The sequence below is a fragment of the Peptoniphilus phoceensis genome (assembly GCF_001517665.2).
Lineage (GTDB): Bacteria > Bacillota > Clostridia > Tissierellales > Peptoniphilaceae > Peptoniphilus_A > Peptoniphilus_A timonensis.
Genome location: NZ_LN999807.1, coordinates 23,788 through 81,458, shown reverse-complemented (window position 1 = coordinate 81,458; position 57,671 = coordinate 23,788). Strand labels below are relative to the sequence as shown.

At 32.1% G+C, this 57,671-nt stretch carries 64 protein-coding genes and 4 other annotated features (1 of these 68 running past the window's edge); of the genes, 57 read left to right on the top strand and 7 right to left on the bottom strand.

Translation table 11 applies throughout. From position 1 onward, the window contains the following. From BN3657_RS01350 to BN3657_RS01340, 3 genes are all read left to right on the top strand, one after another. Positions 1-179 carry the 3' end of a beta/alpha barrel domain-containing protein gene (locus BN3657_RS01350; protein ID WP_062551456.1) on the top strand. 544 nt of this gene lie to the left of the window's left edge, so 179 of the gene's 723 nt are visible here — the last part of the coding sequence; its start codon lies beyond the left edge, outside the window; it ends in the stop codon at positions 177-179. A 14-nt stretch (positions 180-193) separates the two neighbouring features. Continuing rightward, the gene (locus tag BN3657_RS01345; protein WP_062551455.1) at positions 194-1,696 is read left to right on the top strand and encodes a Na+/H+ antiporter NhaC family protein; all 1,503 of its coding nucleotides are present in this window, start codon (positions 194-196) and stop codon (positions 1,694-1,696) included. Positions 1,697-1,832: 136 nt separating this feature from the next. Next, complete coding sequence (locus tag BN3657_RS01340) at positions 1,833-2,345, top strand: macro domain-containing protein (RefSeq protein ID WP_062551454.1); 513 nt, start codon at positions 1,833-1,835, stop codon at positions 2,343-2,345. A gap of 93 nt (positions 2,346-2,438) precedes the next feature. Here the strand turns inward: BN3657_RS01340 and BN3657_RS01335 are convergent, their stop codons facing one another. Together BN3657_RS01335 and BN3657_RS01330 are read right to left on the bottom strand one after the other, a co-directional pair. Further along, positions 2,439-2,630 carry a hypothetical protein gene (locus BN3657_RS01335; protein WP_062551453.1) on the bottom strand — a complete coding sequence of 64 codons (192 nt, stop codon included), beginning with the start codon at positions 2,628-2,630 and terminating at the stop codon, positions 2,439-2,441. Between the two features lie 20 nt (positions 2,631-2,650). After that, the gene (locus BN3657_RS01330) at positions 2,651-5,530 is read right to left on the bottom strand and encodes a transglycosylase domain-containing protein (RefSeq protein ID WP_062551452.1); all 2,880 of its coding nucleotides are present in this window, start codon (positions 5,528-5,530) and stop codon (positions 2,651-2,653) included. A gap of 91 nt (positions 5,531-5,621) precedes the next feature. On the opposite strand from BN3657_RS01330, the gene hflX reads away from it, so the two are divergent. The 10 genes from hflX (at position 5,622) to BN3657_RS01280 (ending at position 13,959) form a co-directional block, all read left to right on the top strand. Further along, complete coding sequence (gene hflX, locus BN3657_RS01325) at positions 5,622-6,911, top strand: GTPase HflX (protein WP_062551451.1); 1,290 nt, start codon at positions 5,622-5,624, stop codon at positions 6,909-6,911. Next, on the top strand, positions 6,904-7,536 hold the full coding sequence (locus tag BN3657_RS01320) for a YigZ family protein (protein ID WP_062551450.1): 633 nt from the start codon (positions 6,904-6,906) through the stop codon (positions 7,534-7,536). The genes hflX and BN3657_RS01320 overlap by 8 nt, the downstream gene beginning before the upstream one ends. Positions 7,537-7,544: 8 nt before the next feature. After that, on the top strand, positions 7,545-8,261 hold the full coding sequence (gene nadE / locus BN3657_RS01315) for an NAD(+) synthase (RefSeq protein WP_062551449.1): 717 nt from the start codon (positions 7,545-7,547) through the stop codon (positions 8,259-8,261). Positions 8,262-8,284: 23 nt separating this feature from the next. Next, positions 8,285-8,467 (top strand): hypothetical protein, encoded by a 183-nt coding sequence (locus BN3657_RS01310; RefSeq protein ID WP_062551448.1) that lies wholly within the window; start codon positions 8,285-8,287, stop codon positions 8,465-8,467. Between the two features lie 208 nt (positions 8,468-8,675). Next, positions 8,676-9,002 (top strand): hypothetical protein, encoded by a 327-nt coding sequence (locus BN3657_RS01305; protein WP_062551447.1) that lies wholly within the window; start codon positions 8,676-8,678, stop codon positions 9,000-9,002. Positions 9,003-9,111: 109 nt separating this feature from the next. Further along, on the top strand, positions 9,112-9,549 hold the full coding sequence (locus BN3657_RS01300) for a hypothetical protein (protein ID WP_062551446.1): 438 nt from the start codon (positions 9,112-9,114) through the stop codon (positions 9,547-9,549). Between the two features lie 76 nt (positions 9,550-9,625). Then, positions 9,626-9,855, top strand: a binding site (T-box leader). 50 nt (positions 9,856-9,905) lie between these two features. Beyond that, entirely contained in the window at positions 9,906-10,880 is a 975-nt protein-coding gene (locus tag BN3657_RS01295; RefSeq protein ID WP_062551445.1) for an ABC transporter substrate-binding protein, read from the top strand. 97 nt (positions 10,881-10,977) lie between these two features. Next, positions 10,978-11,210, top strand: a binding site (T-box leader). Between the two features lie 37 nt (positions 11,211-11,247). After that, positions 11,248-12,237, top strand: coding sequence for an ABC transporter substrate-binding protein (locus BN3657_RS01290; protein ID WP_062551444.1), 990 nt, complete (start codon positions 11,248-11,250; stop codon positions 12,235-12,237). Positions 12,238-12,266: 29 nt separating this feature from the next. Beyond that, entirely contained in the window at positions 12,267-13,151 is an 885-nt protein-coding gene (locus BN3657_RS01285; protein ID WP_062551443.1) for an ABC transporter permease, read from the top strand. Continuing rightward, positions 13,138-13,959 carry an ABC transporter ATP-binding protein gene (locus BN3657_RS01280; protein WP_062551442.1) on the top strand — a complete coding sequence of 274 codons (822 nt, stop codon included), beginning with the start codon at positions 13,138-13,140 and terminating at the stop codon, positions 13,957-13,959. Before BN3657_RS01285 ends, BN3657_RS01280 begins: the two co-directional genes overlap by 14 nt. 112 nt (positions 13,960-14,071) lie before the next feature. On the opposite strand, the gene BN3657_RS01275 is transcribed toward BN3657_RS01280, so the two are convergent. The 4 genes from BN3657_RS01275 to BN3657_RS01260 form a co-directional block, all read right to left on the bottom strand. After that, positions 14,072-15,112: a hypothetical protein gene (locus BN3657_RS01275; protein WP_062551441.1), complete on the bottom strand. Its 1,041-nt coding sequence runs from the start codon at positions 15,110-15,112 to the stop codon at positions 14,072-14,074. Further along, a complete protein-coding gene (locus BN3657_RS01270) occupies positions 15,102-15,623 on the bottom strand; it encodes a sigma-70 family RNA polymerase sigma factor (protein WP_062551440.1) in 522 nt (173 codons plus the stop codon). Before BN3657_RS01270 ends, BN3657_RS01275 begins: the two co-directional genes overlap by 11 nt. A gap of 123 nt (positions 15,624-15,746) precedes the next feature. Further along, positions 15,747-16,586, bottom strand: coding sequence for an ABC transporter permease subunit (locus tag BN3657_RS01265; protein WP_062551439.1), 840 nt, complete (start codon positions 16,584-16,586; stop codon positions 15,747-15,749). Beyond that, positions 16,576-17,871, bottom strand: a complete 1,296-nt coding sequence (locus tag BN3657_RS01260; protein ID WP_062551438.1) for an ATP-binding cassette domain-containing protein — start codon at positions 17,869-17,871, stop codon at positions 16,576-16,578. The genes BN3657_RS01265 and BN3657_RS01260 overlap by 11 nt, the downstream gene beginning before the upstream one ends. A gap of 225 nt (positions 17,872-18,096) precedes the next feature. Here BN3657_RS01260 and ychF point away from each other — a divergent pair, with 225 nt between their 5' ends. From ychF to BN3657_RS01105, 31 genes are all read left to right on the top strand, one after another. Next, positions 18,097-19,185, top strand: coding sequence for a redox-regulated ATPase YchF (gene ychF / locus BN3657_RS01255; RefSeq protein WP_062551437.1), 1,089 nt, complete (start codon positions 18,097-18,099; stop codon positions 19,183-19,185). A 28-nt stretch (positions 19,186-19,213) separates the two neighbouring features. Next, on the top strand, positions 19,214-20,041 hold the full coding sequence (locus BN3657_RS01250) for an HAD-IIB family hydrolase (protein WP_062551436.1): 828 nt from the start codon (positions 19,214-19,216) through the stop codon (positions 20,039-20,041). Beyond that, positions 20,042-20,893 carry a ribosome biogenesis GTPase YlqF gene (gene ylqF / locus BN3657_RS01245; protein ID WP_062551435.1) on the top strand — a complete coding sequence of 284 codons (852 nt, stop codon included), beginning with the start codon at positions 20,042-20,044 and terminating at the stop codon, positions 20,891-20,893. Next, on the top strand, positions 20,880-21,497 hold the full coding sequence (locus BN3657_RS01240) for a ribonuclease HII (protein WP_062551434.1): 618 nt from the start codon (positions 20,880-20,882) through the stop codon (positions 21,495-21,497). The genes ylqF and BN3657_RS01240 overlap by 14 nt, the downstream gene beginning before the upstream one ends. Next, a complete protein-coding gene (locus tag BN3657_RS01235) occupies positions 21,491-21,850 on the top strand; it encodes a YraN family protein (protein WP_062551433.1) in 360 nt (119 codons plus the stop codon). Before BN3657_RS01240 ends, BN3657_RS01235 begins: the two co-directional genes overlap by 7 nt. 124 nt (positions 21,851-21,974) lie before the next feature. Further along, on the top strand, positions 21,975-22,721 hold the full coding sequence (gene sufC / locus BN3657_RS01230) for a Fe-S cluster assembly ATPase SufC (RefSeq protein ID WP_019138579.1): 747 nt from the start codon (positions 21,975-21,977) through the stop codon (positions 22,719-22,721). A 36-nt stretch (positions 22,722-22,757) separates the two neighbouring features. Further along, positions 22,758-24,137: a Fe-S cluster assembly protein SufB gene (sufB, locus tag BN3657_RS01225; RefSeq protein ID WP_062551568.1), complete on the top strand. Its 1,380-nt coding sequence runs from the start codon at positions 22,758-22,760 to the stop codon at positions 24,135-24,137. A 7-nt stretch (positions 24,138-24,144) separates the two neighbouring features. Then, the gene (locus BN3657_RS01220; protein WP_062551432.1) at positions 24,145-25,194 is read left to right on the top strand and encodes a SufB/SufD family protein; all 1,050 of its coding nucleotides are present in this window, start codon (positions 24,145-24,147) and stop codon (positions 25,192-25,194) included. A 1-nt stretch (position 25,195) separates the two neighbouring features. After that, positions 25,196-26,437 (top strand): cysteine desulfurase, encoded by a 1,242-nt coding sequence (locus BN3657_RS01215; protein WP_062551431.1) that lies wholly within the window; start codon positions 25,196-25,198, stop codon positions 26,435-26,437. After that, a complete protein-coding gene (gene sufU / locus BN3657_RS01210; RefSeq protein WP_062551430.1) occupies positions 26,427-26,879 on the top strand; it encodes a Fe-S cluster assembly sulfur transfer protein SufU in 453 nt (150 codons plus the stop codon). The genes BN3657_RS01215 and sufU overlap by 11 nt, the downstream gene beginning before the upstream one ends. Positions 26,880-26,893: 14 nt before the next feature. Continuing rightward, positions 26,894-27,289 (top strand): RrF2 family transcriptional regulator, encoded by a 396-nt coding sequence (locus BN3657_RS01205; RefSeq protein ID WP_062551429.1) that lies wholly within the window; start codon positions 26,894-26,896, stop codon positions 27,287-27,289. A gap of 7 nt (positions 27,290-27,296) precedes the next feature. Then, positions 27,297-28,424, top strand: a complete 1,128-nt coding sequence (locus tag BN3657_RS01200) for a cysteine desulfurase family protein (protein WP_187363607.1) — start codon at positions 27,297-27,299, stop codon at positions 28,422-28,424. 4 nt (positions 28,425-28,428) lie between these two features. Then, positions 28,429-29,712 carry an AI-2E family transporter gene (locus BN3657_RS01195; protein WP_062551428.1) on the top strand — a complete coding sequence of 428 codons (1,284 nt, stop codon included), beginning with the start codon at positions 28,429-28,431 and terminating at the stop codon, positions 29,710-29,712. Between the two features lie 77 nt (positions 29,713-29,789). After that, entirely contained in the window at positions 29,790-32,402 is a 2,613-nt protein-coding gene (gene alaS, locus BN3657_RS01190) for an alanine--tRNA ligase (RefSeq protein ID WP_062551427.1), read from the top strand. A 48-nt stretch (positions 32,403-32,450) separates the two neighbouring features. Then, positions 32,451-32,705 (top strand): IreB family regulatory phosphoprotein, encoded by a 255-nt coding sequence (locus BN3657_RS01185; protein WP_019138571.1) that lies wholly within the window; start codon positions 32,451-32,453, stop codon positions 32,703-32,705. Positions 32,706-32,762: 57 nt separating this feature from the next. Continuing rightward, on the top strand, positions 32,763-33,179 hold the full coding sequence (ruvX, locus tag BN3657_RS01180) for a Holliday junction resolvase RuvX (RefSeq protein ID WP_062551426.1): 417 nt from the start codon (positions 32,763-32,765) through the stop codon (positions 33,177-33,179). Between the two features lie 8 nt (positions 33,180-33,187). Further along, entirely contained in the window at positions 33,188-33,427 is a 240-nt protein-coding gene (locus tag BN3657_RS01175) for a DUF1292 domain-containing protein (protein WP_062551425.1), read from the top strand. 9 nt (positions 33,428-33,436) lie between these two features. Further along, on the top strand, positions 33,437-33,895 hold the full coding sequence (locus BN3657_RS01170) for a Fur family transcriptional regulator (protein ID WP_019138568.1): 459 nt from the start codon (positions 33,437-33,439) through the stop codon (positions 33,893-33,895). Then, on the top strand, positions 33,895-35,556 hold the full coding sequence (locus BN3657_RS01165) for a ribonuclease J (RefSeq protein WP_062551424.1): 1,662 nt from the start codon (positions 33,895-33,897) through the stop codon (positions 35,554-35,556). Before BN3657_RS01170 ends, BN3657_RS01165 begins: the two co-directional genes overlap by 1 nt. 42 nt (positions 35,557-35,598) lie before the next feature. Beyond that, complete coding sequence (locus tag BN3657_RS01160) at positions 35,599-36,255, top strand: O-methyltransferase (protein ID WP_062551423.1); 657 nt, start codon at positions 35,599-35,601, stop codon at positions 36,253-36,255. Further along, positions 36,242-37,471, top strand: a complete 1,230-nt coding sequence (locus tag BN3657_RS01155) for a peptidase U32 family protein (protein ID WP_062551422.1) — start codon at positions 36,242-36,244, stop codon at positions 37,469-37,471. The genes BN3657_RS01160 and BN3657_RS01155 overlap by 14 nt, the downstream gene beginning before the upstream one ends. Continuing rightward, the gene (udk, locus tag BN3657_RS01150; RefSeq protein ID WP_019138564.1) at positions 37,461-38,078 is read left to right on the top strand and encodes a uridine kinase; all 618 of its coding nucleotides are present in this window, start codon (positions 37,461-37,463) and stop codon (positions 38,076-38,078) included. Before BN3657_RS01155 ends, udk begins: the two co-directional genes overlap by 11 nt. 126 nt (positions 38,079-38,204) lie before the next feature. Then, positions 38,205-38,792 (top strand): translation initiation factor IF-3, encoded by a 588-nt coding sequence (gene infC / locus BN3657_RS01145; RefSeq protein ID WP_230204167.1) that lies wholly within the window; start codon positions 38,205-38,207, stop codon positions 38,790-38,792. Between the two features lie 11 nt (positions 38,793-38,803). Continuing rightward, positions 38,804-38,995: a 50S ribosomal protein L35 gene (gene rpmI / locus BN3657_RS01140; RefSeq protein WP_019138562.1), complete on the top strand. Its 192-nt coding sequence runs from the start codon at positions 38,804-38,806 to the stop codon at positions 38,993-38,995. A gap of 12 nt (positions 38,996-39,007) precedes the next feature. Then, a complete protein-coding gene (gene rplT, locus BN3657_RS01135; protein ID WP_019138561.1) occupies positions 39,008-39,358 on the top strand; it encodes a 50S ribosomal protein L20 in 351 nt (116 codons plus the stop codon). A 68-nt stretch (positions 39,359-39,426) separates the two neighbouring features. After that, positions 39,427-40,755, top strand: coding sequence for a TrkH family potassium uptake protein (locus BN3657_RS01130; RefSeq protein ID WP_062551421.1), 1,329 nt, complete (start codon positions 39,427-39,429; stop codon positions 40,753-40,755). A 3-nt stretch (positions 40,756-40,758) separates the two neighbouring features. Then, positions 40,759-41,409 (top strand): potassium channel family protein, encoded by a 651-nt coding sequence (locus tag BN3657_RS01125; RefSeq protein ID WP_062551420.1) that lies wholly within the window; start codon positions 40,759-40,761, stop codon positions 41,407-41,409. 374 nt (positions 41,410-41,783) lie between these two features. Continuing rightward, positions 41,784-42,866 carry a DUF3048 domain-containing protein gene (locus BN3657_RS01120; protein ID WP_062551419.1) on the top strand — a complete coding sequence of 361 codons (1,083 nt, stop codon included), beginning with the start codon at positions 41,784-41,786 and terminating at the stop codon, positions 42,864-42,866. 49 nt (positions 42,867-42,915) lie between these two features. Continuing rightward, positions 42,916-43,434, top strand: coding sequence for a DUF4342 domain-containing protein (locus BN3657_RS01115; RefSeq protein ID WP_062551418.1), 519 nt, complete (start codon positions 42,916-42,918; stop codon positions 43,432-43,434). 66 nt (positions 43,435-43,500) lie between these two features. Beyond that, positions 43,501-44,247, top strand: a complete 747-nt coding sequence (locus BN3657_RS01110) for a TrmH family RNA methyltransferase (RefSeq protein ID WP_062551417.1) — start codon at positions 43,501-43,503, stop codon at positions 44,245-44,247. Continuing rightward, positions 44,244-44,930, top strand: coding sequence for a DUF6873 family GME fold protein (locus tag BN3657_RS01105; RefSeq protein ID WP_062551416.1), 687 nt, complete (start codon positions 44,244-44,246; stop codon positions 44,928-44,930). Before BN3657_RS01110 ends, BN3657_RS01105 begins: the two co-directional genes overlap by 4 nt. A 90-nt stretch (positions 44,931-45,020) precedes the next feature. On the opposite strand, the gene BN3657_RS08535 is transcribed toward BN3657_RS01105, so the two are convergent. After that, entirely contained in the window at positions 45,021-45,917 is an 897-nt protein-coding gene (locus BN3657_RS08535; protein WP_187363606.1) for a hypothetical protein, read from the bottom strand. Between the two features lie 165 nt (positions 45,918-46,082). Then, positions 46,083-46,261 (top strand) — a binding site (T-box leader). Between the two features lie 41 nt (positions 46,262-46,302). On the opposite strand from BN3657_RS08535, the gene thrS reads away from it, so the two are divergent. The 13 genes from thrS to BN3657_RS01035 form a co-directional block, all read left to right on the top strand. Continuing rightward, positions 46,303-48,213: a threonine--tRNA ligase gene (thrS, locus tag BN3657_RS01095; RefSeq protein ID WP_062551415.1), complete on the top strand. Its 1,911-nt coding sequence runs from the start codon at positions 46,303-46,305 to the stop codon at positions 48,211-48,213. A 196-nt stretch (positions 48,214-48,409) separates the two neighbouring features. Then, positions 48,410-48,478 (top strand) — a sequence feature (ribosomal protein L21 leader region). Positions 48,479-48,488: 10 nt separating this feature from the next. Then, positions 48,489-48,794 carry a 50S ribosomal protein L21 gene (rplU, locus tag BN3657_RS01090; RefSeq protein WP_019138552.1) on the top strand — a complete coding sequence of 102 codons (306 nt, stop codon included), beginning with the start codon at positions 48,489-48,491 and terminating at the stop codon, positions 48,792-48,794. Further along, on the top strand, positions 48,794-49,132 hold the full coding sequence (locus BN3657_RS01085) for a ribosomal-processing cysteine protease Prp (protein ID WP_062551414.1): 339 nt from the start codon (positions 48,794-48,796) through the stop codon (positions 49,130-49,132). Before rplU ends, BN3657_RS01085 begins: the two co-directional genes overlap by 1 nt. Beyond that, complete coding sequence (gene rpmA / locus BN3657_RS01080) at positions 49,125-49,427, top strand: 50S ribosomal protein L27 (protein ID WP_062551413.1); 303 nt, start codon at positions 49,125-49,127, stop codon at positions 49,425-49,427. The genes BN3657_RS01085 and rpmA overlap by 8 nt, the downstream gene beginning before the upstream one ends. A gap of 156 nt (positions 49,428-49,583) precedes the next feature. Beyond that, a complete protein-coding gene (gene obgE, locus BN3657_RS01075) occupies positions 49,584-50,852 on the top strand; it encodes a GTPase ObgE (RefSeq protein ID WP_062551412.1) in 1,269 nt (422 codons plus the stop codon). A gap of 14 nt (positions 50,853-50,866) precedes the next feature. After that, positions 50,867-51,154: a ribosome assembly RNA-binding protein YhbY gene (gene yhbY, locus BN3657_RS01070; protein ID WP_019138548.1), complete on the top strand. Its 288-nt coding sequence runs from the start codon at positions 50,867-50,869 to the stop codon at positions 51,152-51,154. Continuing rightward, on the top strand, positions 51,154-51,762 hold the full coding sequence (nadD, locus tag BN3657_RS01065; protein WP_062551411.1) for a nicotinate-nucleotide adenylyltransferase: 609 nt from the start codon (positions 51,154-51,156) through the stop codon (positions 51,760-51,762). Before yhbY ends, nadD begins: the two co-directional genes overlap by 1 nt. Next, positions 51,752-52,324 (top strand): bis(5'-nucleosyl)-tetraphosphatase (symmetrical) YqeK, encoded by a 573-nt coding sequence (gene yqeK / locus BN3657_RS01060; protein WP_062551410.1) that lies wholly within the window; start codon positions 51,752-51,754, stop codon positions 52,322-52,324. Before nadD ends, yqeK begins: the two co-directional genes overlap by 11 nt. Then, a complete protein-coding gene (locus BN3657_RS01055) occupies positions 52,321-53,199 on the top strand; it encodes an LCP family protein (RefSeq protein WP_062551409.1) in 879 nt (292 codons plus the stop codon). The genes yqeK and BN3657_RS01055 overlap by 4 nt, the downstream gene beginning before the upstream one ends. A gap of 23 nt (positions 53,200-53,222) precedes the next feature. Continuing rightward, positions 53,223-53,564: a ribosome silencing factor gene (gene rsfS, locus BN3657_RS01050; protein WP_062551408.1), complete on the top strand. Its 342-nt coding sequence runs from the start codon at positions 53,223-53,225 to the stop codon at positions 53,562-53,564. A gap of 2 nt (positions 53,565-53,566) precedes the next feature. Continuing rightward, a complete protein-coding gene (locus BN3657_RS01045; RefSeq protein WP_062551407.1) occupies positions 53,567-53,944 on the top strand; it encodes a RidA family protein in 378 nt (125 codons plus the stop codon). A 58-nt stretch (positions 53,945-54,002) separates the two neighbouring features. Beyond that, positions 54,003-54,293, top strand: coding sequence for a rhodanese-like domain-containing protein (locus tag BN3657_RS01040; RefSeq protein WP_062551406.1), 291 nt, complete (start codon positions 54,003-54,005; stop codon positions 54,291-54,293). A gap of 579 nt (positions 54,294-54,872) precedes the next feature. Next, a partial coding sequence (locus BN3657_RS01035; RefSeq protein ID WP_144020114.1) for a Rib/alpha-like domain-containing protein occupies positions 54,873-57,671 on the top strand: 2,799 nt, incomplete at its 3' end.

The window sequence follows — 57,671 nt, the reverse complement described above, 5'->3', positions numbered from 1 at the left end:
GAAAGATACTTGGAGATGAGTTTCCAATTATCGCAACTGGTGGTCATACTGATGAGCATATACTAGAAACAATTGAAGCAGGTGCAAATGCTATCACATATACACCACAGTCAAGCTCAGAAATTTTTTCTGAAGTAATGGATGTTTACAGGAAAAATATGAGAGAAAAAGATAAATAAAAGAAGGAGAAAAAATGGAATTTGGAATTTTATCGATAATTCCTCCAATAGTTGCCATTGCTCTGGCACTTATAACAAAGGAAGTTATAACCTCCCTTTTAATTGGAATTATATCTGGAGGGCTTATCTACGCTGGCGGAAATTTTATTGTCGCCTTAGAAACAGTTTTTGATTTAATGGGAACAAAGCTTGGTGATAACGCACTTATGCTTGTATTCTTGGCAATGCTTGGATCTCTTGTTATGGTAATGAATATGGCAGGCGGTTCTTTTGCCTATGGTAAATGGGCAAGTACAAAAATAAAGAGTAAAAAAATGGCAAAACTTGCCACAGCTTTTTTGGGTATTTTAATTTTTATAGATGACTATTTTAACTGTTTGACAGTTGGAGCAGTGATGAAACCTATCACAGATGAAAATAAGGTATCTAGGGCAAAACTTGCTCACATAATTGATTCATGTGCAGCTCCAGTTTGTATTTTGGCGCCCGTTTCATCTTGGGCAGCATCTGTTGTTGCTGTTATTGGTGATACTGGTGTTGAGAACCCAATGAGGGTATTTTTATCAACAATACCAATGAATGCTTATCCAATCTTAACCTTACTTATGATTTTGTATTTCAGTACAAGTGAAATTGAAATAGGAGTAATGGAAAAATATGAACTAAATGACACATCAAAAGTTATAGAAAAAGAAGATGTTGGTTATGAATATTCTAAAAATGGTAGAGTTTTTGATTTAGTAGTGCCAATTGTAGTTTTAATTTTTGTGACTATAATGATGATGTTAAAGACTGGAGGATTTTTCTCTGAGGGTGTGGGAGCGGCTGCAGCCTTTGGAGATGCAAATGTAAACTTGTCTCTTGTTATTGGAGCATTTTTTGCCATTGTAATTTCTTTTGTCCTTTATATTCCAAGAAAACTTCTAAAATTTGATGATTTTATGAAGGGAATAGTGGAAGGTATGAAGACAATGGTTTCTGCAATTGTAATTTTATCTCTTGCATGGACAATTGGTGGAATAACAAGTGATGAATATTTAAATACAGGATCTTATATTGCATCACTTATTTCCAACTCAACAATGCCTATGTGGCTTTTACCTGCAATAATTTTTGTAGTGGGAGCTTTTCTATCTTTCTCTACAGGAACTGCTTGGGGAACTTTTGGGATTTTAATTCCAATTATGGTGCCAATCCTAATGCACACAAATCATATGCATTATCTTGAAGTTGTGCTTGCTGCAATTTTCTCTGGATCAGTATTTGGAGATCACTGCTCACCAATTTCTGATACGACAATTTTGTCATCAGCAGGAGCAGGTTGCGATCACATTTCCCACGTTTCAAGTCAACTTCCTTATGCAATAAGTGTTGGAGCTTCATCAGCCCTTGCCTTTTTAATATCAGGTATACTTGAAAAGCCAAGCCTTACACTTCCAATAGGGATTGTAATTTTGGCAGTTGTGGTATTTTTCATGAGAAGATACACAGTAAATAAATATATAAAAAATGCATAAAAATATTTTTTAAGGCTAACTTAGGTTAGCTTTTTTTTCTTGAAATTTTTTAAAATATTTATAAAAAACTTTACTTAACTACTTTAAAAATAATCTAATGTGGTATATAGTAATTAAGAAGTGAAAGGGGGGTATTATGAGCTTTCAAATTGAAAAGAAAAATATTCTAGATTACCAAGTTGACGCTATTGTTAATGCTGCCAATAAGGATCTTAGAAGAGGCGGAGGAGTTTGTGGACAAATTTTTGCAGGAGCAGCCGACAATAGATTGGAAGAAGAATGTAAAAAACTTGCCCCAATAAAAGCTGGTGAATCTGTTATAACTAAGGGATATAATTTAAAGGCTAAAAATATTATTCACACAGTTGGACCAATTTACTTTGATGGAAACCAAGCTGAAAAGGAAACACTTGAAAAAGCATATAAGTCTGCACTAAATTTAGCAGTTGAAAATAATTTTAAGAGCTTAGTTTTTCCTTTATTATCATCAGGAATCTATGGTTATCCATTAGATGAAGCTGCAGAAGTTGCTGTGTTTACCATTAGAGATTTTGTCAAAGAGCACGATATTGATGTTACAATTTCTGTTTTAAATGACAACATACTTAAAGTATTAAAGGAAAAAAATAAAGAGTGGATTGAAAAATAATATAAGACAAAAGAAAAGATAGCTTGTCAAAGTAGACAGGCTATCTTTTTTAATTCTTAAAATATTTAATTAATTTTAAAATAAATTATTTACTTAGTACAACAATCTTTTTATTTCGTTTCTCATTCTTATTTTGCCAGCGTGAAAAGCAACTTTTCCAGCCCTTTTTGGATTTAGTAAAGATAAAAGTCTTAACTTCCTCCTTCTTCTTCTCTTTCTAATTCTTATAGGTCTTATAACTTTAAAAAATGCAATTAATTTAATTAAACTAGCTAATTTTTTCATATTTCCTCCTTAAAGTAATTTTAATTTTTATTTTTACTTGTTTTCTTTATTTTATCTGAAGATTTTTTAGATTCTTTTTTCTTTGAAGAATTATTATCTTCATCCTCATCCTCGTCATCCATTCCATTTTCATTATACCATTCTCTTGTGTGGATATTGCAGTAGGACTTTGGAATGGTCATGTAGTCATCGGGATAAATTCCAAAATGGTCTTTTGCATCGTATCCTTCTTTTCTCTCAAAGAGAACAGTGTATAGGACAGATTCACTTGGACAATATTGGTTTGCAAGTTTATTTGAGTCTTTGCAAATTAAATACTTTTTAAATAAATCGTCATGATCCTTTGGTTCAGTTCCAGAAATAAATTTTTCCTTGTATGATGCTCCAGCATAGTCGCTCATTTTTGTGGCAAGCTTTCCACTCTTTGATGAAATAGATCTTGTCACAATATAAGATGGATCTTCGTCAAAGTTTTCTTTGGTAGCTAAATTTTTAGACATCTTGTTAAAGATATCAATGGCTGCAGATTTATCAGCTGCAAGAGAAATCTTTGGAGAATCAGCACCAATCCAAAAAGAAACTGTGTGAGACTTAGTAAAAGCATTTACAAAATAATCTGAATTAGTTTTATTTTGTCCAAGATATCCTGCAGTTTCGGATGATCCTATGCGAACATTCTTGGCATTTCCACGATCAGTATTTTTTATAAAAACATCTTTTAAAAGATGGGAACTCTTTTCGTCAAAGAGTCTCTTGTTTTTATTTGAATTGTCTATAATTATATTTCCACTGGGATCTTCAATTTTTAAAATTGCTGTTTCCTCTTTGTATAATCCGTCATTGGCAATAGTTTGATACATCTTTGATAAGTCAGATAATCTTAAACCAACTTGCATATTTCCAAGAGCAAGTGATTCTAAATTTTCATCATTTTTCTTTTTATTATCCTTTGCAGTGATAAAATAATCATCATTATTTTCATCAATCACATCAAATTTTTTCAAAACGTCTATAGCATTTTCCTTGCCAATTTCTTGAAGAACTTTTGCTGCAATGACATTGGAAGAATTTTCCATAGCCAGTCTTAAAGTCATAAGACCCTTAAAGGAATTATAATAATTTTGTGGCCAAAAGTTTCCGTCAACAGTCATTGGTACATCATCGTAGACATCAGATAATTTTTTTCCAGATTCAAGTGCTGGAAGGTAGACAGAAAAAGGTGTGAGGGCAGATCCTGCTTGTCTATAAGAGTCAGTAGCACGATTTAAAATCTTTGCATTTTTTGTCCTAACATCTAAGCCGCCAATTATTGCATCCACAAAACCACTTTCATTATCTACAGAAATCATGGCAGATTGAGGTTGAATTACAGGCTCCTTATTATAGTCAAAATATTTATTTGAAATTATTAAATTATCATTTTCGATTTTATAAAAATCTGGATAGTTCTTTAAATAATGCCCGTCAATAATTAAATATTTATTTTTAAGTTCAGCTGCACCATCTTCAATTTTTAGTCCACCAATCTCATAAGTTCGCAAAATTTTGTCATCGAAAAGATTATAAGCATCAATTATATCAATTTTTTGACCAGTGTCTTTAAAGTAGGAACTTCTAATTTTGAGGTCGCCATGAGATGATATATTGTAGGCAGACTTTGGAATAACTAAATTAAATTTCTCATCTAAAATATTATTTTTTTCAAAATATAAAATTTCATCTCCAAAGATAATATTATTAGATTCATCGAAATTTAAGCCCAGCATTCTTGAACCAGAAGAAGCAGAATAATTTAAAAGAAGATTTTGAAAATTTTCATATTTATCTTCTAAATCTTTTTGCATTTCTTCATCAATAGTAGAGTAAACCTTGTAGCCACCAGTAAAGAGTTTGTGTTCACCCTCATCAAGACTTATCTTATAAAAATCAGCAAGATACTTTGAAGCTTCTTTTTTTATGTAGTCTGTTGAGTAGCTAGACATGGTGTGGTTTTTGAAATTGCGAGGATTAAGAGCACTCACAATGTCATAGTTTTTTGCTCTTTCATATTGAGCGTCGTCAATGTAGCCAAGTTCATGCATTCTCATTAAAACGGTTTTTTGTCTTTTGAAAGCATCATCATTTAAGACCATGTAGAGGTCTTTTCCATCAACTTCACGAGTTCCTATTACTCTAAAATCATCTTCAAGATATTCAGCAGGAACTGACTTAAAAGGTGAATAATTTGCTGGAGATTTTGGAATTGATGCAAGAAGTGCTGCTTCTGCAATATTTAAATCAACTGCACTTTTAGAAAAATAAGTTTGAGCAGCTGCTTCAATTCCGTAGGATCCTTGACCTAAATTAATTCTGTTTAAATAAGCTTCTAAGATTTCTTCTTTACTTAAAGCTTCTTCAACTCGAAGGGATAAATAAGCTTCTTGGATTTTTCTACCAAGAGTTTTTTGATTTGTAAGATATACAGAACGGACTAGCTGTTGAGTAATTGTAGATCCACCACGCATAAGGGATCTTGATTTTATATTTGCAGCAATTGAAGACATAATTCCAATGGGATCTAGTCCCTTGTGTTTATAAAATCTGTGGTCTTCAATGGCGACAAAAGAATTTTTTATATCCTCTGGTATATCGTCAATGTCAATAAGACTTCTGTACTCAAGAGATTCAATTTTTTCGATTAAATTTCCATCCTTAGAATAAATATAGGAGCTTTGATTAAAAGACGAGCTCAAATTATTTAAGTCTGTGGCAGGAGTTTTTGAAATTATTGAAATAATAAGTGCAGAAAAAAATGAAATTAATAAAACAAAAATCAATAGTAAAATTAAAAGCCAGATTTTTATTTTGTCTTTCTTGTCTAAATTTTTAATATTTCTTTTTAATTCTCCTAAGTTTTTCATACTTTCTCCTTTGTACAATTATAACATTTTAATAAGCTAAATACTATTATGTGAGTTTTTTTATCCCATCATTATGTAGTATAATGTAGTCATGGATAATGTTTATTTAGAGAATTTAAATTCAAATAAAAAATTAGAGAGAGTTATAATTGTAGGAACAAACCTCGGAGCTTACCCTCACAGCTTGGAAACTTCTATGAAGGAGTTATCAGAGCTTGTATATGCAGATGGGGCAGAAGTTGTGGGTGAAGTCACACAAAATCTTTATAAGTTTAATCCAAAATATTTAATTGGATCAGGTAAGGTTGATGAAATTAAAGAAATGGTAAAACTTTTAGAAGTTGATGCTGTTGTCTTTAATGATGAGCTATCTGGTATTCAAGTGAGAAACTTGGAAAAGAGAATAAAGAAAAAGGTAATTGACAGGACAAATTTAATTTTAGATATTTTTGGCCTTCGTGCCACTACTTATGAGGCGAAACTCCAAGTTGAACTTGCAAGACTTGAGTATCAACTTCCTAGACTTCTTGGCATAGATGGTTGGTCAAGAACTGGTGGTGGAATTGGTACAAGAGGACCAGGTGAACAAATCATTGAAACTGATAGGAGAAGGTTAAAAAGAGAAATCGACAAGATTAAGGAAAAACTTGAAAAGGCAAAAAAGACTAGAGATACAACGAGAAACAAGAGGATAAATAATAATATTCCCATTGTATCACTTGTTGGTTATACAAATGCAGGCAAGTCCACTATTTTAAATAGGTTAAAGGAAGAAGATTCAGGAGAAGTTTCTGTAAAAAATATGCTCTTTGAAACTCTTGACCCCTCTTCAAGAAAGGCAAGACTATTATCTGGTCGTGAGTTTATAATTTCTGATACTGTTGGATTTGTTTCAAAACTTCCAACTAAAATCGTCGAGGCATTTAAATCAACTCTTGAGGAGATAAAATATTCTGATTTAATTCTTCATGTAATAGACGCATCAAGTGAAGATTTAGAAATTCAGTACAAAACTACAATGTCAATTTTAAAAGATATTGATGTCTTGGACAAAAATATTATCACTGTCTTTAACAAGGTAGACAAGGTCAATTTGTATGATATAAATTTACCTTTAAAAGTTCTTCCAGATAAAAAAGTTTATATTTCTGCAAAAAAAGATGAAAACATGGATGCACTTTTAAAAATCATAGAAGATAATCTTGAAGAAAAATATTTTGATGTGAAATTAAAATTTGCCTATGACGACACAGATTTTCTCTACAAATTGGTGGAAAAATTTGATGCAAAACCTATGTATGAAGATGATGGAATTTATTTAGACCTTAGACTTCAAGAGAGCGAATATGAAAAAGTAAAGGATTACATTGTAAATGTATAATTCGATTTTAAAAAATTCTAAAGCTGAAATTGAAATAAAAAAATCTATTTTTATAGGACGTGCTTTTTTTGTAAAAAATGAAGAAGAAGCCCTTGATATTCTTGATAGAGTAAAAGAAGAAGAGAGGTCTGCAACTCACAATTGTCACGCCTATATCATTGGAGAAGATGGACTAACTCAAAGATATTCTGATGATGGAGAACCATCTGGAACAGCTGGAGTTCCTATGCTTGAAGTCTTAAAGAAAGAAGAGATGAGGAACGTCCTTGTCATAGTGACTCGTTATTTTGGTGGAACAAAGCTTGGTGCAGGAGGACTTGTGCGTGCCTACACCGATGCAGTTGTAAAGGCTCTTGATGCAGCTAAAAGAGTAGTTAGAAAAAATTTTACAAGGACAAAAATAATATACGATTACACCTTTCATGGTGCTCTTGTAAATCTTCTTGCCAATGAAAATTTTAAAATCATAGAAGAAAATTACACAGACAAGGTTGAAATCACTATTGATATTGGCGAGGACAAATCTATTTTAGACAAAATAAGAGATTTAACTAGTGCAAATTTTGAAAAAGAAGACTTAGAAGAAATTGAACTTCCAACAAGAGAAGGAAAAATAATTTATTAGGAGATATTATGGATTATAAAAAAGTTACAGAAGATTTAGTAAAATGGGTAGAAGATTATGCAAAAAAAGTTGGTGCAAAGGGATTTATCTTTGGACTATCAGGTGGAATTGATTCAGCAGTAGTTGCTGCTATAGCAAAAAGAGTTTTCCCAGAAAATTCTCTTGGACTAATTATGCCTTGTGACAGCATTGATAAAGATAGAGAAGATGCCCTAAAAGTTGCAGAAGCTCTTGATCTTGAAACAAAGACAATTGATCTTACAAAAACTTTTGAAGAACTCATGAAGGCATCTTTTACATCAGATAATAGACTTGCAAGATCAAATATAAAACCAAGACTTAGGATGACAACACTTTATTACTACGCACAAGACCTTGGTTACCTAGTTCTTGGTCCATCAAATGCCAGCGAGTGGTATCTTGGCTACTCAACAAAATACGGTGACTCTGGTGCAGATCTTATGCCAATAGTAAATATTTTAAAGACAGATATTTTTGAAGTTGCTAAAGAACTTGGACTTCCTGATTTTATAATAAATAAAAAACCATCAGCAGGTCTTTGGGTGGGACAAACTGACGAAGATGAAATGGGCTTTTCTTATGATGTTCTCGATTCCTATATTAGGGGAGAAAAAGTTCCAGAAAAAGAAATCAAAGAAAAAATTGACAGAATGCACAAAAATTCAGCTCACAAAAGATCTATGGCACCAAGTTTTAAATTTTAAAAATTTTATAAGGGAGATTATTTATGGGAAATCATCAACTTAGAAATTTATTTATTTTACTAGTTATTATGGGAGCCTTTGATGTCTACAGGTATTTTACAAGTGGAATAGTAGTTTCAGATTTAATTTACAAGTATATTTTTGTAATCGGGGTATTTTTAATAACTTGCTTTATTGTTTATGTAATATCAAGAAGAAATGAATAAAATAAATTTAAAACTTACAAAAACATCACAATATTTTTACAGGTAATAAATAAACTATTTATATAATTTGTTTGAAAACAGATATATTTTTAGGAGGATAAAATGAAGAAATCTATAGTTCCAACAATAGTATTAGGTTGTATTTTACTTACAGTCCCTGTATTTGCAAAAGAATCTTGCACAGTTAATTATCAAGATAAAGAAAAAATTGTACAATATTAATAATCAAGGAAACAGAGAAATTGTACCTTACGATATGTTTATTGATTCAGGACATCATATAGGCACTGCATTTGCTCAAACATACTCTTTAAAAAAATCTAATGGTTCAACTGTGAATTTTTGGATTAGAAACAACGGAAGGTATCCTGTTGTAATAAAAATTAATGGAAGTAATGCGGATATTATAGGACCAGGAGGACAAGGGCATACTTCTGCATCAGTAGGATGGTTTAGTTCAAATTATAGGTTTACAGCCAGCTGCACTGAAGGCGGAAATGTAGACATAGATTATAGAATTGCTCAAAGAGACTAACTTTAAAAGTTCTAATAATCTTGTAATTTAAAATTTCTATATCTGTTTTTTAATGCTACAAAGTATTATTTTTGTAGCATTTTTTGTAATTAAGATTTGGAGGTTTAAAATGAAGAAAAAAATTTTAACTGTTATTGCTGTTGCTTTAGCTTTTATAAGCTTATCAGCATGCACAAAAAATCCAAAGGATGCAGAAGAAAAAAATAAAAAAGAAATTGCGAAAAACATCAATCAAAGTAAAGAAGCTGACAAAAAATCTAATGAGCTATACATTGTTGACAATGGAAGTCAAAAAGGTTCTGCTTTCCAACAAGAGCGCTCTTTAGAAAAGTCCAATGGAAGTGAAGTGAATTTTTGGATAAAAAACAAGGGTGAATATCCAGTGGAAATTAAAATTAATGGAGAATACCCTGTAATTGTTGAAGCTGGAAAAGATGGAGAGACTTCTGCTCCAATAAAAAAAGATAAAGTTGATTATAAATTTTTAGCTAGTCCTACTGAAGGTGGAGAAATCGACATAGATTTTAAAATTGTTCAAGGGAATTAAGTAAAAAATAAAAAGAAAATTAAAATTAGTCTTGACAAAAATTTTTTACAAGAATATAATATCCACTAATAAAATAATAAATGCCATGAAAGAGAGAAAGATATCAAGTGAGTCTTAAAGAGAGTGGGAAATGGTGAGAGCCCGCAGATTAGCTTATATGTAATATTCACTCTAAAGCATGAAGATTGAATGATAGTAGATTTTCACGGAAGTCTCCGTTACCATAGACTAGAGATTGTTAGATCTTTAAAGAGGAAATATTTATATTTCGAATTTAGGTGGTACCGCGAATCCTTCGCCCTATATGGGTGGAGGATTTTTTTATTATTTTAAATAAAAATTTTTTGGAGGACAAAATGAAAAATTTAAAGAAAATGGTAAAAGTTATAGGTCTAGGTGCCCTTGCAGTTTCCCTTATTGGATGTGCAGTAGATAAGAAAAAAGAAAAAAGTGGAGAAAAAATAAAAGTTGGAGCTATTGAATATATCGAACATGTTTCTCTTGACAATGCACTAAAGGGATTCCAAGACAGGCTAAAAGAAGAAGGAATTGATGTAGAAATTGATGTTGAAAACTTGCAAGGAGACCAAGCTCTTGCCACAACTGTTCCTAAAAAATTTGAAGCTGAAGACTACAAATTAGTTTATGCTATTTCAACACCAGCTGCTCAAGGAGCAAAGACTGCTCTTCCAGATAAAAATATTATTTATTCTGCAGTGACAGATCCAGTGGAAGCAGGTCTTATTGATTCTCCAGATAAAATTACAAATATCACTGGTGTAAATGATGCAGTTTCTGCAAAGGATCAACTTGAATCCTTCTTAAAAATTTATCCTGATATAAAAACTATAGGAACAATTTTTTCAACTAACGAAGCCAATTCAAAGATACAAGTTGAAAGTTTGAAAAAGGCTTGTGATGAACTTGGTCTTACACTTGAAACTGTAGGTATAAATAATATCAATGACATTGGTCAAGCTCTTTCAACTTTAACTGGAAAGATTGATGCTTATTATGCCTTAACAGACAATACAGTTGCATCAGCTGGTCCAATTCTTGCGGAAAGTTTATTAAAAAATAAAGTTCCATCTCTTTCAGCAGAAGAAGGACAAGTCTCAAAGGGACTTTTAATGAGTGAAGGCGTTGACTATTATGAACATGGACGTCAAGCAGGAGAAATGGCAATAAAAATTTTAAAGGGAGAAGACATTAAAAATATTCACGCAGAAGACAACAAGACTTCTAAGAAAAAGATTAATGGAAAAACTGCTGAAGCTCTTGGACTTGACCTTAACAATGAAAAATTAAAGGACGCTGAAGTTTTAAAATAAAAATTTTCACAATTTAATAAAAAATAAAAATTTGGGATAAAAAAATAAAAAAAGGCTTGACTTTGTTCTGCTACTAGAATATAATTAATTTAATTTAAATAAAGCGTTGAAAGAGAAAAAAGAATTTTTGATGATTTAAGAGAGTTGTCGGCTGGTGCGAGGCAATACACGGAAATTTAACATACACTCTAAAGCTTATTTGTTGAAATTAGTAGGCAAGTACGGAAGCCACCGTTATCTGAGGCTAGAGGTTGTTAGACCTTAAAATGAGGTAATCTTTTTAGATTATAAAATCGGGTGGTACCGCGAAGTCAGTCTTTCGTCCCAATGTGGATGAAAGACTTTTTTTATTTTATGGAGGTTTTTTATGAAATTTAGAAAGTTGTTTATTTTACTTATTATGTCCCTTGTCCTTGTGGCTTGTGGAAAAAATGGAAATGATGAAGCTGTTAAAGAAGAAGCTGCAAGAGAAACAAGCACTGCAAAAAAAGTTGGCGTAGTTCAAATTGCAGATCACATTGCACTTGAAAGGGCAAGAAAGGGTTTTGAAGAAGAACTTAAAAAGACAAATCCAGATGTTGAAATTATTTCTAAAAATGCCAATGGAGATTTGACAGTTGTACCATCAATTATAAAATCTTTCCAAGACAAAAATGTTGATTTGATCTATGCTATTGCAACACCAGCTGCTCAAGGAGCAAAAAATGGTGAAAAGGAAATTCCAATAATATTTAATGCAGTAACAGATCCAGAATCAGCAGATTTATTAAAAAATTTAGAAGAACCTGAAGGAAATATAACAGGAGTAAGTGATTATTTTTCAATCTCAGCTCAACTTGAAGAAATGTTAAATATTTTCCCAGACATAAAAAATGTAGGAGTTATGTTCTCAACAAATGAAGCCAATTCAAAATTCCAAGTCGAAGAACTTAAAAAGGCAGCTGAAGGATTTGGACTAAATGTAGTTGAAGTTGGAGTAAATAACATTAATGATGTTTCAACATCAATAAAAACAATTGAACCAAAAATAGATATTTTCATGGCAATAACAGATAATACAGTATCATCTGCATCATCTATAATTGCCGAATCTCTTAAAGCAGCAAAGATTCCTTCCTTTGCATCTGAAGAAGGACCAGTTGAAAATGGAATTTTAATAAGTGCTGGTGTGGATTACCTTGATCTTGGAAAAAAAGCTGCGGGAATGGCAAGTGAAATACTTGGAGGAAAAAAAGTTTCTGAAGTTCCAGTTTTATTCTCAACTGAAACAAGAAAAGTTGTAAACAAAAAAACAGCTGAAGCACTTGGCTTAGCAGATGACGAAAAATTAATGGAAGATGCGAAAGTTGTTGAATAAATAAAAAATAAATTCTAGGAGGAAGAAAGTTGAATTCAGTAATAATGGAATCCATTGTCATGGGTCTTATATTTTCCATATTGACAATAGGAGTAGTAATAACCTTTAAAATTTTAGATTTTCCTGATATGTCAGTGGAAGGTACTTTTCCACTTGGGGCCTTTGCCTTTGCAAAGATGTTAACACTTGGCATGAATCCTGTTCTTGCCATGCTTGTTTCCCTAATAGCTGGAGGACTTGGTGGTTTTATAACTTATATACTATTTAGAAAGTTTAAGATCCAAGCAATTTTATCAGGAATTTTGACAATGACATTTTTATATTCAGTGAACCTAAGAATTACAGGTACACCAAATGTTACCTTCTTTGATTTCAAAACTGTTTTTCAACTTTTTGAAAATGTTCCAAAGATTTTAATTCTTGCAATTATCACTCTCATTATAAAAATGGCTCTCGATTGGTTTTTAAAGACAGAAAAGGGATACCTTCTTTTGGCAACTGGTGATAACGAAACTTTAGTCAAGGCACTTGGCAAAAATCCAGATAAATATATTGCCATTGGACTTGTAATTTCAAATGCACTTGCTGCTTTAGCTGGAGCTTTAATGGCACAATCTAATGGTTATGCTGACATAACAATGGGTCAAGCAATAATTGTATCTGCTCTTGCATCAGTAATAATTGGAGATGCTTTCTTAAAAAATGCAAACTTTTTAAATAGAACTACAAGAGCAATTATTGGAGCAATTATTTATAGAATTATTTACGGAATTTCAATTTACATTGGACTTGCTCCAAGTGATTTAAAGGGAATAACTGCAATAATAGTAGTATTCTTTATAGTTTACAACAATGTTTCTTCAAAGGGACTATCTGTATTAAAGGGAAAGAGGGAAGAAAATGCTAAAAATTAAAAATATATCAAAAACTTTTTACAAGGGAATGGAAGAAGAAAACCAAGTATTTGACAACTTCTGCCTTGAAATCGAAGAAAATAAATGTGTTGCAATCCTAGGACCAAATGGATGTGGCAAGTCCACACTATTTAATATGATTTCTGGTTCACTTTTACCAGATTCTGGAGAAATTCTCTTAGATGATGTTGACATTGCAAAACTATCAGAAGACAAGAGGGCAATTGACATTGGAAAAGTAAACCAAGATCCATCAAAGGGAGTTTGCCAAAGCTTAAATATTTTAGAAAATATGTCCATGGCTTTAAAAAAAGGACACAAATTTACTTTTAAAAAATTAATAGACAAGGATAACAATGAAAAAATAATTGAAAAATTAAAATCCATTGACCTTGGACTTGAAAACAAATTAAAAACTCAAGTGAAATTTTTATCAGGTGGACAAAGACAATCCCTATCTCTTTTAATGGCAACTGTGAAAAAACCAAAAATACTTTTGCTTGACGAACATACAGCAGCCCTTGACCCAAAAACATCAAAGATAATAATGGATAAGACAAATGATTTAATAAAAAAAGAAAAGATTACAACACTTATGATCACTCATAATCTTAAAAATGCCATAGAATATTCTGACAGAATTATAATGTTAAATAAGGGAAAAGTTGTCCTAGACATTCTTCCAAGTGAGGTCACAGAAGAAGAACTAAATAGAATTTATAACGAAAAGATTGAAGAAGAAAATAATATAGAAAGAGAAAACATTAAAAGTTTAGAAAACCTAAAACAAGTAGAAAAAATCGCATAAAATACCTCAAATAAAAATAAAAAAGATAGGGACAGTTCCAATTAATTAGGACTGTCCTTATCTTTCTTATAAATTAATTAAAAAAATACAAATACTTAGTCTAAAAAATTTTTTATCTTAATTTAAGAGTGAATTCATCTCCAATTGCTTGTTCTCCAATAGGCATTTCTTTGCCGTCATAGCTGTGGAGTGTCACTTTGTATAATTGGCATCGTAATGATTTTATTTCATTTAAAAGTTCATCGGCAGTAACTTTGCTAATGACTGGTGAAAAATATAGATTGGATCTATTTTTTTCTGCTTCGCGAGTTTCAAAATATACAAATCTATCCTTAGAATCTCTGGCTTTTATTGAATAAATATAGCCATCTTCTGTGTCAGGATAGGTCAATACAATTTTTTGTGAGGCTGGGCTTGTAGTAAAGCTTTCAATGACAATATTATCAGTATCTGGAATAGCAAAGTCTTTTGCTATAATATTTTTATTCATTTTCATTTGAGATATATCTATATTTGTTGAAAGATTAATTTTTTTCTTGTCTCCTAAAAATTCATCAAAGGAAAATTCTAAATTAACTTTGCCTTCTTTTGGCAAGGAGTCTTCCAAAACATATTCAAGAGTATAAACATTTACTTTTTTATCTTCAGGTAAAGTATATCCAGAGGCACTGGAGCTAAGAATATTATTTTTCTTGCCATTAACCTTAAGTTCAGTTAAGTTAACTTCTCCAGAGAGCATTTTTTCTGAGTCATTTAGGCTCAAAATAACTGTGTATAAATTATTATCTTCAATAATAAATTTATCAAAAATATATTTTTTGCCATTTATTTCAAAAGCTTCGTTTAAATTTACGCTGTACTCATCAACTTCCCTTGACAATCCCATGGCATCAGATAAAGTAATTTTAAAGTTACTTGCTAATTCTCTTGTCTTTGCCAATACATAACCACCATATGTGTGGTTTGTTATTCCTAAAATCAATATAAGAGATGCTGCAATAGTAACTATTTTTTTATTAAACGTATTTTTCTTGTTTTTTATTTTTAATGATCTCACAGTTTTTTTCAGATTTTCTCTTTCGAAATCATTAAGAGGAACTTCTTCATACTCTATTTTCATGTCGTTTAAATCATCATAAATATTATTTTTCATAAAAATTTCTCCTCCATTTTTTTAAAAGGCTTCTTCCTCTACTAACTTTTTTATAGGCATTTGCTGTGGAAATATTTTGTTTAGATGCTGCTTCTTTATAGGAAAGACCATGGATAAAAATATTTTCAAAAAGCTTTTTGTCTTCGTTACTTAAAAGCGAAAGGACTTCTTCTAGTTCTAAATTTGAAGATAAATCTGAATCGACGATTTTTGAATCTTCATCTAGTCTAAGGCTTTCAAATTTAATTTCTTTTCTAAGGATATCTATGGCTCTATACTTAGCAACAAGGGCACACCAATTTTTAAAAGTAGACCTACTTGAATCGAAGTATTCTATATTTTGCCATATACTTAAAAGTGCGTCATTCATGGCTTCGTCCCAAAGATCTGGATATTTCCAAAGTGTTTTTGAAATAACACCTTTTAATATTTTTCCATATTCTTCAATAAATATATAAAGGGCATCTTCATCTTTCTTTTTTAGCCTTTCAATCAAGTCTTTATTATCCATATTTCCTCCTTCACTTATATATTCGTGATAGAGATAATAATTCTGACAATATTTTAAAATTAAAATTTATGAAAAATTTTGAGTACAAAAAAACTACCTCGCTTTACAAGGTAGTTTCTAAAGTTAATATTTAAGTTCTTTATTAGAATATATTGAATAAGTCAAGACTATCATCAATATAAAGATGACTGCATTTGCAATTAGTCCAAAAATGTTTAGATTTGCACTTACAAAGCTATATGGTCTAAAGGCTTCGTTAGGGAAGTAAGATACAACCATTCCAAAGACATCGCCAATAACTTTTCCTACAATTGTAAGAAGTACAATTAGGAATACAAAAAGTGCAGATACGGCATCTTGATGTAGGGAAGATTTTGAAATTGCAGAGAAAAAGTAACCTATGGACATAAATACAAGACCAGAGCCAAGTAGTCCAACAAAAACCTTAACTACTGCTTCAAAAATTTCAAAACTTGTTATTTGACTTGCATCGCTTCCTCCTATTCCTATAGAAGAAATTCCAAGCACAAGTCCTATAGTTGCAAGTGCCATTATTATTAAGAACAAAATATAAATTAAAATATTTGCTGTGAACTTTCCAGTTACGATTTCTGATTTAGAAATTGGATTTGAATAAATATATTCAATGTTTCCTGAAGTTTGTTCTTTTGCAAGAGAGTTTGCTCCAAGTTGCATAGCAAATACAAAAATCAAAATTGCAAGATAGTGGTAAACTAAGGCAATATAATCGCCAATGTTTACTATATCCATTCCATCGTAGAATCCCAAGATATTTCTTGTTGGCTCGTTAAAACTTTCTAAAACTGAATTAAAAAGTGAATTCATTTGTGACTCTGCAAGGAAAGGATAAAAGGCAAGCATAAGTCCAAGTAAAATTATTAGGACAATTGCCCAAGAAATCATCTTTGCAAAGTTTGATTTAAATTCCATATTAAAGATCATCTTTGTCCTCCTTTAGCTTTGTTTCTTCACTTGCATTGAAAATGACTTCATTAGAGCTATCGAAAACTTTTGTGTCCTCACTTTTTGCATCTAAGTCAGTGACATTTTCTAAATACTCAGAAGTGCTAGTTTCTTCTTTGACAGGAGGATTGTCTTCACTAAGGACGCGACTATTGTATTCTTCATCTACAAAAAGATTTGTCTTTGTATTGTGAACTGTGTCTTTTTCAATTTCTTTTGCTTCGACACCTTCTATGGTATTAAATTCTTTTTCAGCATCATTTAGCTTAACTGTTTCTTCAGTGACACCATTGATAGAAGTTGCTTCTACTGTGTTATCTTTTTCTAGTTTAATATCCTTATTTTGAACTTTTATTTTTTCTTGATTTTTTCTTGGAAGTTTTGCGTTTTCTCCCTTGTAATAAGCGTTAACTTTGTCGCTTAATTTAGCATCTTCAAGGACATAATTTTCTAATCCTTCTTCATAAATTACTTTAGAAAGTTCTGGAAGAGGACCGTCAAAATAAAGCACAGTTTCTTCTTCTTCATCCTTTAAGATTCTTGCACCAATAGAAGTAAAGTAATTTAGATTTCCACGGAAGGATGTTATTCTTAGGACTTTGTCCCCTGATGCCTTGACATTGTTGTATTCAATATCTTGAACCTTGCCTTCAGATAGGTAAGCAATGCGTGAAGAATATTTTTTTGCTTCTCTAAGAGAATCAGACAAAAGTAAAATTGTTAAATTTTCTTGCTCGTTTAATTTTTTTATGTGTGAGAAGAGTCTTTCAATATCTTTTTCTTCTAAGAATTTTGAAGGACTGTCTAAGATTAAAAGTCTTGGTTTAATGACAAGAGCATTAATAATAGCCAAAAGTTTTCTTTCTTTATCTCTTAAATCACAAACCCTTAAATTTGAATTAAAATCAAAATAATCACAGAGAATGTCAATATCTTCTGTGTTAGATAGGTTGTGAGCGTTAAGTGTCTTTTTAAGTAGGGCAAAAGATTTGATTTTTGAATCGTAAATCATATCTTCTGGCACAAAGGACACACTTTCTTTTATTTCTTTTGATTCTTTAAATGAATCCATATCATAAAGCTTAATAGATCCACTAGAAGCTTTTAAATATCCCATTAAAAGTCTTGCAAGAGTTGTTTTTCCAGATTTATCTGTTCCAAGTAGAGAGAAAAATTCTCCATCTAAAATTTCAAGATTTAGATTTCGTAAAACTTTATCTTTACCCTTGCCTTTAGTCAGGTCATTTATGACGATGGCACTCATACTATTCACCTCTTTAATAATTAATAAACTCATTATACAATAAAAAATAGCTAAATAAAAGATTTGACTGCCTTTATTAAGAAATATACAGAAAAGATTAATAATAATTCTATTTTCTTAAAAATATTTTAAAATTTTATTTATTTTAAGCTAATGAAAGCTCTAAAATAAAATGACTAAGACTTTGCCTTGTGATATAATTTTACTTTGAATGGAGGTTTTTTAATGAAACTTGGAATCGTGGGACTACCTAATGTAGGTAAGTCAACTTTATTTAATGCCCTTACAAGTGCTGGTGCTGAAGCTGCAAATTATCCCTTTGCAACTATTGAACCAAATGTTGGGGTTGTAAATGTGCCTGACGAAAGGCTAGAAGTATTATCTGAAATTAGTAATTCGGAAAGAATTGTTTACACTAATATAGAATTTTATGACATTGCAGGACTCGTTAAGGGTGCCAGCAAGGGAGAAGGACTTGGAAATCAATTTTTATCAAATATTCGTGAAGTTGATGCCATTGTTCATGTAGTGAGATGTTTTGATGATGAAAATATTATCCACGTTGATGGTTCAATTGATCCTATTCGTGATATTGAAAATATTAACTTGGAACTTATTTTTTCTGATTTAGAACAAGTTGACAACAGATACTCAAAAGTTGTAAAAAAAGCTAGAGCAGAAAAATCTCTTGCAAAAGAAAGAGATCTTTTAGAAAAAATTAAAACTGCACTTGAAGAAGGAAAATCAGCAAGAGAAGTTGAGCTAGATGATGAAAAAGAAAAAATTATAAAAAATTATTCTCTTTTAAGTGCTAAGCCAGTTATCTATGTTTGCAATGTTGCAGAAGAAGAACTGACAAAAGATGACAATGAATATGTAAAAAAAGTAAGAGAATATGCAGAAAAAACTGGCGATGAAGTTGTAGTTATATCTGCAGAAATTGAAGCAGAAATTGCAGCCCTTGATGATGATGAAAAAGAACTTTTCTTGGAAGAACTAGGTCTTGATTCTTCAGGTCTTGATAAACTTATTAAATCTTCTTATAGACTTCTTGGATTAATTTCTTTTATAACAACTGGAGAAATGGAAACTAGAGCTTGGACAATTAAAAGAGGTTCAAAAGCTCCAACTGCTGCAGGTAAAATACACACTGATATGGAAAGAGGTTTTATTAAAGCTGATACAATTTCTTATAAGGACCTTGTTGAAGCAGGATCTGTTGCTAAGGCTAGAGATAAGGGACTTATTAGAAGTGAAGGAAAAGAATATGTAGTTGAAGATGGAGATGTAATAGTCTTTAAATTTAATGTATAAGATTTGGGATATAAGAAAAAGGTGATTTATGATTAAAATGGTTTCAATGGATTTAGATGAAACTCTTTTATCTACTGATAAGTTTATAACAGAGTCATTTAAACCCTTTGTGGAAAAATTAAAATCAAATAATATAATTCCAGTTGTTGCCACAGGAAGAGAGTTTTACACTGCTCACAGATTTGTGGGGGAAGATCTTGCAATAGATCTTATTTGCAACAATGGAAATGTTATAAGAAATAATTTAAGTGGTAAACTTGAATTTGTAAACCCAATGGATAAAAAAGATGTGGATTTGATAATGTCCTATGATGATAATGACAGAATTTATTCCACTATTCGTGTTGAAAGAGAAGATGAAATTGACCTTTTATACAAGAAAAAGAATTTTATATCTTTTGACGGCACCTATGTAGATGCATTTAAAGGAAGAAATTTAGCGTTTGATGATTTCAACAATTATGAAGGCTATCCTCTTTCAATTGTATTTGCAGGAAGTCATGATGACTTAGTTGATCTTAGAAATAGGATGAAAAAAGATTTGGGAGAAAAATTTAATTTTCACCTAATGAAAATAAAAAGACAACCAAAGTGGATGCTAGAAATTCTTCAAAAAAAGGGCGACAAGTTTTTTGGAATAAAAAAATATGCAGAAAATAGAAATATAGACCTTAAAGATGTAGCGGCAATTGGCGATGATTCCAATGATGTTATGCTAATAGAAAATGTTGGACTTGGCATTGCAATGAAAAATGGGGTTGAAAAGCTAAGAGAAGTTGCCGATGTAGTTTCTGATTATGACAACAATCATGATGGGGCAATAAAAATTTTAGATAAGGTTTTATTTGGTGATTAAATGAATATTAACTGGTACCCTGGTCACATGAAAAAGACCATAGAGGATATTGAAAAAAAGTTAAAACTCGTTGATTTTGTAATAGAAATTATAGATTCAAGGATTCCTTTTTCCAGTAGAAATCCAATTTTTGATGATCTTTTAAAAAATAAAAAAAGACTTCTTATTTTTAATAAATCAGATCTTTCTGATCCTAAATTAAATGAGGCTTGGATGGAAAAGCTAACTGATGAAAATAACTTCGCCATATCTTACAATGCAATGAAGGGGAATGTTTCTCTTGTAGTAAAAAAATCTCAAGAACTAATGGCTGAAGAGATAAAAAAATATGAGGACAAGGGTCTTAACAAGGGAGCACTTCGTGCTATGATAGTTGGCATTCCAAATTCAGGTAAGTCAACTTTTATAAATTCTATTTCTGGAACAAGGTCTGCCAAAACTGGAAATAGACCAGGTGTAACTAAGGTCAACCAGTGGATAAAAATTCATCCTAAGCTTCATCTCTTAGATACACCAGGAGTTTTGTGGCCAAAGTTTGAAGATAAAGTTGGATTAAACCTTGCTTTTACTGGTGCCATAAAAGATGAGATTATGGATAGAGAAACTCTCGCCCTAAAATTAATTGAAAAATTAAAAAATATTTATCCTTCTTCTATAGAAGAAAGATATAAAATTTCTAATGTTAAAGACAAAGAAGCCCTCGATATAATGGATGAAATTGGAAAAAATCGAGGAGCCTTAATGCGTGGCGGCTATATTGATTATGAAAAAGTAGCTGGCATTGTCTTAGATGAATTTAGAAAGGGTATTCTTGGCAGGATAACGCTGGAGGTTCCAGATGAGTTTTTATAATTTTGAAAATGAATATTATGAAAAGGGATACAAAAATATTTGTGGAATTGATGAAGTTGGAAGAGGTTGTCTTTTTGGAGATGTAGTATCTTGTGCAATAATTATGCCAAAAGGTGAGTACATCGAAGGAGTTAATGATTCCAAAAAGTTATCTCCTAGAAAAAGAGAATTTCTTTATTCAAAAATTCTAGAATCTTCTCTTGCAGTTGGAATTGGAAGGGCAAGTGCAGATATAATCGACAAGGTAAATATAAGAATGGCAACTCACATTTCTATGATAAATGCCCTTGAAAATTTAAGAGACAGAGAAAATAATAAAATTATAGCAGATTGTGTTTTAATTGATGCCGAAACTATTGAAACAGGTATTTTTCAAAAGGCAATTATAAAAGGCGATGAGTCCTGTTATTCTATAGCTTGTGCTTCTATAGTTGCAAAAGTTTATAGGGACAATCTCTGCAAAAAGTGGGCAGAAAAATATCCGCAATATGGTCTTGAAAAACACAAGGGTTATGCTACAAAATATCACAGAGAAGCTTTAAAGGCCTATGGTCCCACAGAAATGCACAGAAAAACTTTCTTAAAGAATATAGAAAAATGGTAGGACACAATTTATTTTTCGGCAATCGTGGGGAAGATATAGCTACTAAATTTTTGGAAGACAAGGGTTACATTATATTAGATAGAAATTACAGGGCTCTTGGAACAGAAATTGATATTATTGCCCGTGACAAGGAAGAACTCGTCTTTGTTGAAGTTAAATCTCGTAATTCCAGAAAATATGGAGATGCCTACGAAGCTGTCACAGAATACAAAATGCAAAATATTATTCAAACTGCCACAGCCTATATAATGGCTAAGGGTTTATTTGATATAATGGTTCGCTTTGATATAATAGAAGTTTATTTTAAGGAAAAGGAAATCAATCACATAGAATCGGCATTTATGCTTTCATAAACTAGGTTTAGCCTAGTTTTTTTATTGCAATAAATATTTGATATTTAAAAAACTTGTGTTATTATAGTTAGTAGAAAAAAACATAGTAATTTTGTATGAATTATTTTTTATAAATGGAGGAAGTATGACAGAATTATTGAGAATTGAGAATTTAAGTGCAGGCGTAGAAGATAAACAAATTTTAAAAAATATAAATTTAAAAATTAATTACGGCGAAGTTCACGTAATTATGGGACCAAATGGTTCTGGTAAATCTACTCTTGCAAATGTAATAATGGATAATCCAGTTTACAATGTGACAAGTGGAAAAATCTTTTTAGATGGAGAAGACATTACTGATCTTACTACAGACAAGAGAGCTAACAAGGGCCTTTTTATGTCTTTCCAAACTCCAGAAGAAGTTCCAGGGATTTCTGTAGAAAATTTCATTAGAACTGCAAAATCTTTAAAAGAAGACAAGGCTATTTCCATTTTAAAATTTAAAAAAGAAATAAAAAAAGAAATGGAAGATTTAAAAATGGATTCTTCTTATGCAGAAAGATACCTAAATGTTGGTTTTTCTGGTGGAGAAAAAAAGAAAAATGAAATTCTTCAAATGCTTATGCTAAATCCTAAGCTTGCTATTCTAGATGAAACAGATTCAGGTCTAGATGTTGACGCAACAAGAATTGTATCAAGTGGTATTGAAAAATATTTAAATAAGGACAATGCAGTTTTAATTATTACTCACCACAAGGAATTAATTGACAATATTAAACCTGATTTTGTTCACGTAGTTTTAGATGGTGAAATTGTAAAAGAAGGAGACGCTTCTCTAATAGATAAAATCGAAAAAGAAGGATTTAACTGGATAAGAGAAGAGGTGAAATAATTGACTAAGAAGTTAGACAAAACTTATGTAGAAGACATGGACCGTGGAGTCTATGATATAAAAAATAAATTTACCTTTAGGTCAAAAACTGAAAAAGGGCTTACAGAAGATATAGTAAGACAAATATCCAAGGAAAAAGATGAACCAGAATGGATGCTTGAAAGCAGATTAAAGGCTCTTAAAATCTTTAACGAAAAAGAAAATCCAAGTTGGGGACCAGATATTTCTGAAGTTGATATGGACGAAATCACAACTTATATAAGACCAGATGCAGATATGTCTGACGATTGGAAAAATGTGCCTGATGAAATAAGAGATACCTTCGATAAATTAGGAATTCCTGAAGCAGAAAAGGAATCTATGCTTTCTGGTGTTGGAGCTCAATATGACTCTGAAGTTGTTTATCACAGCATTCAAAAATATCTAGAAGACCAAGGTGTAATTTATACTGATTTTGAAACAGGACTAAAAAAATATCCTGAAATTGTAAAAAAATATTTTAGCAAGTGTATAAATCCACACCTTCACAAGTATGCAGCTCTTCACTATGCAGTTTGGTCTGGTGGATCCTTTGTATATGTTCCAAAGGGAGTTAATGTAGATATTCCTCTACAATCCTATTTTAGACTAAATGCTCCAGGAGCGGGACAATTTGAACACACTCTTATTATTGTCGAAGATGGTGCTTATTGTCACTTCATAGAAGGTTGTTCTGCACCTAAGTATAGTGTAATAAATCTTCACGCAGGAGCAGTTGAACTTTTTGTTGGAGAAGGTGCAACTTTAAGATATTCAACAATAGAAAACTGGTCAAGAAATATGTATAACCTAAATACAAAGAGAGCCATAGTTGAAAAAGATGGAAAAATCGAATGGGTTTCAGGATCTTTTGGTTCAAAGGTTTCTATGCTTTACCCTGCATCAATCCTTGTTGGAGAAAATGCAAGCAGTGAATTTACTGGAATTTCTTTTGCAGGTGAAGGACAAAATCTTGATACAGGAGCACAAGTTGTTCACGCAGCACCACACACTAGATCAACTGTAAATACAAAATCAATTTCTAAATCTGGTGGTATTGCCATTTATAGAGGTTTAGTTGAAATAAAAGAAAATGCAGTAGGTGCAAAGAACTCAACATCTTGTGAATCTTTGATGCTTGATAGTAAGTCAAGATCAGATACAATTCCTACAATAAAAATTGAAAACAATGATATTGATATTGGACACGAAGCAAAAATTGGAAGAATTAGCGATTCAGTTATTTTCTACTTGATGTCAAGAGGTATATCTGAACAAGAAGCAAAGGAAATGGTAGTTAGAGGATTTGCTGAACCAATAGCTAAGGAACTTCCTATGGAATATGCAGTTGAGATGAATAACTTAATCAATCTTGAACTTGTTGGATCAATTGGGTAGGTGAAAAATGACTAAAATAATTGGAAATGAAATTGCCTTTAAAACTTTTAGCTTTTTAAAGGTAAATGATACAGAAATAGAAATTCCCCAAATTCAAGGGAAATTATATAGAGAAGTGGGAGAAAAAAATCCAGGAGAAATTTCTGAATTTGAAAATATAAAATACGGAATTTCAAATGATGCTCTTGATTTAAATAGAAAATATTTAAATTATTACAACTCTTACACAAGTGATGAAGATGAGGAAAAAGAAGAATTTAAACTTTTTGAACTTGACGATGAATATTCTGAACTCTTTGATCTTCACCATATTGTTGCAGAAAAAAACTCAAAGTTAAAAGTTGTGCTTGACTACACATCACATGGAGAAAAAGAAAAATTTAGAAATTCAGTAATAAAAGTTCTTGCCAAGGAAAATTCTGAAGTGGAAGTATTTGTCATAGCAAGAGATGATGACAAATCACTAGTTCTTGAATCTATTGGAATTTATACAGAAGAGGACGCAAAAGTTAGCATTCACCAATATGAACTTGGAGCTTCTAAGCTTTATACAAACTACAAGTGTGAACTTATTGGAGAAAAATCTTCATCAATAGTAGATTCAATTTATTTTGGACAAAAAGATGAATATCTAAATATGAATTACGACATGATTCATAGAGGCAAGAAAACTGAATCAGATATTTTGGTAAATGGTGCTTTAAAGGACAGATCTTTTAAAAACTTTAAATCAAATTTACAATTTATAGAAGGAGCAAAGGGTGCAGTTGGTTCTGAAGAAGAGTATTCAATTTTACTTGATGACACAGTTCATTCAGTTTCAGTTCCACTAATGCTTGCTCACGAAGATGATGTTGTAGGAAATCACGCATCTAGTGCTGGAAAGCTAGACAATGATCAAATATTTTATCTAATGTCTAGGGGAATTAGCTATGATGAAGCTGAAGCCCTTATAGTAGAATCCAAATTTTCTGGTGCAATTGACGCTCTAAAAGATGAAAAATTAAAAGAAGAAGTTTGGGATTCAGTTAGAAAAATTATAAAGAGAGGAAATTAATATGTTTACAAAGACAGAAATAGAAAAAATCAGAAAAGAGTTTCCCTTCTTAAATTTAAAGCCAAATGGAAAAGATATAGTTTATTTTGACAATGGTGCTACAACACAAAAGCCAAGAGAAATTATTGACAATATAAAGAATTTTTACGAAAGTGAAAATGGAAATCCTCACAGGGGAGCTCACTATCTTGCAATGAAATCTACAGAAGTTTATGAAAATGCAAGACAAAAGGTTGCTGATTTTATTGGTGCCAAAAAAGCAAGCGAAATTGTATTTTTAAGAAATGCAACTGAAGCTTTAAACCTTCTTGCCTACTCTTATGGAAGAAATAATTTAAGTGAAGGCGACGAAATTGTAATTTCAATAATGGAACACCATTCAAACTTAGTGCCTTGGCAAGAAGTGGCAAAAAAGACTGGTGCAAAATTAAAATTTTTGTATCTTGATGAGGATATGCAAATTCCTTTTTCTGAAATTGAAGAAAAAGTTACTGAAAACACAAAAATTCTTTCTATTACAGGAGCATCAAATGTAGTTGGAACAAATCCTGAAATAGAAAAAATTGTAAAATATACAAGAGAACATTCACAAGCAAAAATAATTCTTGATGGAGCTCAACTTGTTCCTCACAGAAAAGTTAATGTAAGTGAACTTGACGTTGATTTCTTAGCTTTTTCTGGTCATAAAATGTATTCTGCACTAGGTGTTGGTGTACTTTACGGAAAAGAAAATTTATTAAATGAAATGGAACCCTTCTTATCAGGTGGCGACATGATTGAATATGTGTACGAAGATCACACAACTTTCTTAGATGCACCACAAAGGTTTGAAGCAGGCACAGCTAATGTTGAAGGTGCAGTAAATCTTGCTGCTGCCATTGACTTTATAAACAAGTATGGCATGGATAAGATTGATGAATATGAAAGATATTTAACTGATTATTGTTATGACAAACTTAAAAAATTAGATTATCTAGAAGTTTACACAACAAGCAACAAGAACAGAGCTCCAGTAATATCTTTTAACTTTAAAGAAGCCCATCCACACGATGTTGCATCAATACTTGATACTTTTGGAATAGCAATCAGATCAGGTCACCACTGTGCACAACCTCTACACAGATATTTAGGTTCAAACTTTTCTTGTAGGGCAAGCTTTGCAATTTATAACACTGTGGAAGAAATTGATTATTTCGTGGAACATCTTGAAGATGTAAGGAGGATTTTAGGAATTGAATCTTGATAATATTTATACAGAACTAATCTTGGAACACTCTAGAAATAAACACAACAGAAGAGAATTAGAAGATTATACAAAAAAAGAACTTGGACACAACCCAAGTTGTGGTGATGAAATAACTCTAGAAGTAAAAATCAAAGAAGGAATAATAGAAGACATATCTTATACAGGTCACGGATGTGCCATATCTCAAGCTTCAACTTCAATTATGTGTGACAATGTCAAGGGCATAAGTGTAGATGAAGCAATAGAAAGAGCTGACAAATTTATTGGAATGGTTAAGGGAGAAATTGAGGATCCAGATGAATTAGAAGATTTAGATGATGCAGTTGCTTTTGAATCAATATCCACTTTGCCAGCCAGAGTAAAATGTGCAGTTCTTTCATGGTACACTCTAAAAAATATGTTAGAAAATAATGAAGAAAAAGGATCCTTCAGACCATAATAAGAGGTGATTAGATGAAACTTTCTACTAAGGGCCGTTATGGTTTAATGGCCATGTATAACTTGAAGGAAAATATGGGCAAGGGTCCCATAGCCTTAAAAGATATAGCAAAAGATGAAAATCTTTCTGAATCTTATTTGGAACAACTATTCACTCTTCTGAGAAAGGCAGATCTTGTAAAATCCATTAGAGGTGCAGGAGGAGGATATGTCCTTGCAAGAGATCCAGAATCAATTGCAATTGGAGAAATTATAAATGCACTTGAAGGAGATATTTCTCTTTCTTGTTGCGACCTTGGTAAAAATGAAGCTTGCGGCAAAGAGTCCAATTGTGCTACAAGAGATATTTTGTCAAAACTTCAAGGTCAAATTGAAAATGTAATGGAGTCCATGACTCTAGCAGACATGTGAGGTAATTATGATTTACATGGACAATGCTGCTACTACAAGGATAACAGATAGTGTATTAAATGCCATGCTTCCCTATTTGAAAGAAAATTATGGGAATGCATCGGCAATTTATTCACTAGGACAAAAATCTAGGGCAGCCATAGAAAATTCAAGGATAAAAATTGCAGAGATTTTGGGAGTAAAAGCAAGTGAAATTTATTTCACTTCATCTGGTTCAGAATCAGATAATTGGGCTATAAAAGGTTCGCTCAAGGCAAAAGAAAAAAATCATGTAATTTCATCAAAAATTGAACATCCAGCTATTTTAAATTCTTTGAAGAAAATAGAAAAGTGGGGAGCAGAAACTTCTCTAATATCAGTTGATGGGGAAGGATTTGTAAATCTAGATGAAATTAAATCGTCTATAAAAGATTCCACAAGATTAATATCCATAATGATTGCCAATAATGAAATAGGGACAATTGAGCCACTTAGAGAAATATCAAAAATAGCGAAAGAAAAAAATATTTTATTTCATACAGATGCAGTACAAGCTATAGGAAATGTAAAATTCAAGATTGATGATATTGGGGCAGATATGCTCTCTTTATCTGGTCACAAACTTGGAGCTCCTAAGGGAGTTGGACTACTCTATATAAGAGATGGAGTCGATTTAGACAACTTTATGGATGGTGGAGAACAGGAAAGAGGAAAAAGAGCATCCACAGAAAATCTTGCATCAATAGTTGGACTTGCAAGAGCAATGGAAGATGCTTACAATAATATTGAAGAAAATATTTCTTACACAAAGGATCTTAGGGACTACACCATTGAAAAACTTTTAAATATTGATGGAATTGTTTTAAATGGTCCAAGAGAAAATAGACTACCTGGGAATATAAATATCACTTTAAAAAATACAAAACCACAAACTATGGTTCAGTATCTTGATATGTTTGATATATGTGTTTCATCAGGATCTGCATGTGCAGCAGGAAGCATTAACCCATCCCATGTATTAAGATCAATTGGAAAAAGTGAAGAGGATTCTCTTTCTATGCTTAGACTTTCACTAAATCACGACAACACAAAAGAAGAATGTGATTTTGTAGTGGAAAAAATTAATCAGGGGATGAAAAAGTTCAAAAACAGGTGATATTATGTTAGAGCAAATTTCTGATAATGCTGCAAGATTTATGGTTTATGCTCTTGCCATCTTATCAATCTTTCTAATATTTTTAGCTATTTATTATCTAGTAAATATTGGAAATAGGTACATAGAAGGCAAAAAGAGAATAAGCATAGATTTAAGGCTTATCACAAAAATATTTTTGGGAATACTTGCTATATATTTAATAAATATAATTTTTAACAAGTTTCCAATTCTTGGTTACACTCTTTCGTCTGTAATAATAGCAATTATTTTTGCCTATATTATTGATCCAATAGTAAACTACTTGGAGAGAAAGGGAGTTAAAAGACAGTTTGGTGTAATTATAGTTTACATTTCAGTAATACTTATCTTTGGAATACTTATAGTTTCAGTAATACCAAAGACAATAAATGAAGTTTCAAACTTACTTGCAAGTCTACCTGCCATGGTGGATACTCTAATAAAAGATGTTAATAATTTTTTGACAGAAGTTTTTGCAAAATTTAACATAGAACTTCCAGAAAACTTTATCAATGTCTACAAAGAATCCAATCCAAAGGTAAATGGAGATGTAGAGACACCTCAAATAGTTTCAGATATTTTGAATTCAATGAAAAAGGCTATTAACGAATTAATAGTTAAAATGCAAGGTTCACTTATGGGATCCTTATCTAATATAGTTTCAAAACTATATGGATTTTTAACTTCTGCTTTTAGACTTGTTTTAATAATTATATTTTCCTTCTACTTTTCAGTGGACAAGGAAAGATTTATATTAAAAGTAAAAAAGGCAATGCCAAATAAATATAGAGAAGATATTTCTTATCTTACAAGTAATATTGACACAGCTCTGCAACAATTCATTAGGGGAAGAATGTTATTGGCAATTTTCGTAGGTGTATTAACTATGCTCTACCTATTAGTTCTTAGAGTAGACTTTGCCATAATAATTGGTCTTATAACTTGTGTGGCAGATATTATTCCATACATTGGACCTTTCCTTGGTTGTGCACCAGCAGTTTTATTTGCCTTTATGGATTCGCCAATGAAAGCACTTTGGGTTCTAATTTTATTTGTAATTGTTCAATGGATAGAAAATAATATTTTAGCACCAAAACTAATTGGAGATTCAACAGGACTTAACCCACTTGTAATTTTAATTTCAATAATTATTGGTGGTGGAATATTTGGTGTATGGGGAATGGTAATCTCTGTTCCATTGACGTCAATTATCTTTATACTCGTTGATTTTATCAAAATAAAATACAATGATAGATACAGCTCTAATTGACATTCATATTCTTTATAATTATAATATTTATAGCACATCCTCCCAGGGTATGGGAGGATTTTTAATAGGAGTTGTATATGAAATATTTAGGTTTACACGATATAAGAACTGAATTTTTAAAATTTTTTGAATCAAAAGAACACTATATATTACCAAGTTTTTCACTAATTCCAAAAAATGACAAATCACTTCTTTTAATAGGAGCTGGAATGGCACCAATGAAGAAATTTTTCACTGGAGAAGAAGTTCCACCTGCTAAAAGAGTTACTACTTGCCAAAAATGTATTAGAACTGGCGATATAGACAATGTTGGTTTAACAGATAGACACGCAACATTTTTTGAAATGCTTGGAAATTTCTCCTTTGGAGATTATTTTAAGCACGAAGTTATCCCTTGGGCTTGGGAATTTTTGACAGTTAATCTTGAAATTCCAAAGGAAGATCTTTGGGTAACTGTTTATCACGAAGATGACGAAGCTTACAACATTTGGAAAGATGTAGTTGGAATACCTGAAGAAAAAATTATTAGACTTGGAAAAGAAGATAATTTCTGGGAACTAGAAGTAGGTCCATCAGGTCCTTGCTCAGAAATTTATGTAGATAGAGGTCTAGAACACGGCAGTGAAGATGAAAGACCTGGTGGAGAAGGCGACAGATTTATAGAAATTTGGAATCTTGTTTTCACACAATTTGACAAGGACGAAGAAGGAAACTACAATCCACTTGCTCATCCAAACATTGATACTGGAATGGGACTTGAAAGAATTGCTACAGTTTTACAAGAAACTGACAATATTTTTGAAATAGATGCTATAAAAGATATAATTGAAGAAATTGCCAAGCTTTCTGGTAAAGAATATGGCAAAGATAAGAATTTAGATATTTCCTTTAGAGTAATAACAGACCACATAAGAGCTATGACTTTTATGATTTCTGATACTATTGTTCCATCTAATGAAGGAAGAGGTTACGTTCTAAGAAGACTTATTAGAAGAGCAGCAAGACATGGAAGAAAACTTGGAATTAAAAAAGCTTTCTTATATGAAGTTTGTGACATGGTAATTGATTCTTGGGGAGAACAGTATTCTGAATTAAAAGAAAATAGAGAATCCATAAAAGAAATAATTAGAAGAGAAGAAGAAAAATTCTTAGAAACAATTGATGGTGGCCTTGTTAGACTTAATGGTCACATAGAAGAAATGAAAGAAAATAATGAAAAGTTATTAGATGGAGAAAAGGCATTTAAACTCTATGACACTTATGGTTTTCCAATTGACTTGACTGAAGAAATCTTAAAAGAAGAAGGTCTTGACGTAGACATGGATGGATTCAAAAAGGAAATGGACGACCAAAAGAGAAGAGCAAGAGAAGCTAGAAATGATTCCAATGTTGGTTGGTCTAACCAAGATAACAAACATCTTTTTGAAGGACTTTCCAATGAATTTTTAGGATATGAAAAAGATGAATGTCAAGCTGAGATAAGAAGAATAATTTTTGATGATGAAATGGTTGACTCTGTAGAAGAAGGAGAAGAAGCTATAGTTGTTCTTGACAAGACTACTTTCTATGGAGAAAGCGGTGGACAAGTTGGCGACACTGGAGAAATTATTTCTGATAATTTCAAATTAAAAGTTACAGATACTAAAAAAACTAAGGATGGACTTCACCTTCACCTAGTAAAAGTTGAAGAAGGAAGACTTGAAAAAGCTCCTGTTAAAGCTATTATTGATTCAAAAAGAAGAAATAATATAAGAAGAAATCACTCAGTAACTCACTTACTTCACAGAGCCTTAAAAGATGTTTTGGGAAGTCACGTAAATCAAGCTGGATCTTTAGTTATGCCTGATAGAATGAGATTTGACTTCTCCCACTTTGATGCAATGACTAAGGAAGAGTTAGCTCAAGTTGAAAAAATTGTAAATGAAAAAATCTTTGAAGCTCTTCCAGTTGATACAAAAATTACTGGACTTGAAGAAGCGAAAGAAATGGGTGCCATTGGCTTATTTGAAGGTAAATACAAGGACGAAGTTAGAGTTCTTTCTATGGGAGATTATTCTCGTGAACTTTGTGGCGGTACTCATGTAACTAATACTTCAGAGATTTCCATGTTTAAAATTCTATCTGAAAGTGGTATAAGTAATGGAGTAAGAAGAATTGAATCTATTACAGGACCTGCAGTTTACAATTACCTTAACGAATTAAGTGATAAGGAAGATAAAATAGCTGGCGAATTAAAATCAAATAGAGATGAAATTCTTCAAAAAATAAAATTAAATATAAAAAATCTAAAAGAAGCAAATAAATCTATTGAAAAACTTGAACATGATCTTGCCAAGGATCAAATTTCTGGACTTACAAATGAAGTTAAAGAAAAAAACGGCATTAAATATGTGGTTAAGAAATTCGATGGAGTAGATGTAAATACACTTCGTGATCTAGCTGATGAAGTTAGAAATAAAGTAGGATCAGTTGTTGTTTTATTTGCAACTATAAATGATGATAAATTAAACTTTGTATGTGCAGTTTCAAAAGACCTTGTAGAAAAGAAAATTGCTGCTGGAAAATTGATAAAAGAAATCGCCAAAGTAGCTGGCGGTGGCGGTGGCGGTAGACCTGATATGGCAACTGCTGGTGCAAAGGACATAGATAAAGTTGAAGACGCTCTAAATAAGCTAAGTGAGCTTTTATAATAATATCAAAATAGATACTTTTATGATATAATCTATTTGGAGGTAATTATGGGTCAAAATAACAATACACAAATTTTTGAAAAAAGCAGTTTGGAACAAGAAAGAATTAAGAGTATTTTAAGAACAGTTTACAATGCTCTAGAAGAAAAGGGATACAACCCAACTGACCAAATTATAGGATATATATTATCAGGCGATCCAACATATATTACAAGTCATGATAATGCAAGATCCATGATACAAGAAGTAGAGCGTGACGAGCTTTTACAAGAAATGTTAAAAGTTTATTTAGAAAAGATTTGAGATGGCTAGCCCATCTCTTTTACATATTATATATGTACCTGTAAAGGTTGTGGTTAAATGAATAAAGTTTTAGGCCTTGACGTAGGAGATGTCTGGATTGGGGTAGCCATTAGTGATGCCTTATTGCTTACAGCACAGCCTCTTATGACTATAAAAAGAGAATCAAATAAGATAGCCTATGAAAAAATTCATGAAATTATAAAAGAGAACAATGTAGAAAAAATAGTGGTAGGTCTTCCCAAGAACATGAACAATACTATTGGACCTCAAAGTGAAAAAGTTATTAAGTTTGCAGAAAAGTTAAAGAATAAATATAAAGTTGAGATTGAATATGTAGACGAGAGAATGACTACTTTGATGGCAGAAAAAGTTTTAATAGAGGGTTCTGTTCGAAGAGAAAATAGAAAAAAATATATAGATAAAATTGCGGCGACTTACATCCTGCAATCCTATCTGGATAGATTAAATTTATAGGTGATAAAATGGAAAAAATAAAATTATATGACGAAAATGATAATGAAGTTGAATTTTTTGTTGATGCAAAATTTTCTGTTGATGACACTGATTATGTCGCACTTTACACTGATGAAGATGATCCAGAAATTTATATATTAAAAGTAATAGAAGACGAAAATGGTGATGAACTTCTTGCTGGCATTGATGATGATGAGTTAGAAGAAGCTAAAAATGCTTATGAAGAACTTCTTGACGAATTAGACTAGGTGACATTTATGGATATAAATATTGAACCTGTTAAAAAAATTTTAAAGGACAGTGGATACAAGTACACTAAGCAGAGAGCAAAAGTTTACGAAGTTTTTCTATATAACAAGGACAAACACTTGACGACAGAAGAAGTTTATAATTTAGTTGCAAAAAAAGATCCTGAAATGGGAATTGCAACTATTTATAGAACTGTGCAATTATTTCACAAGCTTGGAATTTTAGATCAAATAGCTTTTGATGATAATATCTTGAGATATGAACTAAGAATTCCAACAGAAGGACACAGACACCACCATCTCGTTTGCATAAATTGCGGAAAAGTAGAAGAAGTTGATATTGACAACTTAAATGAACTAGAAGCTGAAATAGAGAAAGAAAAGAATTTTAAAATTATTGACCACACTCTAAAATTTATGGGTTATTGCGAAGACTGCCAACACAAAATTGAGGAGAAGGCAAATTAATGAGAAACACAAATAAGGTGAAGATTATCCCACTGGGTGGACTTCACGAAATCGGAAAGAATCTTACACTAGTTGAGTATAGAGATGATATTATTATCATCGACTGTGGTATGACTTTCCCAGAAGATGAAATGCTTGGTATTGATGTAGTAATACCAGATGTAACTTATCTTGAAAACAACAAGCACAAGATAAGAGGACTTGTCCTAACTCATGGTCACGAAGACCATATTGGAGCAATTCCTTATGTTTTAAGAAAATTAGACCTAGATATTTATGGAACAGGTCTAACAATTGGACTATTAGAAAATAAATTAAAAGAACATAGACTTTCAAGAGATAAACTTCATGTAGTAAGTGCAGGAGATGTAGTAAAACTTGGCAAAATGGAAGTTGAGTGGATAAATGTAAACCACTCTATCCCTGATGCTTGTTCTCTTGCTATTAAGACTCCACTTGGATATGTTTACCACTCAGGAGACTTTAAGGTGGACTTCACTCCAATTAGTGGAGAACCAATTAATTTAACTAGAATTGCTGAAATTGGTCAAAAAGGTGTACTTGCCATGATTGGCGAATCTACAAATGTCCTAAGAGAAGGCTACACAATGAGTGAGTCTAAAGTAGGGGAAACTTTTAACAGATTGTTCCAAAATTTATCTGATAATAGAATTATAATTGCAACTTTTGCATCTAATGTTCACAGAGTTCAACAAATTATAAATTCTGCAGAAAAATACGGCAGAAAAGTTGTCCTATCTGGTAGGTCAATGGTAAATGTTACTGAAACTGCAAGAAAACTTGGTCAATTTAGAGTTAAAAAAGATACTTTTGTAGATATAAAAGATATGCACAAGTATGATGACAGCGAACTTGTATTAATAACAACAGGTTCTCAAGGGGAACCTATGTCTGCTCTTACTAGAATTGCCTATGGTGAACACAGAAAAATTCAATTGACACCAAATGATGCAATTATTCTTTCAGCAACTCCTATACCAGGAAATGAAAATGCAGTTACAAAGGTAATAAATAGACTTCTTGAAAGAGGAGCAAAGGTAATTTATGAAACTTTATCAGAAATTCACGTTTCTGGTCACGCTTGTCAAGAAGAACTAAAGCTTATTTTGAGTCTTATTAAACCAAAATATTTTATTCCAGCTCACGGTGAAGTTAGACACCTTATGAAGCACGCAAGCATTGCTCAGCAAATGGGAATGCCTGAAGAAAATATCTTCATAATGGAAAATGGTAACTGTCTTGAAATTTCACAAAAAGACGCAAAACTAGTTGGAGATGTTCCATCAGGTAATATTTTAGTTGATGGACTTGGAGTTGGAGATGTTGGAAATATTGTTCTAAGAGATAGAAAGCACCTATCAGAAGATGGACTAATAATTGTTGTTATCACTATAACAAAAGAAGGAAAAGTAGTTTCTGGTCCAGACATTATTTCAAGAGGTTTTGTATATGTTAGAGAATCTGAAGATTTAATTGAAGATGCAAAAAATGTTGTAAGAAAAATCTTAAAAGAAGATTCTCGTGAAAACTTAAAGGATTGGAATGGACTTAAATCTGATATAAGAGATGACTTGAGATCATATATTTTCAAAAACACAAAGAGAAATCCTATGATTTTACCAATTATTATGGAGGTTTAGGATATTTAGGGAATCTAACAGGTTCCCTTTTTTAGAGGAATTATGCCAAATATAAATTACGATTATATAGAAAATTATTTAAGAGATTTAAAAGATATAAAAGATGAAAAGCTTCTTGAAATGAGTAAGTATGCAGAAGAAAATCATGTGCCCATAGTTGAAAGGGAAAGTGAAGAATTTATAAACTTTCTAATTTCTATGAAAAAGCCAAAAAAAATTCTTGAATTGGGCACAGCTATAGGTTATTCTTCCATTTCCTTTGCCAAGAGAAATAAGTGCATAGAGAAAATTGACAGTGTAGAATTAAAAGAAGAAATGGTTGAAATAGCAAGAAAAAATATTTCAGATGTTGGACTTGATGAAATTATTCACGTTCACAATAGCGATGCCTATGATTTTTTAGTTGACTTAGAAGAAAAGTACGATTTAATATTTATAGATGCAGCAAAGGGTCAATATGAAAAATATTTTGATTCTGCCCTAAAAAACTTAAATGAAAAGGGAATAATCCTCTGTGACAATGTCCTCTTTAAGGGAATGATAGCGGAAGACTCCCTTGTAAAGAGAAGAAAAATAACCATAGTAAAAAGACTTAGGAAATTTTTAAAAGATATTTCTAGTGATGAAAGATTTATTTCATCTGTTGTTCCCATTGGGGATGGAATACTTTTAGTAAGGAGAAAAGATGAAGAAGATTGAACTTTTAGCACCAGCTGGTGATATTAATAAATTAAAAACTGCAGTGGAATATGGTGCCGATGCAGTATATCTTGGTGGAGAAAGTTTTGGACTTAGAAAAGCATCCAAAAACTTTTCCATGGAAGATATAAAATGGGCAACAGAATACCTGCACGAGAGAGGAAAGAAAATTCACGTTACCTTAAATATAATTCCTCACGACAAGGACATTAAAGGCGTAGAAGAATATATTAAGGACTTGTATGATATTGGAGTAGATGCCCTTATAGTTGCTGATCCAGGAATGTTTATGAAAGTAAAAGAAGTAGCACCAGATTTTCCAATTCATATTTCAACTCAAGGATCTGTTACTAATGCACAAACTGTAAAATTCTGGCAACAATTGGGAGCAGAAAGAGTTGTAATGGCAAGAGAACTAAGCCTAAAGGAAGTTTCTGATATAATAAAAGAAGTTGGAGATTCTATTGAAATTGAAACTTTCGCTCACGGTGCCATGTGCATGTCCTATTCAGGAAGATGTCTTCTTTCAAATTACATGACAGGAAGAGATGCAAATATGGGAGATTGTGCCCAACCTTGCAGATATAAGTATCATCTAGTAGAAGAAAAAAGACCTGGAGAATATTTCCCAATAGAAGAACATGACGAGGGAACTTTTATCATGAATTCAAAAGATCTATGTATGATTGAACACATTGATGATATGATAAAAGCAGGCATAGCCAGCCTAAAAATCGAAGGTCGTGTAAAAAGTGAATATTATCTTGCAACTGTAATAAGGTCTTACAGAATGGCAATTGATGCTTATTATGCTGACCCAGAAAATTATAAATACGATCCTTATCTTTTGGAAGAAATCAAAAAAGTAAGCCACAGAGATTTTACAACTGGATTTTTCTATGGAAAAGCCAATGAAAACTCTCAAGTTTATAAGGACAACTCTTATATTAGAGGTTATGATTTTGTTGGGATAGTCCTTGATTATGACAAAGATACAAAAATGGCAACTATTGAGCAAAGAAATAGAGTCTTTGTGGGAGAAGAAGTTGAAATTTTTGGACCTGGAATCAAACATTTTGACTACAAGATAGAAAAAATGTTAGATGAAAAAGATAATGAAATAGATGTGGCAAATAAGGCAAAGCAAATTTTTAAAATAAAAGTCGATGAAGCTATTGAAAAAGGATTTATTTTGAGGAGAGAAAATGAAGAATAAGGCTTGTATCATTGGAATATGCGGTGGTAGTGGTAGCGGCAAAAGTACTGTCACAAAAAAATTAATTGAATTAATTGGAAGAGATAATGTATCTGTTATAGAACAAGATTCTTACTACAAAGATCAGTCAAATCTAGTATTTGAAGAAAGGGTTAAGACAAATTATGACCATCCTCTGGCTTTTGACAACGACCTTTTATTTGAACATCTAAAAATGCTAAAAGAAGGCAAGTCAATTGAAAAACCAATTTATGATTTTGCCCTTCACAATAGAAAAGATGAAATAGAAATAGTTGAAGCAAAACCAATTATTATCCTAGAAGGTATTTTAATTTTTAATGAAGTTAATTTAATTGACATAATGGATATAAAAGTTTTTGTAGATACAGATGCTGATGTTAGAATAATTAGGAGAATAAAAAGAGATATGCTTGAAAGAGGAAGATCTCTTGATTCTGTAATAGACCAATATCTTGCCACAGTTAGACCATCTCATCTTCAATTTGTTGAGCCATCAAAGAGGTATGCCGATTTAATAATTCCAGAAGGCGGCGAAAATGAAGTTGCCATTGACATCCTCTACCAAAAAGTTAAATCTTTAGTATAAAAATAGTATAAAAAATTTTTTAGAAGAGTTGACAATCTTTAGAAGCTGTGTTATTATAATGCTTGTTATTAAAGAAGAAGTCCGCTTCTCACCTAATGGCACAGTCATTTAGGTTATTTTAGAATTATGATGAATTTGCGGGCATCTTTAGGTGCTCGCTTTTTTAATTTACGGAGGTGCTTAGAAATTAAAGAACTTCAAATCAATGAAGAGATAAGAGAAAAGGAAGTCAGATTAGTAGATGATGAAGGCAATCAACTTGGAGTTGTGTCTAAAAATCAAGCCATCGATTTGGCTATATCTAAGAAACTGGATCTAGTGAATGTTGCGCCAAACGCAAAACCACCCGTATGTCGTATAATGGACTATGGTAAATACAGATACGAGCAAGAGAAAAAAGAAAAAGAAGCTAAGAAAAAGCAAAAGGTAATCAATGTTAAGGAACTTAGATTTACTCCAAACATTGAAGATCATGACTTAAATACTAAAGCCAATAGAGCTATTGATTTCTTAAAAAACGGTGATAGAGTTAAGGTTTCAGTTAGATTTAGAGGTAGAGAGATGGGTCATACTGATCTTGGTAGAGAAGTTCTCGACAAGTTTTATGATTTAATTTCTGAGTATGGAGTTGTGGACAAAAAACCTAAAATGGAAGGAAGAAGTCTAGTTATGTTCCTTTCAGAAAGAAAAGACAGCGATAAGTCTGAAAAATAAGGAGGATTTTTATGGCAAAGATGAAAACTCACAGAGCTTCCGCAAAGAGGTTTAAGAGAACTGGTACTGGAAAGCTTAAGAGATTTTACGCTTACACAGGACATTTAACAGGTAAGAAATCTGCTAAAAGACTAAGAAAACTTAGAAAGAGCAGTACGGTTTCTAAAGGTGATCAAAGAAGAATTGATCACATGATCCCTTAATAGGAGGTAGAAATGGCTAGAGTAAAAAGAGGCGTTAACGCTAAAAAAAGACATAAGAATATTCTAAAACAATCCAAGGGATATTTTGGTGCAAAATCAAAATTATTTAGAACTGCTAATCAAGCTGTTATGAAATCTCTTAACTATTCATACATTGGTAGAAAACAAAGAAAAAGAGATTTTAGAAAACTTTGGATTACAAGAATTAATGCAGCTGCAAGAATTAATGGCATGAGCTATTCAAAATTCATTAACGGTCTAAAGAAAGCTAACATCACTATTAACAGAAAGATGCTTTCTGAAATGGCAATTAATGATCCAGCTGGTTTTGCTAAATTAGTTGAAATTGCAAAAGAACAATAAATAATTGCTCCCTCTAGGGAGCTTTTTTTGTAGAATAAGTTTGAATAAATTTATTTAATGAGGAAATTATGTTTAGAAAATTAGAAAAGAATCCACCCTTATTTGTGTGCTTATCTTTTTTTGCCCTAATACTTTTAGGGGCAATTTTATTAAATCTTCCCATAGCTAGTGCAGATGGAAATAGTATAGGTTTTTTAAACGCCCTATTTACATCTACTTCAGCTTCATGTGTAACTGGACTAATAGTCGCAAATACAGCTACACAATGGACAGTTTTTGGGAAAATTATTATCATAACACTTATCCAAATTGGAGGTTTGGGTACCATGGTATTTTTATCACTAATTGCCATGGTCCTAAATAGAAGAATTGGGATTTCAGAAAGAAGAATAATAAAAGAACAGACAAGTGCAGACACCAGCAAGGGTATTGTTAAACTTGTAATTTATATTATAAAATTTTCTTTGACTGTGGAACTTGTTGGGGCAATTTTACTTGCAACAAAATTTATTCCTGACTTTGGTCTAAAAAAGGGAATATTATTTTCTCTTTTCCACGCAGTTTCTGCCTTTTGTAATGCAGGATTTGATATTATTGGAAATTCTCTTGTGGATTATGTAGATGACATTACAGTAAATCTTGTAATTGCACTTTTAATTATAATTGGTGGATTGGGCTTCACAGTTTTTATAGATATTTATAGAAAGAAAAAGTTTAAAAACTTGACACTTCACTCAAAAGTTGTAATATCAATTTCAGCAATTCTTCTTTTAGTAGGAACTTTTGCCTATTTTTTAATAGAAAACAATAGTGGATCTATGGAATCCTTGACTTTAAAGGGAAAAATTTTATCTTCCTTTTTTATGTCAGTTTCTGCTAGAACGGCAGGTTTTAATTCCATTGACATAGGAAAGATGCAAGAAAGTTCTGTAATTGTGACAATAATTCTTATGTTTATTGGTGCATCACCTGCATCAACTGGAGGGGGAATAAAGACTACTACCTTTGGTATCTTGTTATTCTCAACAATTTCAGTTCTTAGGGGAAATGATGAAACAGAGATATTCCACAAGACTATATCAAGAGATGCACTCTTAAAGAGTCTTTGTATTTTTTCTTTGGGTTCTGCCATAGTAGTATTTGCATCTCTTTGGATTACAATAATAGAAAGTGGAAAATTTTTGTACCTAGATATACTTTATGAGATAGTTTCAGCTTTTGGTACTGTTGGTGTCTCAAGAGGTATAACTTCAAATCTAAGTCCTATGGCAAAATTGATTTTAATAATTCTTATGTATCTTGGAAGAGTGGGAGCAGCAACTTTAGGTGTGGGAATTTTAGATAATCACAGAAAGAAGCACACGAAATATTCTGAAGGAAAAATAATAGTGGGGTAATTTATGAAGACATTTATTGTATTTGGCTGTGGTAGATTTGGTTCTACTGTTGCCACAAGATTATATGATTTAAAAAATGATGTTGTAATTGTAGATTATGACGAAGAAAAAATTGATGCAATTTCAGAAAATGTCACTGAAGCAATTATATGTGACCTTGAAGATGAAAAGGCAATGACAGAGCTTGCACTAAAAAATTTTGATGTTGCAGTAATTGCCATTGGGGAAAGTCTTGAACCTGCAATAATGGCAGTTCTTGCATCAAAGGAAGCTGGAATAGAAAAAGTTATAGCCAAGGCACCTAATTATAGGTTTGGAAAAATTTTGTTAAAGTGTGGGGCAGATAAAATTATTTTTCCAGAAAGAGATATGGGTTATAGACTTGCAAATAATTTATCCAATGATTATTTACTAGACGCCAATGAAATTTCTAAGGGCTATACTATTTATGATTTTAAATCTATTCCAAAAATGCATGGAAAAGAAATAAAGGATTTAAAACTTAGAGAAGAATATAATTTTAATGTCTTAATGATCAAGAGAGGTGGAGAAAATTTTGTAAATCCTCTTGCTTCTTTTAAAATCAAAGAAGAGGACATCTTAACAGTTTTGGGGTCAGACAAGGACATAAAAAGATTTACTGAAAAAAATTAAAATTTATAAAAAAAATATAAGAAAAGGACTAAGGCCTTTGAGACCTAGTCCTTATTTTTTTGCAAATTTTATAAAAACCTTCTTATAACAAAATAGTATAGGAGTATTAGCCAAGCCACTGTGTGACAGATAATATTGACTCTTTTTCTTGTTTTTTCATTCTTAATAATTTTTGTGTACTCAGTTAAAAAATATCCTATTAAAAAGATTAAATAGACAGGAATAATAATAGTTTTAAACATAAATTCATCACCTAACTTAATTTTACCACTAAAAAATATTTGACCAATAAAAATTTGTGGAAAACATCTTATTTACATATCTATATTTATATTCTACAATAAAACTAATACATAAAGAAAAGAGGAAATCCAATGAAAAAATTACAAAAACTTTTACTTATAGGACTAGCTGCCACAAGCCTTGTTGCCTGTGGAAAAACTCCAGCAAATGAAAATAAAGAGCCTGAAGTAAAGGAGCCAGAAAAAATAGTTTATTACACACCACTTACTCATGAAGAGAGAGAAGACCAAGAACAAGCCAAGAAAAAAATCTTTGCAGTTATGCTTGATAATCACGACGATGCAAGACCTCAAGCGCAAATTTCTAAAGCTGACATAATTTATGAATACAGAGTTGAAGGCGAGTTCACAAGATATATGGCACTTTTCCAAAGCAACTTCCCTGAAGGCGTGGGACCAGTTCGTTCTGCAAGACCTTACTTTGTGCAAACTGCCAAGGAATACAATGCAATTTACGCCCACTGGGGAGGCTCTGAAGCAGGACTTGCTGAAGTTAGAAGTAGAAATGTAGTTGACCTTGACGGCATTGCCCTAGAAGGTATTGTCTTCCATAGAAACAAGGATGTTGGCAAGCGTGCACCTCACAATGGTTACATCTCTCTACCTGAATTAGAAAATTATCTAGTGGAAAAGGGAGTTGATGTAAATGACAACACAGCATCTCTTAATTTTTATGACAAGATAGCAGAAATTGAAGGCTTAGATGTAAAAGAAATCACACTAAATTTCAACAAAAATTACAAGACTAACTTTACTTATGACGATGCAAGTGGAAAATACAAGTACATTCGCCAAGGAGAAGCTGTTCTTGACGAAGCCACTGGCGAAGAATTTACAACAGACAATTTAGTAGTTTTATTCCAAAAGGGAGTAGTTGCAGGACCTAAGGGAACTTTAAAACTTGCAAATATTGGAACAGGTTCAGGTCTTCTTCTTCAAAAGGGAAAACTTGCACCTATAACTTGGGAAAAAGAAAATGAAGATGGAAGGACAATCTTAAAATATGCTGATGGAACTGAAGTTAAATTTTATCCAGGCAGAACTTTCTTCTCTATAGTTGACCAAGAAAGTGATGCAGTCTATGAAGTCCCACAAGCTGAAGGAGAAGAAAGTACTCAAAATACAAATACAAATGCAGAAAAAGTTGAAAAATAAAGTATTTTAAAAAATTTCTTTTGGGTATCTACTAGTTAGAGGTGATATTATGATTAATATGACAAAAATTGATTATGTGATAAATACAACTGGAGCATCCTATGAAATTGTGAGAAAGGCACTACTAGATAGTGATGGTGATGTTGATGTAGCAATACAATATATCAAGGAAGGCAAGTACGATCCAAAATTTGATCCTACAAAAGTTTATGACAGCGAAGAAGAAAAGGATCAAGAATATTCTGAGTTTTCTGAATCAAGTGAAAAGAAGAAAAATGGCAGAGAATATGTGGATGAAGTTATAAATTATCTTGATGAAATTGTGGATGCAATTAAGGAAATTTGGAGAAAAGGAAATGCAAGTAGACTTTTAGTAGAAAAAGACAATGAAACAGTCCTTTCACTTTCCCTTACAACTTCTGCTATTGGAATGATTTTGGCACTTCCAGCATCACTTCTTGGCATATCTGCAGCTTACATTTATGATTATTCTTTCAAGATTATCATGGACAATGGCGAAGTGATTGATGTAAAAGAATATTTAAAAGACAAGTCTAAATTTTTATAAGTTTAAATTTTATTAAAAAGTTAAGAGCCCTTAGGGGCTTTTTTCTTTAATAAGTTGAGGAGAAAAATGATAATTACAAGCAAAAATAATGATACATATAAATTTTTAAAGGGACTTTTGGAAAAAAAGCACAGACAAGAAAATAAGCTATTTATGGTGGAAAAACCTGTAGTTATTGAAGAAGCAAAAGACTTTAAAATAGAATACCTTGCCCTAAGTGAATCTGCCTTTAAAGAAAATAAATTTGAAAATATAAGAAAAAATGTAGATGAAGAAAATATTTACATTTTTTCAGATAAAATTTTCAAAAATCTCTGTGATGCAGTGACATCTCCTGGCATCATTGCCTATTACAGAGAAATTCACAGGGATTTTGACAAAAGTTCTGGCAAATATTTATACCTTGATGATATAAGAGAACCTGGAAATCTTGGAGGAATAATAAGATCTGCAGATGCCCTTGGACTTGATGGGCTTATAATTTCTCCAAATTCATGTGATCTTTACAATCCTAAGACTGTGAGGTCTTCCATGTCATCAATTTTTAGATTGCCAATTTATTTTATGACTAGGGAAGATTTGGTAGATTTAGATTTTAATGTCATAGCAACTTCACTGGAAAATTCAAGATCCACAAGGGATTATGAATTTAAGGATAAAGACATTGTGGTAATTGGAAATGAAGCAAAGGGAGTTTCTGAATTTTTGATGAAGAATTCAAAAGAATTTTTAAATATTCCCATTTCTCCCAAGGTTGATTCCCTAAATGCCAATGTTGCAGCATCAATTATAATTTACGAGATGATGAAATGACCTATGTACTAGTGGCAGAAAATTTTCCAGAAAAATCTTTGGAGAAATTAAAAGATTATGGAAAAATTGTAAGAACAAAATCAAATAAAAATTTAATGAAAGGACTGGACACACATCCAGATATTTTAGTCCACCCACTTCCCAGTGGAGAGCTTGTAGTCGATAGAGATAATTTAGAATATTACAAAAATATTTTTCCTGATAAAAATCTTATTCCATCTCAATCAAAACTGTCAAAGAAGTACCCAGGGGACATTCACTTAAATGCCTTTGCTTTTAAAAACTTCTTTATCCACAACTTTAAGCACACAGATGAAGTTCTTTTAGATTACTACAAAAATTCCGGCTATGAACTGATAAATATAAAGCAGGGCTATGGCAAGTGTTCCTCACTTGTTACAGAGGACTTTATCATTACAAGTGACGCAGGAATTTATGAAAGCCTAAGGGATTTTATTCCAATTTATAAAATAAATCATGGGGAGATTAGACTTCAAAACTTTAATTATGGTTTTATTGGTGGGGCAAGTGGAGTCTTGGGCAAAAAAATATTCTTCACAGGAGATTTTTCTCATCATTCATCCTATGAAGAAATCTTAAAAATAATAAGTAATTATGATTATGAAATTGAAATTTTGTCAGATGATACAATAGAAGATTTTGGTTCTATTTATTTTATTTGAGGGTCTTTGTAAAATTGACAATCATAAAAGATGGTATGTAGAAGGATTAGTTCCATCCTACTAGGACCATCTTTTATTTATAAACATATACTATCTATTTATTTTTTTGTTAAGAATTTTTTTATATAAAAATTTATTGTCATAAATATAGTCAAACATTAACTTAGAAAGCAAATCTTTAAATACATAATCTTCTTCAAGGTAAGATTCTTTAGAAACCCCAGAAATATAAGTCATCTCTGTTAGAAGTCTACCACTATTTGTAGACATATATTTAGTCTTTTCTTCAAGTATAAAAAAAAGAAAATTACCATATTCTGCTTCACGAGGATCCACATACTCTATACTTTTTTCATTTTCTATAATTTTAAAGTAGCGAAAGGACATGTCCTTTATCTCAACATTTAGCTTATCATTTCCCACGAAATACTTTGCACTTTCTCTAAGCATATCTCTCTTGTAAGAAGGTAATTCTGAAAAATCAATTTCAACAATATCAAATTTATTTTTGAGATAATCTATAAGGTCTTTTGAATCTCTCTCGCCAATAGGAATTAGGTGTTTGAACATTTTAATTTGAGTTTTGTAGTCCATTTTACTTTTACATCTCCTCAAAGGATTATTATATAAAATAATTTTAACTCCTCTTAGGGAGTTTTTTTCTTGTCCCTTTAATAAGTAAAGGGACAAGACCAGGCCAAGTACAAAAAATATTATAGAAGTGAAAGAATAGTCAACTACTTTGAAAAAATAAATTATAAAAAAGTTGTTGTAGATAATTGGAATAAGTAAAATATAGAGAAAATATAAGTTTTTGTTTTTGTAAATGAAGGGCAGTGAAATCAAAATTGGCAAGGCAAGAGAACTTAGTCCATGAAAATTTAAAAATGCAAAAAAACCATATAAATTTTCTTCAAGGACGGGAAGAATTGGTATTGATCCTATAATTATTATTAAAATTAGAATATATTTTAACTTATTTTTCATACTTGCCTCCAAATAATTTTTTCTTCTTTAATTATATCAAAAAAAATAAAAATCTTGTTTTAAATAATTTTTCCTGGGTAATATATAGGGGCGAGAGAAATGATAAATTCTTTCAAAATATTCTTGAAGATATAAAAACTTTATGATATTATAGAAACAATTTTAAAAGAGACTTTGATAAGAAGAGTAAATTATATGAAATTCTAAGAGAGGAAATGGCAGCTGAAAATTTCCAATTTTATATTTTTGAAAACTAACTTGGAGTCCCATAGCAAACTATGGCGTAAGGATGCGTTAAATCCCTAGAGTTTAATTAAGGTGGAACCACGGTCATCGTCCTTTGGGATGGTGACTTTTTTTATTATTAATTTTTAGGAGGATATAAATGATTATTAAATACCCAGACGGATCACAAAAGGAATACGAAAGTGGAGTTAAGGTATCAAAAATTACAGGAGATATATCACAAGGACTACTAAGAGATTCTCTTGGAGCAGTAGTAAATGGAGAAATCTTAGGACTTGATGATGAAGTTTATGAAGATAGCGACTTTAAAGTTGTAAAATTTGAAGACAATGAAGGAAAAAGAATTTTATGGCACACTGCATCTCACATTATGGCTTATGCCATTCAAGAGCTTTATCCAGAAACAAAATTTGCTATTGGACCTTCAACTGAAACAGGATTCTACTACGACCTTGACCTTGAACACAGATTTGTAGAAGAAGATTTAAAGGCAATTGAAGATAAAATGAAAGAAATTGCCAAAAAAGATCTTCCAGTAGAAAAAATTGAAGTATCAAGAGAAGAAGCACTTGCCCACTTCAAAGAAAAGAATCAAGATTATAAAATTGAACTAATAAATGACCTTCCAGAAGATAAAAAAATCACAATGTATAAGATTGGCGACTTTGTTGACCTTTGCAAGGGACCACATCTTCTTTCAACTAAAAAAGTTAAGGCAATAAAACTTCTTTCAATAGCTGGTGCTTATTGGAGAGGCGATTCTAACAACAAGATGCTTCAAAGAATTTATGGTATTGCCTTTGAAAAACAAAAACAATTAGATGAATATATTGAAAGACGTGAAGAAGCAGAAAAGAGAGACCACAGAAAACTTGGAAAAGAACTTGACCTATTTAGTATGCACGAAGAAGGACCAGGATTCCCATTCTTCCATCCAAATGGAATGGTTTTAAGAAATACTCTTCTTAACTGGTGGAGAGGAGTTCTTGAAGAAAATGGTTACGGAGAAATTTTAACTCCAATTATCCTAAATGAAGCCCTATGGCACAGATCAGGTCACTGGGATCACTACAAGGACAATATGTACTTCACAAAAATTGATGATGGCGATTACGCTGTTAAACCAATGAACTGTCCAGGATCAATTTTAGTTTACAATTCAAATAATCACTCTTATAGAGATTTACCAGTAAGACTTGCAGAATACGGTGTTGTTCACAGACACGAACTTTCAGGTGCCCTACACGGACTATTTAGAGTAAGAACATTTACACAAGACGATGCCCACGTTTATTGCTTGTTCTCACAAGTAAAAGACGAAGTATTTAAGATGATTGATCTTGCAGATTATTTATATTCAACTTTTGGATTTAAATATTCAATTGAACTTTCAACAAGACCAGACGACTACATGGGAGATCTTGAAGCTTGGAATTTAGCTGAAAAATCACTAAAAGAAGCTCTTGAAGAAAAGAACTTACCATACACAATTAACGAAGGCGACGGAGCTTTCTATGGTCCAAAGATTGACTTCCACCTAGAAGATGCCATTGGAAGAACTTGGCAATGTGGTACAATCCAACTTGACTTCCAACTTCCAGAAAACTTTGACTTAACTTATGTTGATGAAGATGGAGAAAAGAAAAGACCAGTTATGCTTCACAGAGCCCTACTTGGATCAGTTGAAAGATTTATGGGTATCCTAATCGAACACTTTGCAGGTAAATTCCCACTATGGTTATCTCCAGTACAAGTTGAAGTTATACCTGTATCTGACAAATTTAAAGATTATGCACAAAAAATTGCAGATAAACTTCACGAAGAAGGACTTAGAGTTCACCTTGATGGACGTACAGAAAAAGTTGGTTACAAGATTAGAGAAGCACAAGTTAAGAAGATTAACTACATGCTAGTAATTGGAGAAAAAGAAGAAACTTCTGGCAAACTTTCTGTTAGAAAGAGAAGCGGAGAAGAAATCCAAGATGTTGATGTAGATGAATTTATCGAATCACTTAAAGAAGAAATAAAAAATAAGACAATTACTGAATAAAAAATAACTTAAATCTTGAAAGTCTTACAAAATAAAGATAAAATCACAGCAGGTCTTGTTTGAGGACCTGCTAATTTTATAAAATTTTCAAAATCCATACTCTCATGAAAGATAAAAATAAGAATAAAAATTTTGGAAATTATAATTGTAAAAATTATGAAATTTTATTTACAAAGAGGCTTATTTGTGATAAAATTCATTGATGTAACCGCACAGAATAGGTTTTAAATCCTTGATGCCTATGATGGCGAGTCTTGTAATGAGGAGGTGCTACAATGTACGCAATTATTGAAACAGGCGGAAAACAATATACTGTTGAAGCTGGTGACAAAATTAGAGTTGAAAAATTAGATGTAAAAGAAGGCGACAAAGTAACTTTTGATAAGGTTTTATTTGTATCTGGTGATGATGCTAAAATCGGAACTCCATACGTTGAAGGAGCTAAGGTTGAAGCTAAAGTACTAGCTCAAGATAAGGCAAAAAAAGTTGTCGTTTACAAATACAAAGCTAAGAAAAACGAAAGAAAGAAAAACGGACACCGTCAACCATACACTTTAGTTGAAATTTCAGGAATTAACTAATGACTAGTATTGACCTTTACAAAAAGGGAAATTATTACTGTGGATTTAAGTCTTGTGGCCATGCTGAGGGCGAATTTGATACACTTGTCTGCTCCAGTATTTCTACTCTTACACAAACTTTTTATTTTACACTTATTGATAAACTTAAAGTTAGTGAGAGTGATATAGATGACACACAGGGCGACGGATTGTTAAAAATAGAAATTTTAAAAAGTGATATTTTTAAAAGAAATGATATTCAAACTTGTTTTGAATTTATGATAAGGGGAATAGAGCTTATAAAGGAAGCTTACCCAGAATATTTGACACTAAAGAAGGTGGAGGTGCAAAATGATTAAATTTGATTTATTGCTTTTTTCTTCAAAAAAGGGAGCAGGTTCTTCTAAGAACGGTCGTGACTCAAACTCAAAAAGACTTGGAGTTAAAAGAGGAGACGGACAATTTGTTCTAGCTGGTAACATCATCGTTAGACAAAGAGGAACAAAAATCCATCCAGGTGAAAATGTAAGGAAAGGGTCAGATGACACTTTATTTGCAACAGCTGATGGAATTTTAAGATTCACAACTAAGGGCAAAGGCGGAAAGAAATTCGCTAATGTTTACCAAGAAGAAGAAAAAGTTGAATTAGCATAAAAGATAAAGCAAGGGAGACCTTGCTTTTTATTTTTTTGTTTTTATTTTGTAAAATCTAATTTTCACAAAGATTTTACATATTTGACATAAGGTTCAAGTTTTCACTACAATTCTATGTTCTTTCTATGATATAATTTTAGAAAATGCGAGGTAAAAATGTTTATAGATATAGCTAAAATAAAATTGAAGGCCGGAAAAGGTGGAGATGGCGCTGTCGCTTGGAGAAGAGAAAAATTTGAACCAGCAGGAGGACCAGCTGGTGGCGACGGAGGCAGAGGTGGCAATGTAATTGTAATGACAGACTCTGGACTTCACACTTTGATGGACTTTAGATATAAAAGAGAATACAAGGCCGAAAATGGACAAAACGGCATGAATAAATTAAAATTTGGGAAAAATGGAGAAGATATCATCCTAAAAGTACCTGTGGGAACCCTAATTAGGGATGCCAATACTAATGGAGTTATATACGACTTAAAAGAAAACAATATGTCTGTCACTGTCTGCAAGGGTGGACGTGGCGGCATGGGCAATGCAAGATTTAAAACATCAACAAGACAAGCTCCAGCTTTTGCCCAAGCAGGTAACAAGGGAGAAGAGAGAGAAATTATCTTAGAACTAAAACTTCTTGCCGATGTTGGACTAGTTGGTTTTCCAAACGTAGGTAAGTCAACACTTCTTTCCATAGTTACATCTGCGAGACCAAAGATTGCAAATTATCACTTCACAACACTTTCTCCAAATCTTGGGGTTGTAAAAATTGATGAAGGAGAATCCTTTGTAATTGCAGATATACCTGGACTAATTGAAGGAGCTTCAGAGGGGATTGGTCTTGGTGACGAATTCTTAAAGCACGTTGAAAGAACTGGAATTTTAATCCACGTACTAGATGTTTCAGGTTCAGAATCGAGAGATCCAGTAGAAGACTTTTACAAGATTAACGAAGAACTTGTGAGATACAATGAAAAACTGGGACAAAAAAAGCAAATAATCTTTGCAAATAAAACTGATATGCCAGGTGCAGAAGAAAATCTTAAAAAATTAAGAGAAGAACTTGGCGATAAATACGAAATAATAGCAGGATCATGTGCCACAACAGAAAATGTTGATAAGCTAATGAAGCTAACTTATAATAGTTTACAAGAAGTAGATTATACAGATTACGAAACTTATGATGAAGAACACGTAGAAGAAGTTAAGAGAGAAGAAGGTATAAGAGTATTTAAGGAACAAGAAGAATACTTTGTTGAAGGACCTTATATTGACAAACTCCTTCGCTCAACTAACTTTGACGATTACGATTCACTTAAATATTTCCAAGAAAACCTTAGAAAAAATAAAGTTGTAGAAAAACTTGAAGAACTTGGGGCAGATGATGGCTGCTCAGTATTTATTGGTGGATACGAATTTGAATTTTTTGAATAAATAAAGGTGATAGAATGTTAACAGGTAAAGAAAGATCATACCTAAAGAGCCTTGCCCACAATATGGACCCACTTATACAATTGGGAAAAGATGGGATAAACGAAGGCTTTTTAAGTCAAATAGATAAACTTTTAGAAGATCACGAAATTGTAAAAATAAAAGTTTTGCAAAATGCACCAGTAGAAGTTGACGAAATTGTTGACGAAATACTAGAAAAAACAGGAGCAGAATTTGTCCAAAAAATTGGCAAGAAACTTACAATTTATAGAGAATCTAAAGAAAATAAAAAAATAGAATTATAATGAAAAAGTACGGAATTTTTGGAGGATCCTTTAATCCAATCCACTATGGACATCTCATGATTTGTGAATATATAAAAGAAGAAATGGGCCTAGACAAGGTAATTTTTATACCAACGGGAAACCCTCCCCACAAGGAAATCGAAGTTTCTGCCAAAGACAGATATGAGATGGTAAAAACTGCCATTTTACCGAACCCTGATTTTGACATATCTGATATAGAAACTACAAGAGTAAAATTATCCTACACAGTGGACACAATTAGAGAACTAAAAGAAATCTACAGAGAAGAAAAATTATATTTCATCATAGGCATGGATTCACTTTTCCAACTTAAAACTTGGAAAAAAATAAAAGACCTATCTAGTGAAATAGAATTTGTAGTTGCCAAAAGACCAGGCTATCTCGATGACGAAAAAATAAATAGAGAAATAAAATATTTAAAAGAAAATTTTGGGACAAAAATTATTTTAGTAGAAACTCCTCTCTATGAAATTTCATCAACTGATTTGAGAGATAGAATAAAAAAAGGAAAGTCCCTTAGATACCTAATTCCAAAAAAAGTTCTTAACTATATAGAAGAAAGCGAGTTTTACAAAAATGAGCTCTGATTTAAAAAAATTTGAAAAAGAAATTAAAGATAGAATTGGAGAAAAAAGATTTCTTCACACACAAAGAGTAAAGAAAGTTGCTATTGAACTTGCAAAAATCCACGGGGTTGATCAAGAAAAAGCAGAAATCGCAGGATTTTTACATGATTGTGCAAAAATAAGAGATAAAAAGAATTTGTTAAAAGCTGCAAAAGAGAATAATCTTCTCATAACAAAAGAGATGCAGAGAGCTCCACAAATTATCCATTCTTATCTTGGTGCAGTTTTTGCAAAGAAATTTTATGGTATAGATGATGAAGACATTTTAAATGCCATAACATATCACACAACAGGAAGAGTAAATATGTCTGATCTTGAAAAAATAATATTCTTGGCAGATTATATTGAACCTATGAGAAACTTTGATGGAGTAGAAGAAGCAAGAGAACTTGCAAAAAAAGACCTAGATGAGGCAATGTATTTTGCCTTAAATAATACTTTAAAATTTTTAGTAACACACGATACCTATATAGTGCCAAGCACTGTTACTGCTAGAAATTTTTATAAGGAGTTGAACTCTTGAAAACTTTTTTTAAATCTTTTTTCACAACAATTCTCGTCATAATTATCTTGGCTCTTGCAGCTTTTGCAGGTTACTTTTATTTCTTGGGAGATGAAGATGAGAACAAAAGCTATCAAGAAGGCGAAGACCTACAATTTTTAATGCTTGGAGTTGACTCTCTTGATGCAAAAAATGCCAACAACGCAAGATCTGATACTATAATGGTGGTAAACGTAGATGGCAAAACAGGAAAAGTAAATATAATATCTATCCCAAGAGATACTTACACAAATATAAAGGGATATAAAAAAACAAAAATCAACCATTCCTTTAAATATGGAGGCAGCGAACTTACCCTTGACACAGTGAACAATCTCTTAGGCACAGACATAAAATATTATGTAACAGTAGACTATAGATTTGTAGAAGATGTGGTAGATAAAATTGGTGGAGTTGAAGTGGATGTGCCAATTGATATGAAATACGAAGATCCTACTGCTGATCCACCACTTACAATTGACATCAAACAAGGTAGACAAACATTAAAAGGTTATGATGCAATTGGATTTTTGAGATTCAGAAAGGGTTACAAGGATGCCGACCTTGGCAGAGTTAAGGCACAACAACAATTTATGTCAGCAATACTTTCCAAGATGAAAGATCCTAAAACTCTAGTAAAAGCACCACTTCTACTTGGTTCATATATAAATTATAGCGAGAACAACATACCAGTAAAAAAACTCGTGAAAATCGCAGCAAAAATGCGTAACATAACAAGCGAGGACATAAACACAAATACCCTACCAGGTACACCAAAATACATTGGTGGAGTATCATATTTCATTCCAAACGAAAATAAAATAAAAGTAATGCTATTGGAATACAATTTTAAATAAGAAAAACTAAAATAGGAGGTAAAATGACAACTCAAGAAAAACTAGACATTATAATCGAATCATGTGAAGCAAAAAAAGGAATTGACATCAAGGTTCTTGATATTCAAGGAATGACATCAATAGCAGACTACTTTGTAGTAGTTAGTGGTAATTCATCAACACAAGTTGACGCCTTAGCAAGAGAAATCGACGAAAAATTATCTGAAAAAGGCGAAGGACCACAAAACCTAGAAGGCAAAAACTCAAGCAGGTGGATAATCTTGGACTTTGGCGACATAATAGTCCACGTATTTCACAAAGACGAAAGAGAATACTACAATCTAGAAAGATTGTGGGAAGAAAACAAAAACACTGAGGAGGAATAATTATGGTAAAAACATTACACACAGAAAAAGCACCAGCAGCAGTTGGTCCATATTCACAAGCAACAGAAGTTAACGGATTTATATTCACATCAGGACAACTTCCACTAGTTCCAGAAACTGGAGAACTAATCTCTGATGATATAAAAAAAGCAACAGCAAGAAGCCTTGACAACATTAAGGCAATCCTAGAAGAAGCTGGCTCAAGCATGGATAAAGTTGTAAAAGTTAACATATTCCTTGACGATATAAATGACTTTGTAGCAGTAAACGAAGTTTATGCAGAATATTTCACAGACCACAAACCAGCAAGATCTTGCGTAGAAGTTGCAAAACTACCAAAAGCTGGACTACTAGAAATCGAAGCAATCGCAGTAAAATAAATTTAAAAGGACCCTTATGGGTCTTTTTTAATAAAAAGATTTATCAAAAGAGGTAGACATGAGAGAAATAAACGTAAATGAAATAGATAGAATAGTTGAACCCACAATAATTGACGTGAGAGAAGATTACGAACTAGAAGAAACTGGTACTCTTAAAGGAGCAATTCACATTCCAATGGACGAGATACCAGATAGGCTAAAAGAAATCCCAAAGGACAGAGAAATTTATGTCCTTTGCAGAAGTGGAGTGAGATCCTATAACGTGGCAGCATATCTTGAAGAAAGAGGATATGACGTCACAAACCTAGATGGTGGAATCCTAGATTACAAGGGAAAATTAGAAAAATAAAAATTTTATGAGATATCCCAGGCTCTAAAAAGCTTGGGATATTTTTTTACAATCTTCCAAAAAAATTAGAAAAAATTAAGATAAAAAGAATAAAAGAAAAAACGACGTGCATTGTAATACAAATGTAAAATTATAGAAAATATCTATCATAAAAAATATAAAAATATTAAAAAATAAATTCCTTTATTGCTATGAAAAAGTGTAAATAAAGGCAGAAAACTAGTATTCATTTAATATAGCCAATAAAGAGGAAAATATTAACTTAAAACAAAATTGTATTTAATTATTTACAATTTTCATCGAAACACATTGAAAATAAATGCTTTTTACTAAAGAAACATGGAAAAATTAAAGGTTTTTTGATATAATGAACAACAAATCATAAGGAAAACAGTTCTATAAAGAACCCTTTCCATCAGTAAAAGTATATTTAATATAAACTTAATGAATTATGATAAAAATTGGAGATGATATAAAAATCTAATTAATAAAAATAAAAAAAATTAGACATCATTGATTAAAAAAACTTATAAATATGTAAGAAAGATGTAACTTATTTAAAAATAAAAGGAGAAATAAATGGACAATAAAAAGAAAAAGTTCAACACCAATAGGGTTGCAGCCTATGCCCTATCAGGGGTTATGCTTGCTAGTATGGTTCCATACAATGTATTTGCAAATCCTGAACAAGCACAAAACGCTTTAACTACTGCTGCAGCTGCCAGCGAACCTAGATTAGCATTATCACCAGATAAAGCACCAGTAGCTGTAAGAGACGCTGCACCGCCAGAAGACACAGACACAGCTTCAGATGCAAAAAATGCAGTGCACGGTTATGTAGGTGTACAAGTAGGCGATGATGTAAACAAAAACTTGGCTAAAGCAGGCAAGGGTCAATTTATACCAAAGGAAGGGGTTAAAGTTTACTTCCAATGGTATGAAAAGAAAGGCAACAGAGTATCACCTGTATACGCTGCAACATCTGATGCAACTGGTCAATTCCATATGAAGATAAAATCATATATTGGTGAAGATGGAAAATTAGTTAAATTTGACGCAGATACAACAGTATCAGCAGGAAATGAATCATATAAGTTTTGGGTAGATGAATCTACAATCCCAGAAGGCTATCAACTTCAATATTCCACAGGAGAATCTGTTGAATTTACAGATAGAGGAGTAGCTGGAGCAAATTATAGTTTAGGGGACAATACTTTAACTGATATGAAAGTCCTTCTTATGGAAATTCCAAAAGAAGACTTAATGCATAAACAAGATAAAGAGACACCTGCTCAAATATTTAAAACAGATCCAGGTCAAGGTGCAGTACGTGGTAAGGTTTCTTGGGACTATGAATCTGCAGGCGGTATCCAATGGGGTATTGTAGCTACTCATACGTCACCAGCTCCAGAAGTAAAAGTAAGAGCTTCTTATTTGTCTGACTATGCCTTAAAACAAATTTTTAGTGCTGATACAGCTAATATGTTAGGAGTATCATCTCCAAGTAAAATTCGTGGTTCAGGATGGACTTTTAATCTTGAAAAGCAATTACAAGATTGGATAAAAGAACAAGTGGAAAAAGACCCAGATAAATGGATAGCAGAAACCGTAAGCGCTGTTACAAACGCAGAAGGCGACTACAAAATCCAATTCAATGGTACTTGGGGACCTGAAAGAAACGGCGTAAATGTTGCTGAATATAACAGAGTAGCAGGTAAATACTACGCTGGAGATGCACACAAATGGACAGAAGAAGAAGTAAACAGACTTGGGACTGTAGCAAATAGTCCTGAAGAAGGATCATTCTTAACAGGTGCACTCAACCATAATGAAAAACACATTAACTCAGATTGGTTGTTCATTTCGACAGAAGGCACAGACAAGCTAAGAGTTATGACTCCTTGGAATAACAACTGGTACACAGGCTCTAACAACGCTTGGGGTATCCACGGTGGTTGGGCTCAAGCAGCCTTTGGTGTATCCACAGTACTAGCAGCTAACTCTACAAGAGCGGACTTCGTTTTTGCACCAGCAGAAATTAAGTTTAATATTACAAACTATGATACTGGCAATAACTATGCAACACCAGGTGATGAAGCTAAGACAGAAACTAAGGGTCTTCCTTATAGTCATACGTCCGATTCCTTTAGAATTGTATGGTATGATGCAAAAGGAAATGTAGTTAAAACTGAAAATGCAGCAAAACCTTCATCAACAGGAGATTTCCCAGAAGCAACATTAGATACAAGTGATGTAACAGAAACTAAAACTTTCACAGCTAAACTATATAGAGTTGATGCTAAAGGAAACAACGGTCAATTGTTGGCACAAGATTCATTTACTGTAAAGATTAGTAAACTAGTAGTTTCTGCACATGATGAAGTTAGTATCCCAAATCCTGGTGCTAACGATGAATCAATGAAAGGTGCAACTTATTCAGCTGAAGGTCTTCCAGAAGGACTTACAATTGATCTAAATAATGGTACTATTTCTGGTAAAGCAACAACACCAGGTAAATATACTGTAACTGTGAAAACAACAGTACCTGATGAAGACTCAGGAGAACCAGCAGAAGGAATTTCTCAATATGTTGCTTTAGTAACAGATTCACCATTAAAAGATGGTAATGTAAATAGTCAATATACTGAAACTGTTAAACCATCAGAAGTTGATGGATATGTATTTAAAAATGTAAGTGCTAAATTTATCGATGGAAAAGCAATCGACGGTTTAACTATTACAGGAGATAAAATCACAGGAACACCAACAGCAAAAGTTGACGCTACAGAAGAAGATCCAAACGTAGAAGTAACTTATGATATTTATAAATTAAACGAAAAAGGCGACGAAGTCCTAATCAAAAAAGGACATGTCGACAAAGTTCCACTATCAATTAAAGATGGACAATCTGCACAATTTGAACCAGAATACACAGGTGCAGATGCTGAAGTAGGAAAACCAACAACAATAACAGCACCAAACTTTAAAGATAAAGATGGAAAAGATACAACAAAACCAGAAGGAACAAAATTTGCTCTAGGCAAAGATGCTCCAGCAGGTGCAGAAATTAATCCTGAAACAGGCGAAATCAAATATACGCCAGCAGAAGATAAAGCTGGACAAGATGTAGAAATCCCTGTAGTTGTAACTTATCCAGATGGAACAACAGATGAAGTAAAAGCAACTGTAACAGTAGCAGAAGCTGAAACACCAGCAGAAAAGACCGCTACACCAAAAGTAACTGAACCAAAAGCTGGAGATACAACAGTATCAGGAACAGCAACACCAGGTGCAACAGTAAAAGTAACACTTCCAGACGGAACAGTGAAAGAAACAAAAGCAGACGATCAAGGAAACTGGACAGTAGATACACCAGCT

Excerpts from the sequence above, each read along its gene's own strand:
- sufC (WP_019138579.1), top strand. The coding sequence starts at position 21,975 with ATGACAGAATTATTGAGAATTGAGAATTTAAGTGCAGGCGTAGAAGAT.
- BN3657_RS01185 (WP_019138571.1), top strand. The coding sequence starts at position 32,451 with ATGGGTCAAAATAACAATACACAAATTTTTGAAAAAAGCAGTTTGGAA.
- BN3657_RS01320 (WP_062551450.1), top strand. The coding sequence starts at position 6,904 with ATGTATAATTCGATTTTAAAAAATTCTAAAGCTGAAATTGAAATAAAA.
- BN3657_RS01200 (WP_187363607.1), top strand. The coding sequence starts at position 27,297 with ATGATTTACATGGACAATGCTGCTACTACAAGGATAACAGATAGTGTA.
- BN3657_RS01335 (WP_062551453.1), bottom strand. The coding sequence starts at position 2,630 with ATGAAAAAATTAGCTAGTTTAATTAAATTAATTGCATTTTTTAAAGTT.
- BN3657_RS01240 (WP_062551434.1), top strand. The coding sequence starts at position 20,880 with ATGAGTTTTTATAATTTTGAAAATGAATATTATGAAAAGGGATACAAA.
- udk (WP_019138564.1), top strand. The coding sequence starts at position 37,461 with ATGAAGAATAAGGCTTGTATCATTGGAATATGCGGTGGTAGTGGTAGC.
- BN3657_RS01125 (WP_062551420.1), top strand. The coding sequence starts at position 40,759 with ATGAAGACATTTATTGTATTTGGCTGTGGTAGATTTGGTTCTACTGTT.
- BN3657_RS01155 (WP_062551422.1), top strand. The coding sequence starts at position 36,242 with ATGAAGAAGATTGAACTTTTAGCACCAGCTGGTGATATTAATAAATTA.
- BN3657_RS01235 (WP_062551433.1), top strand. The coding sequence starts at position 21,491 with ATGGTAGGACACAATTTATTTTTCGGCAATCGTGGGGAAGATATAGCT.
- thrS (WP_062551415.1), top strand. The coding sequence starts at position 46,303 with ATGATTATTAAATACCCAGACGGATCACAAAAGGAATACGAAAGTGGA.
- BN3657_RS01045 (WP_062551407.1), top strand. The coding sequence starts at position 53,567 with ATGGTAAAAACATTACACACAGAAAAAGCACCAGCAGCAGTTGGTCCA.
- BN3657_RS01220 (WP_062551432.1), top strand. The coding sequence starts at position 24,145 with ATGACTAAAATAATTGGAAATGAAATTGCCTTTAAAACTTTTAGCTTT.
- yhbY (WP_019138548.1), top strand. The coding sequence starts at position 50,867 with ATGTTAACAGGTAAAGAAAGATCATACCTAAAGAGCCTTGCCCACAAT.
- BN3657_RS01310 (WP_062551448.1), top strand. The coding sequence starts at position 8,285 with ATGGGAAATCATCAACTTAGAAATTTATTTATTTTACTAGTTATTATG.
- BN3657_RS01165 (WP_062551424.1), top strand. The coding sequence starts at position 33,895 with ATGAGAAACACAAATAAGGTGAAGATTATCCCACTGGGTGGACTTCAC.
- rpmA (WP_062551413.1), top strand. The coding sequence starts at position 49,125 with ATGATTAAATTTGATTTATTGCTTTTTTCTTCAAAAAAGGGAGCAGGT.
- BN3657_RS01265 (WP_062551439.1), bottom strand. The coding sequence starts at position 16,586 with ATGATCTTTAATATGGAATTTAAATCAAACTTTGCAAAGATGATTTCT.
- BN3657_RS01250 (WP_062551436.1), top strand. The coding sequence starts at position 19,214 with ATGATTAAAATGGTTTCAATGGATTTAGATGAAACTCTTTTATCTACT.
- hflX (WP_062551451.1), top strand. The coding sequence starts at position 5,622 with ATGGATAATGTTTATTTAGAGAATTTAAATTCAAATAAAAAATTAGAG.
- infC (WP_230204167.1), top strand. The coding sequence starts at position 38,205 with ATGATGAATTTGCGGGCATCTTTAGGTGCTCGCTTTTTTAATTTACGG.
- BN3657_RS01275 (WP_062551441.1), bottom strand. The coding sequence starts at position 15,112 with ATGAAAAATAATATTTATGATGATTTAAACGACATGAAAATAGAGTAT.
- rsfS (WP_062551408.1), top strand. The coding sequence starts at position 53,223 with ATGACAACTCAAGAAAAACTAGACATTATAATCGAATCATGTGAAGCA.
- BN3657_RS01160 (WP_062551423.1), top strand. The coding sequence starts at position 35,599 with ATGCCAAATATAAATTACGATTATATAGAAAATTATTTAAGAGATTTA.
- BN3657_RS01085 (WP_062551414.1), top strand. The coding sequence starts at position 48,794 with ATGACTAGTATTGACCTTTACAAAAAGGGAAATTATTACTGTGGATTT.
- BN3657_RS01130 (WP_062551421.1), top strand. The coding sequence starts at position 39,427 with ATGTTTAGAAAATTAGAAAAGAATCCACCCTTATTTGTGTGCTTATCT.
- BN3657_RS01195 (WP_062551428.1), top strand. The coding sequence starts at position 28,429 with ATGTTAGAGCAAATTTCTGATAATGCTGCAAGATTTATGGTTTATGCT.
- sufB (WP_062551568.1), top strand. The coding sequence starts at position 22,758 with ATGGACCGTGGAGTCTATGATATAAAAAATAAATTTACCTTTAGGTCA.
- nadE (WP_062551449.1), top strand. The coding sequence starts at position 7,545 with ATGGATTATAAAAAAGTTACAGAAGATTTAGTAAAATGGGTAGAAGAT.
- BN3657_RS01280 (WP_062551442.1), top strand. The coding sequence starts at position 13,138 with ATGCTAAAAATTAAAAATATATCAAAAACTTTTTACAAGGGAATGGAA.
- ychF (WP_062551437.1), top strand. The coding sequence starts at position 18,097 with ATGAAACTTGGAATCGTGGGACTACCTAATGTAGGTAAGTCAACTTTA.
- BN3657_RS01270 (WP_062551440.1), bottom strand. The coding sequence starts at position 15,623 with ATGGATAATAAAGACTTGATTGAAAGGCTAAAAAAGAAAGATGAAGAT.
- ylqF (WP_062551435.1), top strand. The coding sequence starts at position 20,042 with ATGAATATTAACTGGTACCCTGGTCACATGAAAAAGACCATAGAGGAT.
- nadD (WP_062551411.1), top strand. The coding sequence starts at position 51,154 with ATGAAAAAGTACGGAATTTTTGGAGGATCCTTTAATCCAATCCACTAT.
- yqeK (WP_062551410.1), top strand. The coding sequence starts at position 51,752 with ATGAGCTCTGATTTAAAAAAATTTGAAAAAGAAATTAAAGATAGAATT.
- BN3657_RS01205 (WP_062551429.1), top strand. The coding sequence starts at position 26,894 with ATGAAACTTTCTACTAAGGGCCGTTATGGTTTAATGGCCATGTATAAC.
- BN3657_RS01040 (WP_062551406.1), top strand. The coding sequence starts at position 54,003 with ATGAGAGAAATAAACGTAAATGAAATAGATAGAATAGTTGAACCCACA.
- BN3657_RS01290 (WP_062551444.1), top strand. The coding sequence starts at position 11,248 with ATGAAATTTAGAAAGTTGTTTATTTTACTTATTATGTCCCTTGTCCTT.
- BN3657_RS01120 (WP_062551419.1), top strand. The coding sequence starts at position 41,784 with ATGAAAAAATTACAAAAACTTTTACTTATAGGACTAGCTGCCACAAGC.
- BN3657_RS01170 (WP_019138568.1), top strand. The coding sequence starts at position 33,437 with ATGGATATAAATATTGAACCTGTTAAAAAAATTTTAAAGGACAGTGGA.
- rplU (WP_019138552.1), top strand. The coding sequence starts at position 48,489 with ATGTACGCAATTATTGAAACAGGCGGAAAACAATATACTGTTGAAGCT.
- ruvX (WP_062551426.1), top strand. The coding sequence starts at position 32,763 with ATGAATAAAGTTTTAGGCCTTGACGTAGGAGATGTCTGGATTGGGGTA.
- BN3657_RS01295 (WP_062551445.1), top strand. The coding sequence starts at position 9,906 with ATGAAAAATTTAAAGAAAATGGTAAAAGTTATAGGTCTAGGTGCCCTT.
- BN3657_RS01330 (WP_062551452.1), bottom strand. The coding sequence starts at position 5,530 with ATGAAAAACTTAGGAGAATTAAAAAGAAATATTAAAAATTTAGACAAG.
- BN3657_RS01215 (WP_062551431.1), top strand. The coding sequence starts at position 25,196 with ATGTTTACAAAGACAGAAATAGAAAAAATCAGAAAAGAGTTTCCCTTC.
- BN3657_RS01115 (WP_062551418.1), top strand. The coding sequence starts at position 42,916 with ATGATTAATATGACAAAAATTGATTATGTGATAAATACAACTGGAGCA.
- BN3657_RS01175 (WP_062551425.1), top strand. The coding sequence starts at position 33,188 with ATGGAAAAAATAAAATTATATGACGAAAATGATAATGAAGTTGAATTT.
- BN3657_RS01345 (WP_062551455.1), top strand. The coding sequence starts at position 194 with ATGGAATTTGGAATTTTATCGATAATTCCTCCAATAGTTGCCATTGCT.
- BN3657_RS01110 (WP_062551417.1), top strand. The coding sequence starts at position 43,501 with ATGATAATTACAAGCAAAAATAATGATACATATAAATTTTTAAAGGGA.
- BN3657_RS08535 (WP_187363606.1), bottom strand. The coding sequence starts at position 45,917 with ATGAAAAATAAGTTAAAATATATTCTAATTTTAATAATAATTATAGGA.
- obgE (WP_062551412.1), top strand. The coding sequence starts at position 49,584 with ATGTTTATAGATATAGCTAAAATAAAATTGAAGGCCGGAAAAGGTGGA.
- BN3657_RS01260 (WP_062551438.1), bottom strand. The coding sequence starts at position 17,871 with ATGAGTGCCATCGTCATAAATGACCTGACTAAAGGCAAGGGTAAAGAT.
- rplT (WP_019138561.1), top strand. The coding sequence starts at position 39,008 with ATGGCTAGAGTAAAAAGAGGCGTTAACGCTAAAAAAAGACATAAGAAT.
- BN3657_RS01105 (WP_062551416.1), top strand. The coding sequence starts at position 44,244 with ATGACCTATGTACTAGTGGCAGAAAATTTTCCAGAAAAATCTTTGGAG.
- BN3657_RS01300 (WP_062551446.1), top strand. The coding sequence starts at position 9,112 with ATGAAGAAAAAAATTTTAACTGTTATTGCTGTTGCTTTAGCTTTTATA.
- alaS (WP_062551427.1), top strand. The coding sequence starts at position 29,790 with ATGAAATATTTAGGTTTACACGATATAAGAACTGAATTTTTAAAATTT.
- rpmI (WP_019138562.1), top strand. The coding sequence starts at position 38,804 with ATGGCAAAGATGAAAACTCACAGAGCTTCCGCAAAGAGGTTTAAGAGA.
- BN3657_RS01340 (WP_062551454.1), top strand. The coding sequence starts at position 1,833 with ATGAGCTTTCAAATTGAAAAGAAAAATATTCTAGATTACCAAGTTGAC.